We start from the raw sequence: 57,671 nt of genomic DNA, 5'->3' as shown, positions 1-57,671 counted from the left end.
GTGAGTACGTACGCCCGTACGTTCGAGGGGGATCGCATGGCCACCGTTGAACTCCGCTTCAGCGCCCAGCCGGAGCATGTCAGGACGGCCCGCCTGGTGGCGGCCGCCGTGGCGCGCCGGGCGGGCGTCGACGAAGCTGTGTTGGACGAGGTCCGACTCGCGGTCGGTGAGGCATGCAGCCGAGCGGTCGGGCTGCACCGCAACCACGGCATCACCGCTCCGGTGAGAGTCGTGCTGACCGAGGAGGAGAAAACCTTCTCCATCGAGGTCGGCGACGGGGTGCTGCCCGCCGGGGGCGGGGCCGGTGCGCCGGACGCGCCCGAGGGCGCGGGGCCGGGCGATTCCCACGAGGCCGACACCGAGGGCGAGGACCAGATGGGGCTCGCCGTCATCAGCGGCCTCGTCGACGATGTGGAGGTGACCACGGACGACGACGGTGGCGTCATCCGGATGACGTGGCCGACCACACCGGCCGTCGTATTGCCCTGATCGTTCGCGGACGGTTCCGTACCCGAATGGTGGATTCAGTCCCGGGAAAAGACCCTGCTGAGCAGGGTCTTTTCTTTTTTCCGGCCGATCGGCCGGGCGATGCTCCCATTCATTGATTAACGCGCTTATCGCATTACTCATTTCCAAGGTCGTTCCGGAAATCAAGGCCGATTTTTGATGTGGCGTGCTCTGTTTTGATCAGCTTTCCCTCCCTACAATCCGTCCATCTTGTACGCACGTCGAGCGTCAAGGAGGACGAATGGCGGGGCACGTTCACCCATACCTGTCCGAGCACTCCCCTTCTCTCGCGGCCGCGATACTCACCGACGGCAACCGGATCATCGTGATCGTCGTCGCGGTCGTCGCACTGGCGGCGCTGTTCGTGGCTCAGTTGCTGGTACGCCAGGTCCTGGCGGCCGGCCAGGGCACCGATTCCATGAAACGGATCGCGGCCGCTGTACAGGAAGGCGCGAATGCCTATCTGGCCAGGCAGTTGCGCACCCTCGGAATTTTCGCGGTCGTGGTGTTCTTCCTCTTGTCGCTCCTGCCGGCCGACAACTGGTCGCAGCGCGCGGGCCGTTCGCTGTTCTTCCTGGTGGGCGCTCTTTTCTCGGCGGCCACCGGATACATCGGCATGCGGCTCGCCGTACGCAGCAATGTGCGGGTCGCCGCTGCCGCGCGTGAGGCGACGCCCGCGCCGGGCGAACCGGAAAAGGACCTGGCGGTCGTTTCGCGCCGGGCCATGAAGATCGCATTCCGTACGGGGGGTGTGGTCGGGATGTTCACCGTGGGCCTCGGGCTGCTCGGCGCCTCCTGCGTGGTCCTCGTCTACACCGGCGACGCCCCCAAGGTCCTGGAGGGGTTCGGCCTCGGCGCCGCGCTGATCGCCATGTTCATGAGGGTCGGCGGCGGTATCTTCACCAAGGCCGCCGACGTCGGCGCGGACCTGGTCGGCAAGGTGGAACAGGGCATCCCCGAGGACGACCCCCGTAACGCCGCGACCATCGCCGACAACGTGGGGGACAACGTCGGCGACTGCGCCGGGATGGCGGCCGACCTCTTCGAGTCGTACGCCGTGACGCTCGTCGCCGCGCTCATCCTCGGCACGGCGGCGTTCGGGGACTCAGGACTCGCCTTCCCTCTGATGGTGCCGGCCGTCGGCGTGATCACCGCGATGATCGGCATCTTCGCGGTGGCCCCGCGGCGCACCGACCGCAGCGGTATGAGCGCCATCAACCGGGCGTTCTTCATCTCCGCGGTGATCTCCCTCGCCCTGGTGGCGGCCGCGTCCTTCCTCTACCTGCCGTCCTCGTACGCCGACCTGGCCGGAGTCACCGACCCGGCGATCCTGGCCCACGGCGGCGACCCCAGGGTGCTGGCGCTCGTCGCGGTCGCCGTCGGCATCGTGCTCGCGGCTCTGATCCAGCAGCTGACCGGCTACTTCACCGAGACCGGCCGGCGCCCGGTCCGCGACATCGGCAAGTCGGCCCTCACCGGACCGGCCACCGTCGTGCTCACCGGCATCGCGATCGGCCTGGAGTCCGCGGTCTACACCGCGCTGCTGATCGGGCTCGCGGTGTACGGGGCGTTCCTGCTCGGCGGTGCGTCGATCACACTGGCCCTGTTCGCGGTGGCCCTGGCCGGCACCGGGCTGCTGACCACCGTGGGCGTCATCGTCGCCATGGACACCTTCGGCCCGGTCTCGGACAACGCCCAGGGCATCGCCGAGATGTCCGGCGACGTGACGGGGGCCGGCGCCCAGGTGCTCACCGACCTCGATGCCGTCGGCAACACCACCAAGGCCATCACCAAGGGCATCGCGATCGCCACGGCGGTGCTGGCGGCGTCGGCACTCTTCGGGGCGTACCGGGACGCCATCGCCACGGCCGTCGCGGACGTCGGCGCCGGAGCCGGGGAGCTGACGCTCAGCCTGAACATCTCCCAGCCCAACAACCTGGTGGGCCTGATCCTCGGCACCGCGGTCGTCTTCCTCTTCTCCGGACTGGCGATCAACGCGGTGTCGCGGTCGGCGGGTTCGGTGGTCTACGAGGTGCGCAGGCAGTTCCGGGAGCGCCCGGGGATCATGGACTACAGCGAGCAGCCCGAATACGGGCGTGTGGTCGACATCTGTACCAAGGACGCGCTGCGCGAACTGGCCACCCCGGGGCTGCTCGCCGTCCTGACCCCGATCGCCGTGGCCTTCTCGCTCGGGGTCGGGGCGCTCGGGGCGTTCCTGGCGGGCGCGATCGGCACCGGCGCGCTGATGGCCGTCTTCCTCGCCAACTCCGGAGGTGCCTGGGACAACGCCAAGAAGCTGGTCGAGGACGGCCGGCACGGCGGCAAGGGCAGCGACGCCCATGCGGCGACGGTGATCGGGGACACCGTCGGTGACCCGTTCAAGGACACGGCCGGCCCCGCCATCAACCCGTTGCTGAAGGTGATGAACCTGGTGGCGCTGCTCATCGCCCCGGCGGTCGTCAGGTTCAGCTACGGCAGCGACGCCAGCGCGGGCGTGCGCACGCTCGTGGCGGTGCTCGCCCTCGTCGTGATCGTCGGCGCGGTGTACGTCTCGAAGCGCCGCTCGGTGGCCGTGGGCGACGAGGACGGCGGAGGCGGAGCCGGGGACGGGAGCGAGAAGTCGCCCGATCCGGCGGTGGCGTCGTAGCCCGTGGCCTCATGGCCCCGCGGCGCGGCGCGGCGCGGCGCGGCGGGGCGGGGCGGACGGCGTGGACCCCGCGTCGTCCGCCCGTCTCTCCGCCGGGCCTGGCCGCCGAGTTCGCACGCGGTCCGACGGGCTTCCGCAGGGACCAGGTTGGCGAGTTCCCGCCGGTCCGGGTGGCGAGTTCCCGCCGAGCCCGGTGGGCGAGCGTGAGGCGTCTCTCCCTTGGTGCAAATGGCTTCAATAGGGGTTATACGGCGCGAAGGGCGCGAGGTCGTCGCTCACTTGGCGTGTATGTTCCGGGGCCGAGAGCCTTGGAAGGGACCAAACCGGTGAACAAGAAGCTTGTGGCCGCACTGTCCGGCGGTGCGGTAGTGCTGATGGCACTGTCCGGATGCGGCGGCGATGACAGCGAGACCAAGACGAACGACTGGGCCAAGAAGGTCTGCGACCAGGTCCAGCCCCAGCTGACGAAGATCGCGGACGCCAACACCTCCATCCAGCAGGCGACCTCGGACAGCAGCAAACCCGCCGATGTGCAGAAGACCGACTCAGCGGCCTTCCAGTCCATCTCCGACGCCTACAAGTCGCTGGGTACGGCCGTGCACGGCGCCGGCGCACCGCCCGTCGTGGACGGCGAGCAGACCCAGCAGGAGGCCGTCAAGGAGCTGAACGCGACCTCGGCGTCGTACGCGGGCCTCAAGCAGAAGGTCGACGCGCTCGACACCAAGGACCAGGCGAGCTTCGCGGACGGCCTCAAGGGCGTCGCGGACGAACTGGACAAGCTCAGCAAGAACGGCGACCAGGCCCTCCAGAAGCTCCAGTCCGGCGATGTCGGCAAGGCGATGGCGAAGCAGCCCGGCTGCCAGAAGCCGACCCCGTCGGGCGGCGGTGCCGCGGCGCCGGCGGGCGAGTCGGCCTCGTAGCGCCCGGTACGAAAGCCGGTCGGCGCACGGCGGGCCGGGCCGCGGAGCCGTTGTCAGTGGGAGCCGACACAATGGGCGGGTGAGTACGACCAGCCTTCCCGTGCCCGACCGCTCGCCCCGACTCCGCGCGGCCCTGCTCGCCGCCGAATTCACCGCCGACGGCCTGCTCGACCTGCTCGGCGCCCCCGCCTACGCCGCGTTGGCCCGCGGTGAGACAGTCCCCGCGTTGCGCGCCACCCGGGGCGGCACGCCGCTCGAGACGCTCGTACGGCTGTTCCTGCTCCAGCGCCCGGTCCCCGAGGACCGGGCGGCGGCTGTGCTCCCGCTGGACGAGGCGCTCGCGGACGGCTGGGTCGTACGGGACGACGGGGCTGGCCTCCGCGCCACGGTGGACGTCCGCCCGTACGGCGGGCCCGAGGGGGAGGACTGGTTCATCGTCTCCGACCTCGGCCGCTCCGTCGGCGGGGCCGGGGGCGCCGGTGGCCATGACGCGGGAGTGGTGCTCGGGGTCGGCGGCGCGTCCACGACCCTGGCCGGGATCACCGTCCGCGCCCCCGTCGGATCGGCGCTCGACCTCGGCACCGGCTCCGGCATCCAGGCGCTGCACGCCACCCGGCACGCCACGCGGGTCACCGCCACGGACCTGAACCCGCGGGCGCTCGGCTTCACCCGGCTCACCCTGGCCCTCTCCGGCGCGCCCGCCGCCGAGCTGCGGGAGGGGTCGCTGTTCGAGCCGGTCGAGGGCGAGAGTTACGACCTGATCGTCTCCAATCCGCCGTTCGTCATCTCACCCGGCGCCCGGCTCACCTACCGGGACGGCGGGATGGGCGGGGACGATCTGTGCCGCACGCTCGTTCAGCAAGCGGGAGACCGGCTGAACGAGGGCGGGTTCGCCCAGTTCCTCGCCAACTGGCAGCACGTGGAGGGGGAGAAGTGGCAGGAGCGCGTCCGCTCCTGGGTGCCGCGCGGCTGTGACGCCTGGATCGTGCAGCGCGAGGTCCAGGACGTGGCGCAGTACGCGGAGCTGTGGCTGCGCGACAGCGGCGACCACCGGGACGGTCAGGGGGCGTACGAGGCGCGGTACGCGGCATGGCTGGACGAATTCGAGGCCCGGCGGACCAGGGCGGTCGGATTCGGGTGGATCACGCTCAGGAAAACGGGTGCGGAGCCGCCGTCGATCGTCGTGGAGGAGTGGCCGCACGCGGTCGAACAGCCGCTCGGCGAGACCGTGCGCGCACATTTCGACCGGCAGGACTTTCTGCGCGCGCACGACGACGCGGCGCTCCTCAGCGGTCACTTCGTGCTGGCACCGGAGGTCGTCCAGGAGCAGGTCGGGCTGCCGGGCGCGGAGGACCCCGAGCACGTGCTGCTGCGGCAGAACCGGGGAATGCGGCGGGCCACGAAGGTCGACACGGTCGGTGCCGGGTTCGCAGGGGTGTGCGACGGCGAGCTCAGCGCGGGGCGGATCCTGGACGCGATCGCACAGCTGATGGGGGAGGACCCGGTGGTGCTCCGGGACCGCACGCCGCAGGCGATCAGGACGCTGGTGGAGGAGGGCTTCCTGGAACCGGCACGGCGGTGACGACGGCGTCGGCAGAGCCCCGCCAACGGTAGGCGGTGGTTCACCCGGAGTTCGTGTCGCTGACGCTCCGGGGTGCCAGCCTCGGCCTTCTCACGTCCGGGCGGCGCCCCACGGCGAGCGCCGGCACAGGGAAGCGGGGTACGGCATGGAGAGCGGGCCGGCGGTCTTCGCGGGAGCGGTGTTCGTCCTGTTCGGGGCCGCGCTGCTGATATGGACCGCGGCCCGGGCCCGGCACGGCGCGCCGGTGGCCCTGGGCGTGCGCCCCGTCCCGGCCATCACCCTCGCGACACTCTCGGGCGTGGTCTTTCTCGTTCTCGGCGTGTGGTGCTTCGGTCGTATCTGATCCACTCGGCCGGGACTTCGATCCGGGCCGCGGAGCCGGAGCGGAATCCTCCGACCATGATCGTCCCGGTCCCGCGTTCCGTCCCGCCGTACGCGCCGGACCTGCATCGGATCCCCCGTGGCGGGCCGCGGGACGGCACCCTCCGCGGCCCGTGGCGGAAGCCGCGCCGACGCCCCGGAGCGGGCCCGTGGCCGGGGTCCGGGCGGCAGGAATGCCCGGAGTCGGGTTACCGTTCGAGTGGCCGTTGCGGTCTTTCGCCGTTTGACACGGGGGCGGGTTGTACCGTCACACTCCGCAGCGAAGCAGCGTCACCGCCGGGCCGTACCGGGCCCGACCGTGCCGCACTGATGTACTGAACGTACTGCCGAACGGGCCCATAGAGCGTCGACCGGAGAGAAGAGCGAAGTTGTCCCCGACCAGCGAGACCGCACATGGCGGCCGCCGACTCGTCATCGTGGAGTCGCCCGCCAAGGCGAAGACGATCAAGGGCTACCTCGGCCCTGGCTTTGTCGTCGAGGCGAGTGTCGGGCACATCCGCGACCTCCCGAACGGGGCCGCCGAGGTGCCGGAGAAGTACACCGGCGAGGTGCGCCGCCTCGGCGTGGACGTCGAGCACGACTTCCAGCCCGTCTACGTCGTCAACGCGGACAAGAAGGCCCAGGTCAGAAAGCTCAAGGAACTGCTGGCCGAATCCGACGAGCTCTACCTCGCCACCGATGAGGACCGCGAGGGCGAGGCCATCGCGTGGCACCTCCAGGAAGTCCTCAAGCCCAAGGTGCCCGTCCACCGGATGGTCTTCCACGAGATCACCAAGGACGCGATCCGGGCCGCCGTCGCCAACCCTCGCGAGCTGAACACGCGGATGGTCGAGGCCCAGGAGACCCGCCGCATCCTCGACCGCCTCTACGGCTACGAGGTGTCGCCGGTCCTGTGGAAGAAGGTCATGCGCGGCCTCTCGGCGGGCCGGGTCCAGTCCGTCGCGACCCGGCTCGTGGTCGAGCGGGAGCGCGAGCGCATCGCGTTCAGCTCGGCCGAGTACTGGGACCTGACGGGCACGTTCGCCACCGGCCGCGCCGGTGACTCCTCGGACCCGTCCTCGCTGGTGGCCCGGCTGAACTCGGTCGACGGGCGACGAGTAGCCCAGGGCCGCGACTTCGGCCCCGACGGCCGGCTCAAGACCGACCAGGTGCTGCACCTCGACGAGGTGAACGCGCGGGCGCTCGCCGCCGCGCTGGCCGATTCCTCGTTCTCGGTGCGCTCGGTCGAGTCCAAGCCGTACCGCCGCGCCCCGTACGCCCCGTTCCGTACGACCACGCTCCAGCAGGAGGCCTCGCGCAAGCTGGGCTTCGGGGCGAAGGCCACCATGCAGGTCGCGCAGAAGCTGTACGAGAACGGCTTCATCACCTACATGCGTACGGACTCCACCGTCCTCTCCGACACCGCCGTCGCGGCGGCCAGGGCGCAGGTCACACAGCTCTACGGGGCGGCGTACCTGCCGGACAAGCCGCGTACGTACGCCGGGAAGGTCAAGAACGCGCAGGAGGCGCACGAGGCGATCCGGCCCTCGGGCGACCGGTTCCGCACGCCGGCGGAGACCGGGCTGACCGGCGACCAGTTCAGGCTCTACGAGCTGATCTGGAAGCGGACCGTGGCCTCCCAGATGAAGGACGCGGTCGGCAACAGCGTCACGGTGAAGATCGGCGGCCGGTCCGCCGACGGCCGGGACGTCGAGTTCTCCGCGTCCGGCAAGACGATCACCTTCCACGGCTTCATGAAGGCCTACGTGGAGGGCGCCGACGACCCGAACGCGGAGCTGGACGACCGCGAGCGCCGGCTGCCGCAGGTCGCCGAGGGCGACGGGCTGACCGCCGAGGAGATCTCGGTCGACGGCCACGCCACCAAGCCGCCGGCCCGTTACACCGAGGCGTCGCTGGTCAAGGAGCTGGAAGAGCGGGAGATCGGCCGCCCGTCCACCTATGCCTCGATCATCGGCACCATCCTCGACCGGGGCTACGTCTTCAAGAAGGGCACGGCACTCGTCCCGTCCTTCCTCTCCTTCGCCGTCGTCAACCTGCTGGAGCGGCACTTCGGCCGACTGGTCGACTACGACTTCACGGCCAAGATGGAGGACGACCTCGACCGCATCGCACAGGGCGAGGCCCAGGCGGTGCCGTGGCTGAAGCGGTTCTACTTCGGAGAGGCCGGCGACTCGGCGGGCGCGGGTGCCGCCTCGGACGCGGGGAACGGCGACGGAGATCACCTCGGCGGGCTGAAGGAGCTGGTCACGGACCTCGGCGCGATCGACGCGCGGGAGATCTCCTCGTTCCCCGTGGGCGACGGGATCATGCTGCGCGTCGGGCGGTACGGGCCGTACGTCGAGCGCGGCGAGAAGGACGCGGAAGGCCACCAGCGCGCGGACGTGCCGGAGGACCTGGCGCCCGACGAGCTGACGGTGGCGTACGCGGAGGAGCTGCTGGCCAAGCCGAGCGGCGACTTCGAGCTGGGGACGGATCCTGAGAGCGGCCACCCGATCGTGGCGAAGGACGGCCGTTACGGGCCGTACGTGACGGAGATCCTTCCGGACGGCACGCCGAAGACCGGCAAGAACGCGGTGAAGCCGCGCACGGCGTCGCTGTTCAAGTCGATGTCCCTGGACACGGTCACGCTGGAGGACGCGCTCAGGCTGATGTCGCTGCCCCGGGTCGTCGGCACCGACCCCGAGGGTGTCGAGATCACGGCACAGAACGGCCGCTACGGCCCGTACCTGAAGAAGGGCACGGACTCGCGGTCCCTGGAGCGCGAGGAGCAGCTGTTCAGCATCACGCTGGAGGAGGCCCTGGCGATCTACGCACAGCCGAAGCAGCGGGGGCGGGCCGCGGCCAAGCCGCCGCTGAAGGAGCTGGGCACGGACCCGGTGAGCGAGCGTCCGGTCGTGGTGAAGGACGGACGTTTCGGGCCGTATGTGACGGACGGCGAGACGAACGCGACGCTGCGGACCGGCGACAGCGTCGAGGAGATCACGCCGGAGCGGGGCTACGAGCTGCTCGCCGAGAAGCGCGCCAAGGGGCCGGTGAAGAAGACCGCGAAGAAGGCGGCGAAGAAGGCTCCCGCGAAGAAGACGGCGGCGAAGAAGGCGACGGCGGCGAAGAAGACCGCCGCGAAGAAGACGACGGCCAAGACCGCGACGGCCAAGACCGCGACGAAGAAGGCGGCCGCGACGAGCGCGGCCACGAAGAGCGCCGCCGCGAAGAGGGTCCCCTCGGACGGGTAACGGGCGGTCGTACGGCCAAGCCCCTTGACCGTACGACCGTATGTTCGGACGTGGTCGTCGAGGAGACCGTGGGGCCCGATAGGCTGGGCGGATGACGCGAGCCGAGCAGCCAACGGTCGTGAGCCCCACCTCCGACTCCGACGCACTTGCCGCAGACTCACGAGAGCGCGCCGTACGGGCCCTGTTGCGCCTTCCTCCGCTCCGGCGGTTGTGGGGCGCCCAATTCGCCGGTGGTGTCGGCGACGTACTGGCGATTCTCGTGCTTCTGCTGCTGTCGTTGCAGGCGGCGATCGCCGAGGGCTCATTCGGTGCTGGATACCGGGGGGTGGCGTTCGCCGTCGCCGCGGTGTTCGGGGTGAGGATCCTCGCCACGCTGCTGTTCGGGGCGATCCTGCTCGGTCCGGTGTCGGCGTTGGTCGCTCCCGGCAGCGGGAAGGGCGGCGGCGCGGGAGCCCGCGCACGTACGGCGGGGGCGGAGACCGGTGCCGGCAGTGCCGCCGGGGCCGACCAGGCCACCGCCGAGGGAGCCACCACCGATGAGAAGTCCGGTGAGGGGACCGGCAAGAAGCCGGGCAGGGCAGCGGGGGCGTCGGCCCTCCGGACCGGCGGCGCCGACCGGGACGGCGGCCCGCTGGACCGGCGCTGGACGATGATCGTCGCGGACGTGCTCCGGCTCGTCCTGCTGGTGATCGCACCGCTGTGGATCGAGTGGACCCCGGGCCGCGCCCTGCCCATCCTGCTCTCCACTGTCTTCGTCGTCGGGGTGGCCGAGCGCTTCTGGGCGGTCGCCCGGGAGAGCGCGGCGCCCGCGCTGCTGCCCGTTCCGCCGCTGGAGGGCGCGGTGGTGCGCCCGCTGCCCGACCACCTCGACGCGCTGCGCCGGCTCACACTGCGTACGACTTTCCTGGCCGTGCCGGCCGCCGCCCTGGCCCTGCTCGTGGCCACGCTGATCGGCAATCTTCTTGGCGCGGGCATCGCGTGGTTCACGGAGCACCAGGCGGCGCTCGGGTCGTACGTCGCCGCGGGACTGTTCGCCGCGTCGGTGTCCACGCTGTTCTTCCTCGAACTGCCCGACGGCAGGACGCCCCGCCCGAGGTCTCCGCTCGAAGGGCTGCGCCGCCCGACGGGCGGCGGAAGCGGTGACGCGTCCGACGCGTCCCAGCAGGACGGTGCGCGTACGGGTGACAAGACGCGTACGGGTGACAAGGGGCGTACGGGCGCGGTGCCGCTGCTCGTCCTCGCCTGTGGTGCGGTGGCGGGCGCGGTCGCGGCCGCCGTGGGCGTCTTCGTGCTCCAGGCCAAGGACCTCGGCGGTGGCCCTGTCGCCTTCGCGCTGCTGGTCCTCGCCATGACCGGAGGCACGGGGCTCGGCATCCGGAGTGCGGCCAAGGTGCTGCCGGCGCTGTCCCGCAGGCGTCTCCTCGCGCTGGCGATCATGCTGACCGGTGTCGCGCTGCTGGTCATGGGGCTGGTGCCGGACCTGGCGACGGTGCTGTTCCTCGCACTGTTCGCGGGCTTCGCCGCCGGTGTCGTGGCGAATACCGGACACACGCTTCTCGACCAGGAGGTCGAGGAGTACCGTCGACAGCGTGTAACTGAACATTTGCATGCTGTTGTCAGGGTCTTCGTCGCGCTCGGCGTGGTCATCGCCCCCCTCGTCGCCGCGGCCATCGGCCCGCACCGCCTCGTCGGCGGCTCGTTCGTCTTCGCGCATGACGGCGCGGCGTTCACGCTGATGCTGGTCGGCGCGCTGCTGCTGCCCGTCGCGGCGGTCGTGCTGGCGAAAACGGACGACCGCTCCGGCGTGCCGTTGCGGCGCGATCTGCGGGACGCGCTGCTCGGCGGGGCCGACCCGGCCCAGGCCCCTGCCGCCACCGGCTTCTTCATCGCGGTCGAGGGCGGCGACGGTGCCGGGAAGACCACCCAGGTCGAAGCCCTCGCGGAGTGGATCCGTGCCAAGGGCCACGAGGTCGTGGTCACGCGCGAGCCGGGTGCCACCCCGGTCGGCAAGCGACTGCGCTCGATCCTGCTGGATGTGTCGAGCGCCGGTCTGTCGAACCGCGCGGAGGCACTGCTGTACGCGGCGGACCGTGCCGAGCATGTCGACTCGGTCGTACGACCCGCCCTGGAGCGCGGCGCGATCGTGATCTCGGACCGCTACATCGACTCGTCCGTGGCGTACCAGGGCGCGGGCCGCGATCTCTCGCCGACCGAGATCGCCCGTATCTCGCGCTGGGCGACGGGTGGTCTCGTGCCGCATCTCACGGTGCTGCTCGACGTCTCCCCGGAGACCGCGCGGGAACGTTTCACGGAGGCCCCGGACCGGCTGGAGTCGGAGCCGGCGGAGTTCCACCAGCGCGTGCGGTCCGGCTTCCTCACGCTCGCGGCGGCGGACCCCACCCGCTACCTCGTCGTGGACGCGGGGCAGGAACCGGCCGCGGTCACCACGGTCGTACGGCACCGGCTCGACCAGATGCTGCCGCTCTCCGAGGCCGAGGTGAAGGCCCAGGAGGAGGCGCGGAAGGCGGCCATCGAGGAGGCCAGGCGCAAGGCGGAGGAAGAGGCGGCGCGCAAGGCCGAGGAGGAGCGGCTGGAGCGCGAGCGCCAGGCGCAGCTCGCCAAGCTCCGCGCCGAGGAGGAGGAGCGCAAGAGCCGCGAGCTGGAGGAGGCGCGGCAGCGCGAGGCCGCGCGGAAGGCCGAGGAGGCCAGGCAGCGGGCGGAGGAGGCGCGTCGGCAGGCCGAGGCGGAGCGCGAGCGGCGCGAGGCCGAGGAGCGGGCGTACGAGGCCGAGCAGGAGCGTCTGCGGAAGCAGGCCCAGGAGGAGGCCCGGCTGCGCGCGGAGGCCGCCGAGCGGCGCCGTGAGAAGCAGCGCAAGGCTGAGGAGGCGCTGCTGCGGGCGGAGGAGGCGCGCAGGCGCGAGGAGGAGTCGGCGGCCGAGACCACGCTGACCACGCCGATCGTCAGGCTGCCGGAGGCGGACGCCGGATCCCGGAGTGGTTCGGCCGAGGGCTCCGCCACGCGTTCCTCCCGCGGCTCCGTGGCGCCGGACGACGTGACGCAGGAGGTTCCGGCCGTCCGCCCCGAGGAGGAGACGACGGCCCTTCCGCAGGCCCGGCCGCGGCCCTCTGACGGCTCGGGCGAGTACGAGGACGGAGCCCGTGGGGGCGCGCGGGGCGCGGAGGAGGCGCGGGCTGCCGACGAGACCGCCGTGCTGCCGTCCGTACGGGGCGACGAGCCGGCGGCCGACCGGGTGCCGCGGGACTTCTTCCGCAAGGACGACGGACCGGCGCGCCGGGACTTCTTCCGCAAGGACGAGGGCCCGGAGCGGTCCGTGGAGCGGGAGAGCGAGCGGACCAGGGAACTGCCGCAGTTCGCGCCGGAGTCCGCTCCGGAGCCCGAGGCGGCGGACGAGCACGACCGTGCTTCCGAGCGCCCCCGCCGCCGTTCGGACTGGGCGGAGGAGACCCCGTTGGACGACCTGCCGACCTTGGCGGACGAACTGCTGGGACCGCGCGACGACGACGCCGCCGGGTCCGGCGGCGACGGCCGTGACCGCCGTGGTCAGGACGAGGAGAGCGACGGAGGGCGCCGCCGCCGTCGGTGACGCCGGACGAGTCGCCGCGAGACGCGAGATCCGACGGACGGCGTCGTGGGAGCCGGGCAGCCCGGCGGAGCGGCGAGGATCGGGCGGAGCGGGGATTGTCGGACCCCGGCCTCACAATGGAGTGCGAGACGACAAGGACCCGGGCGGCGTGCGCGCCCGGGTCCCGTACACGGCACGGAGGCGGTGACGGGGCATGACCGTATGGGAGGACCTGGTCGGGCAGGACCGGGTGCGGACGGCGCTCGCGGCGGCCGCCCGGGACGCCGACGCGCTCGTGACGGCCGATGCCTCCGGCACGGCTCCGCCCGAGGCCTCGAAGATGACGCACGCCTGGCTGTTCACCGGGCCTCCGGGGGCGGGCCGGGCCACCGCGGCCCGCGCGTTCGCCGCCGCGCTCCAGTGCACGGGGCCCGACCGGGCGCTCGGCGGGGAGCCGGGGTGCGGATTCTGCGACGGCTGTCATACGAGCCTGATCGGTACGCACGCCGACGTCGAGGTCATCCGCACCGACCTGCTCTCCATCGGTGTCAAGGAGACCCGCGAGCTGGTGCGGCGGGCCCAGCTCTCCCCGGCCGTCGGGCGGTGGCAGGTCATCGTGATGGAGGACGCCGACCGGCTCACCGAGGGCGCGGGCAACGTCCTGCTGAAGGCGGTGGAGGAGCCCGCGCCCCGTACGGTCTGGCTGCTCTGCGCGCCTTCCCTGGAGGACGTGCTGCCGACGATCCGCTCCCGTTGCCGCCACCTCGTGCTGTCCACGCCGTCGGTGGCGGCGGTGGCGGACTTCCTGATCCGGCGTGACGGGATCGAGCCGGAGGCCGCGCGGGCCGCGGCCCGGGCCACGCAGGGACACATCGACCGTGCCCGTCGGCTCGCCACCGACGAGCGGGCCCGCGCCCGCCGGGCGACCGTGCTCAAGATGCCGCTGCGGGTGGAGGAGATCGGTGGTTGCCTCAAGGCGGCCCAGGAACTGATCGACGCCGCGGCGGAGGACGCCAAGCAGGCGTCCGAGACCGTGGACGCGAAGGAGACGGAGGACATGAAGGCGGCGCTCGGGGCCGCGGCCGGCGGCCGGATGCCCCGGGGGACGGCGGGAGCGATGAAGGAGCTGGCCGACCGCCAGAAGCGGCGTTCCACCCGTACCCAGCGGGACAGCCTCGACCTGGCCCTCAGCGATCTCACCGGCTTCTACCGCGACGTCCTGGCCCTCCAGCTCGGCTCGCGGGTCGCGCTCGCCAACGAGGACGTACGGGACGCGCTGGACCGGGTGGCCCGCGCCTCGACGCCGGAGCGGAGCCTGCGCCGGATAGAGGCGATCGGCGCCTGCCGCCAGGCGCTCGACCGCAACGTGGCGCCGCTGCTGGCGGTCGAGTCCATGGCGGTGTCGCTGCGATAGGGCTGACCGGAGCGTGGCCCGACCACCGACGGCGCGGCGCGTGACCGGACCCGGACGCGGACCCCGAGGCGGACCGGACGCGCGTCGGACGCGGAGGGCCGCGTCGAACACGTAGGGCGCGACGGGTTCGGAAGAGGGACCTTACGAGTGCGGAGCGGGACCAGCGAGGCCCGAGGCAGGCCCGGCGGGACCCGAGGCAGGCCCTGCGGACTCGCGACGTGATCATAGGGGAAGTCACTCGTCCGTGAGCTGTCGGCGTTGGGTGACGGCTCGGCGGTTAGGCTCCGGGAATGGACACCAGGCGCCTGTCACGTTTCTCCGTCGCCACCTTCGTTGCGGTCGGTCTGCTGATCTCCGGCTGCAGTCCGGACAGTTCCTCGCCAGAGGCGTCCCCCTCGGACTCGGCCACGGGATCCGGCGCGGGCCCGGCGTCCGTGGACCAGGCGGCACTGCGGAAGTTCTACGAGCAGAAGCTCCGCTGGCGCGAGTGCGGGACCGCCGGTTTCCAGTGCGCCACGATGAAGGCCCCGCTCGACTACGCCAAGCCGGACGGGGCCGAGATCGACCTGGCCGTCGCCCGCAAGAAGGCCACCGGTCCCGGCAAGCGCCTCGGTTCCCTGCTGGTCAACCCGGGCGGCCCGGGCGGCTCAGCCATCGCCTACCTCCAGTCGTACGCGGGTATCGGCTACCCGGCGCCGGTGCGCGCCCAGTACGACATGGCCGCCATCGACCCGCGCGGCGTCGCCGGCAGCGAACCCGTCACATGCCTCAGCGGCAAGGAGATGGACGCCTACACCCAGGTCGACCAGACGCCGGACGACCAGGCGGAGACAAAGGAACTGGCCGCGGCCTTCAAGACCTTCGCGGAGGGCTGCCAGAAGCGTTCGGGCACCGTCCTCCCGCATGTCTCCACGGTCGAGGCGGCCCGTGACATGGACATCTTCCGGGCCGCGCTGGGGGACGAGAAGCTGTCGTACGTCGGGGCCTCGTACGGGACCTTCCTCGGCGCGACCTACGCGGAAATGTTCCCCCGGCGCACCGGCCGGCTCGTCCTCGACGGCGCGATGGACCCGTCCCTGCCGGCCGTCGAGCTCAACCGTGACCAGACAGCCGGTTTCGAGACCGCGTTCCAGTCCTTCGCCCGGGACTGTGTGAAGCAGGCGGACTGCCCCCTCGGCACGACGTCCGCGGCCGACGCCTCGAACCGCATGAAGGCGTTCTTCAAGACCCTGGACGCCAAGCCCGTGCCGGCCGGGGACGGGCGCCGCCTGGGCGAGTCCCTCGCCACGACCGGCGTGATCGCCGCGATGTACGACGAGTCGGCCTGGCCGCAGCTCCGCGAGGCCGTCGCCGGCGCCATGCGGGGCGACGGCGCCGCCCTGCTCGCCCTGGCCGACTCGTACTACGAGCGCGACAGCGAGGGCTCGTACGCCAATCTGATGTACGCCAACTCCGCCGTGAACTGTCTGGACCTCCCGCCCGCCTTCGACTCCCCGGAGGCGGTGACCAAGGCGCTCCCCTCCTTCGAGAAGGCGTCCCCGGTCTTCGGCACGGGCCTGGCCTGGGCCTCCCTGAACTGCGCCTACTGGCCCGCCAAGGCCACCGGCTCCCCCCACCGCATCGAGGCCGAGGGCGCCGCCCCGATCGTCGTCGTCGGCACCACCCGCGACCCGGCGACCCCGTACAAGTGGGCACGGTCCCTCGCCTCCCAGCTCTCCTCCGGCACCCTCCTCACCTACGACGGCGACGGCCACACCGCCTACGGCCGGGGCAGTGACTGCATCGACACGGCGATCAACACCTACCTCCTGGAGGGCACCCCGCCCGCCGACGGCAAGAAGTGCTCCTGACCTGCGACAACCGCTCCGGACCGGGCGTGTACGGAGCACCCCCGGAAACTGTGTAGACTTGGGCGCGCCGCAGATCGCACGATGGTGCGGCAGGCAAGCCGCCTTAGCTCAGTTGGCCAGAGCAACGCACTCGTAATGCGTAGGTCTCGGGTTCGAATCCCGAAGGCGGCTCCACCCTCTGACCAGGGAAAACAGTTCGAACAGAAGGCCCCCGCGAAGATCGCGGGGGCCTTCTGCGTGAGCGGATGGGAACAACCTGGGAACATGCCGTCAGGCAGCGTCCTGGGTGGGGCGGATGTCCGACGTGACGCGGATCGAGGAGTGTCCGAGCCGCCGCGGGACGGCGGTCATGGCTGCGTCCGCGCGCAGGGCGAGCGTGCTCATCAACGGTCACCTCGTGCCGGTCCCGGGCTCGGCCGGTCGGAGGAGCGGCTGTCGGCCCGGACAGGTGACCGGAGGAATTCACGAATCGCGGGAGCGATGGCGCAGGCGAGGTCTTCGGGCGTCTGAAGGTCGTTGCCGATCTGGACCATGGCCAACTGGCCGTTGGGGAGGGTGCCGGCGGCCTCTTCGGCAAGAGCGGTGGGGTGACGTGGGTCGGTGCCGGGGAAGACGAGGGTCGGCACGGTGATCCCGGCGAGTTCGCTGATGCTTCGGAATGAGCGGTCGTGGCCGATGGCGGCTGCGGCCACGATGCTGGCGGGATCCGAACGGGGGATGGCGTCGCGCACCATGGCCCCGACAACGGGCGGGAAATCGGCGAGTATGGGCTCCCAACCGGCCTCGATGCCGTCGGCCGCAACGCGGGCGGCGAACGCATCAAGGAAGCGGATCTCGGCGTCCTTCGATTCGTCGTCCTCGATGTCCTCCACCCCGATCAACACGGCGGCTCTCACCCGGTCCGGGTGTGCGGCTGCAGTCCTGAGCGCGATCGTGGAGCCAAGGCCCGCTCCGGCGAGTACGGCATCGGGGAGACCAATGTGGTCCAGGAGGCAGATCACATCCTTGGTGTACTGGGTCCAGGTGTGGCGGGCCGGGTCCCTGCAGACCGAACGGCCGTAGCCTCGCAGGTCGGGCAGTATGACCATGTGGCGGTCCGCGAGCCGTTCGGCCAGGGGAAGCATGCTCGTGTGGTCGGGGCCGCCGGCGTGCATGAGGACAAGGGCTTGGCCTTCTCCTATGACGGTGGCGTGCAGGGCACAGTCGTCGGCCGTCCGGTAGCTGATCTCTGCCATGAACCGAACCTAGAGCGGCTACAACGGCGTCCGGAACACAAAATCCGCCGATCGATGTCGTGATCCTGCCACCTTGGGCATCACCGCACCTCCCATCGCCACGACCACTGAACTCGGCGGACCTGCATGGAGGCCGTCGCAGAGGCGCCCTGGTCACCGCTGTCCTCACCGTGCCCGCCGCCCTGGTGCCCGGCCCCGCGGTGGCCGTCGCGGACACCGCGCACGGTGCGGAAGGCTACCCGTGCTGAGAGGCCCCTCAAGTACGTGTCCGAACGAGCCGGCGGCGCAGTCCTGTCGCTCCTGAGGGGGACCCGGCGACGCCGCAGAAGGCGCTTGGCCTACCGTGACCCCTGGATGAATACCCCCTCGGGGTATACAGTTGCTCGCGTGGGGGCCGGGAACGGTCTCCCGTACGGGATGGAAGTCGGGGAGGACGGTCATGGATCACGGCGCGCACCACCACACCGAAACCCACGGGCATGCCGCGCATGCCGGCCCCGGGGGCCACGGCGCGTACAAGGGCCACGCCCACCACCAGGGGGCCTCTTGGCCGATGGCCGCGAAGGCGACCTTGCACTGCCTGACCGGGTGCGCCATCGGCGAGATCCTCGGCATGGTCATCGGCACGGCGCTGGCGTGGGGCAACGGCCGGACGATGGCGGCCGCGATCGTGCTGGCGTTCGTTTTCGGCTACTCGTTCACGCTCTTCGCGGTCCGCCGGGCGGGCCTGGACTTCACCGCCGCGCTCAAGGTGGCGCTGGCCGCCGACACGGTGTCGATCGCCGTGATGGAGCTGGTCGACAACGGCATCATCGCGCTGGTGCCCGGGGCGATGGACGCCCACCTGAGTGAGGGGCTGTTCTGGTCGTCACTGCTGGGTGGCTTCGTGGTGGCGTTCCTGATCACCGCGCCGGTGAACAAGTGGATGATCGGCCGCGGCAAGGGCCATGCCGTCGTCCACGCCTACCACTGAACTCCTCGGTCACGCACGAGCTCTGCCCGGCTGTGCGCCGAGGCGTGCCGTTCGTGCGAGCAGGCTTGCGGCGAGCTCCTGCTGAGCCTTGGCTGACGCGCAAGGGCGCGGCGCTCGCTACTCGTCGTGGAGTTCCGCGCGGACGCGGCGCGAGGGCTGGAAGGCGTACAGGTCGAGGATGTCGGGCGGGTCGGTGACGCCAGGTCCACCGCCCTTGACCCACGTGGTGATGTCGGCGGTGGCGTCGGGGTCGTTGACCAGGCCGAGCCAGACGGGCCGCCCGCCGTTTCCACGGCCCTCGGCGGAGGGCTGGACGACGATGACGTTGGCGCGCTCGCACGCGTCGAGGCAATCGACGACTCGTACGGTGGCCGTGGCGTCGAGGGCTTGGCGCAGTTCGCGGAGCTGGGCGGTGTGATCGAGACCGGGGACTTTGGGAGTGCCGCAGCAGCAGCCGCGGCAGACGGTGACGGTGGGCCGTGCCGCCCCCGGCCCGGGGGCGGCACGGCGGTTGCGTATGTTCACGCGGTGTCCTTGGCGAATCGGGGCCGGGCGGCCTCGCGCGGCAGGCGCGGACCGTTGAGGCCGACAATGACGGTGGAGCCCTCGTGCCCGGCGACGCCGAGGGGCAGCGGGAGCGTGCCGATCAGGTCACGGCCTCGCAGCCTACTGCCGGGCGCTGTGGCCCGCGTGGCGGGGACCCGGGTCGGACCCCCGCGTGCGGCGGGGACCTGGCGGCGCCCTCGGACATGAACGGGTACCGCACACCTCATGTCCCGTCTCCACGGGGTCTCGCCCCGCCGGCCTCGCCCGGTGGGGCGACCGGCCTGCTCAGCGGTCGGCGCTGCCGGGCGGTACGACCCATGCGGAAGGGGTGTCCTGCCGGGGAGGCGATCATGTCCCGCATCAGGCGGCCCGGCCTCCGTCACGGCCGCCGTCGTGGCGCACCGGTTGCCTTCGTACGTCGTCAGCCCGTCCAGCGGCCCGTCAGGAAGGCCAGGGCGAACACCGTGCTCACTGGGGCGACCAGGCAGAGGTAGGCGGTTTTGACGCGGGGGCTGCGCAGGCTCCAGGCGGCCAGGGTGATCCACAGGGGCCACCACAGGAGGCCGGCGCGGGGGATGGACGTGTACCAGTACGAGGTGCCCAGGGCGCACAGGCTGAGTCCTATGTAGACGGCCTCGGGCCAGCGGCGTTTCCACGCCAGCAGCGCGAACAGTGCCAGACCGATGAGCATCGCGGCGAGTTCGGCCTGGAACATGAAGGCGTACCCGGTGCTCTGGGCCTGGTCGAAGGCGTTGCGCCAGGTGTTGGACCAGGCCTCCCAGGGGGTGTGGAAGGTGCGGTACCAGCCGCGCTCCTCGGCGTGCTTCCAGGCCATCCAGTCGCCGGTGTGGGACTGCAGGTACCAGCTGTAGAGGAACGCGGGGGCCGCGGGCAGGGCCAGCCAGGGCAGTTGGCGCCAGTTCCGGGTGGTGCGGAGGGTGAGGAGGAAGTGCGTGGCGAGGGCCGCGGCGAGGAACAGGCCACTGACGCGTACGGCGGTGGCCAGGGCCGCCAGCGTCATGGCCAGCGGCCAGTGGGCGCGTTGCGCGGCGAGCCAGGCGGGCAGGGCCAGCGCCAGGAAGAGCGCCTCGGTGTAGCCGACGGCGAGGAAGACGGCGCAGGGGGAGAGCAGGAAGAACAGGACCGTGCGCTGTCCCGCCCCGGCGTCGGGCAGGTGGTGCCGGGCGATACGGGCCAGGGCCAGTACGGCGACGGCGCCGGCGACGAAGGAGATCAGCAGGCCGGCGAGCGTCCAGTTCGGCACGATGACGTGGACCGCGCGCAGCGTGAGGGGGAAGCCCGGGAAGAAGGCCTCCCGGTTGTCCCACTCCCGGAGCCAGGGCCCTGCCTGGTCGGGGAAGTAGCCGTCGCGCGCGATGCCCAGGAAGTGCACCCAGTCCCAGTGCTCGAACGGCGTGAGGACCGGGCCGGAGTCCCGGGTTTTCGAGTTGGAGGGAAACAGCCAGCGGGCGCAGTAGGCCGTCACCCATATGGATATTCGGGTCAGCAGATACAGCCAGAGGACGTCCCGGTCGGCCGGGCTCGGGCGCCAGGCCAGCCGGCCGCGCAGCCCCTTGCGCACAGGAGGCGCCTGTCCGGCCGGGTTCGGGGGGCGGCGAAGGGCCCGGGCCCGGTTCTCGGTGCCTTTGGCTGCGGGGGTGCGCTCACGCAGATCGGGGGGCGTGGCGGGCATGTCGGACTCCTTGCGGACGGGCGGGTGTCGGCCGGGCGGGCCGGCCGATGGCGGTCCGCGGTTTTCGGGGAGAGCGAGTGCGAGGGAACGAGGGGAGAGCAGTTCGGTCAGGGGCTGGGGCTGGGGCTGGGGCTGTGGCTGGGCCTGATCAGGGCGGTGACGCGGTGGACGTACGGTCGGCGTCCGGCGCGTCGGTGTTAGGCGGCCCGGTGTCCGGCGGGTCCGCGGCCCCCCTGCTCGGTGATCCGCTGGGCGATCCGCTCGGTGAGCCCGTGCTCGACGGCGGAGGTGCGGGCGGGGGCGGGACCGTGCTGTCCGGGGTGGGATAGCTGCTGGAGGCGCTGGGCCCGGGCGACGGGCCGGTCTCCGGCGGTCCGCTCGGGACGGGGCCGTCGGCCGGGCCCGCGGACACCGGGTCGCCGGGCAGGAACGCGGTGGCGGTCGCCGCCCCGCCGCCGAACGCCAGGCATACCGCCACCACCGCGCCCACGCGGCGCCTGCGCTCCCGGCGCCCGCGCTCGGTGATGACGGGCGGCGGCGCGGTCACGGCCCTGCTCCGCCCGGTGTCGGCCGCCTGCCGGAACAGGGACCGCAGCGGGTCCTCGGGTTCAGACACCGGGCGCCTCCTCCATGCTCGGGTCGTCCAGGCGGTGGGCGAGCGCCTTGCGCCCCCGGCTCAGGTGCGTCTTGACGGTGCTCGCCGACAAGCCTGTCTCGCCCGCTATCTGGTCAACGGTCAAATCGCACAAGTAGTGCAGAGTCAGGGTGCGGCGCTGCTGGGCGGGCAGCTCGCGCAATGCCTCGACCAGCACGACCTGCTCCGGTTCGGGTCCGGCGACGTGCGGCGGCGCACCGCTGAGCTTCCACGCGTCGGCGCTCCGTCGCCGCAGCCGCCACCGGCTCACCGCCAGGCGCCAGGCGACCGTGCGGATCCACGCCTCCGGCCGGCCCTCCCGGTCGATCTGCCGTCGCCGGCTCCAGCCCTTGACGAACGCCTCCTGTACGACGTCCTGTGCCTCGTACAGGTCACCGAGCATCACGTACAGCTGCCCCGTGAGCCGCGCGACCGTCTGGGCGTAGAACTCCTCGAACTCCTCGACGGTCAACAGCCACTCCCGGATCTCTCGGTACACCCGACATACGCCCCGCAAGGAGTATTCGGTCGACACGGAGGACCGGGGAAGCGGCGTGAGGGTTGTCACAGAACCGAATCGCCCCGGTGCTCGTCCGGCCCGGGCCGGAGCTTGCCATACCGGCAAAGATGTTTGTCGTCCGGGGGCGGGTGGGCGCACATTGCGGTCATGAGGAGGTGGCGCACATGAGTGAGCCCACAATGCGGAACGCCGACGGCCTGCCGGACGGCGGTGGCCGGGGTTACGACGTGGTGGTGATCGGTGGAGGTGCCGCCGGACTGGGCGGGGCGCTCGCCCTGGGCCGGGCCCGGCGGTCGGTGCTCGTCATCGACGGCGGCGAGCCGCGCAACGCCCCCGCGGACGGGGTCCACAACTATCTCGGCCGGGAGAACACCCCTCCCGGTGAACTCCTGACGGCCGGACGCGAGGAGGCGCGGGCCTACGGCGTACAGATCAGGCACGGCCAGGTGGTCACCGTCGAACGGGACGCGGCGGGCAAAGGGGACTCGGCGGCCGGGCGGGACTCGGCGGTCGAAGGGGGCGCGGCGGGGTTCACCGTCCGGCTCGCGGACGGCGACGCGGTCCGCGCCAGACGGCTGCTGGTGGCCACGGGCCTGGTGGACGAGCTGCCCAAGGTGCCCGGTCTGGCCGAACTGTGGGGAACGGATGTCCTCCACTGCCCCTACTGCCACGGCTGGGAAGTGCGCGACCAGGCGATCGGCGTGCTGGCGACCGGGCCCCTGGCGGTGCACCAGGCTCTGCTGTGGCGGCAGTGGAGCGAGAACGTCACTCTCTTCCTCCACACGACTCCCGAGCCGGGCGACGACGATTACGAGCGGCTGGCCGCCCGTGGCATCGCGGTGGTGGACGGAGAGGTCGCCGCGCTGGAGCGGGAGGACGGCGGCGGCAGGCTGACGGGCGTACGGCTGGCGTCCGGCACCGTGCTCGACTGCCGGGCCCTGGTCGTCGCGCCGCGGTTCACCGCCCGCGCCGGCCTCCTGGCCGGCCTCGGCCTGGAACCGGTCGTGCAGGAGGTGGGCGGAGCCGTGATCGGGAGTTACGTCGCGGCCGACGCCACCGGACGGACCGCCGTACCGGGGGTGTGGGTGGCCGGCAACCTCGCGAACGTGGTGGAGCAGGTGATCGGTTCCGCCGCCGCGGGGGCCCGCGTGGCGGGAGCCGTCAACGCCGACCTGGTCGAGGAGGACACCCGCCTCGCCGTCGCCGCCCGGCGGGCCGGCGACGTTCTCTCCGCGTAGGGCGCCCTCTTCTCGCGGACGCCCGTGAGCTGTCCGGCGGTGGTCCGTGCGTCGCTGTCGGCCTCCGCTACCGACGCCGCTGTCCGGGGGCGGTCGGCCCGGTGATCCGAGGGGGCGGTCCGGCCCGACCGCTTCCCCCGATTCGCGTAGCGCGGAGGCTGTACCGGTCCGCAACACGGCGGTAATATGGGAGCGCTCCCATGCCGGATCCCCCACAACCGGAAATGGAGATCCCCCATGTATTGTCATGATCGGAACAAGCGTGCGCGCGGCGGGGCACGGCCCCGTCGGCTGTCGCACTTCGTCAGTCTGTTATCCGTCGCGCTGTTCTGCCTGGTCGCCTCGGTGACCTCGGCCGGCACCGCCTCCGCGCACGGGTCCGTCATCGACCCGGCCTCGCGCAACTACGGCTGCTGGCAGCGCTGGGGCAGCGACTTCCAGAACCCCGCGATGGCGCAGCTCGACCCCATGTGCTGGCAGGCGTGGCAGGCCGACCCGAACGCCATGTGGAACTGGAACGGTCTCTACCGCAACGGCTCCGCCGGCAACTTCCCCGCGGCCGTCCCGGACGGTCAGCTCTGCAGCGGCGGTCGCACCGAGGGCGGGCGCTACAACTCGCTGGACACCGTCGGCGCGTGGAAGACCACGGACATCCGCGGCAACTTCACGGTGAAGCTCTACGACCAGGCCAGCCACGGCGCGGACTACTTCCTGGTCTACGTCAGCCGGCAGGGCGTCGACCCCAGCAAGCAGGCGCTGAAGTGGAGTGACATGCAGCTGGTCAAGCGCACCGACAGGTACGCCCCCAGCCAGAACTACAACATCGACGTCTCCACGTCGGGGTACAGCGGACGCCACGTGGTCTACACGATCTGGCAGGCGTCGCACATGGACCAGACGTACTTCCTGTGCAGTGACGTGAACTTCGTCTGAGTCCGAGTCCGAGTTCGAGTCTGAGCCCGAGTCGTGAAGCCGGGCAGAGTCACCCGCCGAGTCACCCGCCGGGGCGCCTGACGGGGACTCACCTCCCGGCCGCGCGTCGCGCACGCGGTCACCTCCCGCGTACGCGACGCGCCTGATCCCCCGACCCGACGACCACCGGTCCCCCCGGGCGCGGCCCGCCCGCGGGGACCGGATTCATTCCCGCCGGGCGCGCTGCCCGGCGGGACGCGGAGTGCGCGGCACCCTCTTTCGCGGTGGGGTGTCACCGCCCCTCGCGGTGGGGCGTCACCGTTCCCCGGGCGCGGCTCCGAGCCGGAGCATGACCTTGCTGCTGCCGCTCGCCGGGTCGGCGGCGGTCGCCAGCGCCCGCGCCGCCTCCTCCAGGCCGAAGCGGTGGCTGATGACCGGCGAGACGTCCAGGCCGTCCCGCATCGCCAGCAGCGCGTCGTCGATCTCCTCGACGAAACGGTACGAGCCGATCCAGGTGATCTCCCGCGTGACGAGGTCCCCGAGCGCCGCGGCGACCGCCGCGCCCGGCAGGTTGCCGACCTGGACCACGGTGCCGCCCGGGGCCGTCGCCCGCAGGACCGGTCCCAGTGCGGCCGGGGCCCCCGACGCCTCGAAGACCAGCTCGACGTCGCGCGGGAGAGCCGTGCCGTCGCTGACGTCGACGGTCTCGTCCGCGCCCATCGCCCGGGCGACCGCGAGCGAGGCCGCCGAGACGTCGGCCGCGATCACCGTGGCGGCACCGCGGTGTTTGGCCGCCGCCACGACGAGCGACCCGATCGGGCCCGCGCCGTTGACGAGTACGGTCCTTCCCCGCAGGTCGCCCGCCCGGCCGTCGGTGACCCGGCCGTCGGGGGCCCCGCCCGCGAGGCCCCCGGCCGCGCCCGCCCGGCGCACGGCGTGCATCGCCACGGCGAGCGGCTCGGCCAGCGCGCCCTGCTCGGTGCTCACGCCCTCGGGCAGCGGCCTGACCTGCGCCGCGCGGACCACCCGGTATTCGCTGAAGCCGCCGTCCGTGTGCGGGTCGAAGGCGGCCGAGCCGAAGTAACGGACCCGGGGGTAGAGGTTCGTACGACCCGCGAGCCGGTCGGGCAGACGCCCGTCGCCGACCAGTTCCGCCGGGTGCACCGTGACGGGTCGACCTGCTGCCAGGCCGCTGACGCCGGGGCCCGTACCGGCTATCCGGCCGGCGACCTCGTGCCCGAGCACCAGCGGGTGCCGGAGCGTCGCGGTCCCGGACCCGCCGTGCTTGAAGTACGCGACGTCGGAGCCGCAGATCCCGCCCCACTCCAGCGCCAGCAGCACCTCTCCGGGTCCCGGCACCGGGTCCGGGCGCTCGTCGATCCGCAGATCGCCGGGGCCGTGTACGACGACCGCCCTCATGCCGCGTCCTCCAGACGGACCAGGTCGCGCCCGCGGGTCTCGGGGGAGAGCAGCGCGGACACCAGGGTGATGAGCGAGTAGACGACGAGCATCGCGGCGATCGGCCACCAGCTGCCGGTGACGGCGGTCAGCGTCGCCGCGATGACGGGGCCGATGGCCGTGGCGAGGATGCCGCCGATCTCCTTGGCCAGCGCGAGCTGGGTGAACCGGGTACGGGATCCGAACAGCTCGGCCATCGTGACGCTCTCCAGCGAGAACAGGCCGAGGACGCCCACGTTGAGGCCGAGGACCATGCCGAACATCAGGCCGATCGTGCTGCCCGAGGTGATGAGCAGCATCATCGGGAAGGCCAGGACCATGGTCAGCAGCGTGAGCGCGATGTACATGGGGCGGCGGCCGAAGCGGTCACCGAGCATGCCGACCAGCGGGACGACGGCGAAGCCCAGCAGCGAGCCGTACACGATGGCGTCCGTCGGGACCGACTTGTCGACGCCGAGCGTGGTGCCGATGTAGCCGACGAGGAAGGTCTGGATCAGGCCCGAGTTGCCGGCCTGACCGAAGCGCAGTCCGAGGGAGAGGAAGAACGCCTTGCCCTTGCGCTGGCGTACGCCGGCCTCCAGGACGCTGACGCTCTTGGTGTCCTGCGGGGCGGCGGCCGGGGGTGTGGCCTTGCCTGACCTGCCTGACGTGCCGGACGCCGGGCGCGGGGCCTCGCCGGCGGGCCGTCCCGTCGGCTCGCCCGCGGACTCGACCACCGACTCGATCTCGTCCCGGGACATCGCGACACCGTCCACGACGTCCGGGCGCTCCTCGAAGACCGGGCTCTCCTTCAGGTTCCGCCGCAGCCAGACCGCGAAGATCATGAGCGCGAAGCTCAGCAGGAACGGCAGCCGCCAGCCCCAGGACAGCAGCTGCTCCTCGCTCAGGACCGCGAGCAGGATCGCCCACAGTCCCGACGCCGCCAGAGTGCCAGAGTTGGTGCCCAGGGAGACCAGCGAGGAGATCAGCCCGCGCCGCTTGGCAGGGGCGTACTCGGCGAGCATCACGGTCGCGCCGGCGATCTCGGCGCCGGCGCCGAAGCCCTGCACCAGCCGGAGGGCGACCAGCAGGATCGGGGCGAGGATGCCGATCGTCGCGTACGTCGGCAGCGCGCCGATCAGCGTGGTGGAGGCGCCCATCAGCAGGATGGTGATGAACAGGACCTTCTTGCGGCCGATACGGTCGCCCATCCGGCCGAAGTAGAGGGCGCCGGCGAGCCGGGCGACGTATCCGACGCCGTAGGTGGCCATGGCGGCGATCAGGCCGATGGCCGGGCTGACGTCGGGGAAGAAAAGCTTGTTGAAGACGATGGCGGCCGCCAGCGAGTAGAGCTGGAAGTCCATGAACTCCATCGCCGTGCCGAGCCACCCGGAGACGGCGGCCTTGGTGAGGTCGCGCGTCGTCCGTGTCGCGACGCCCGTGGGCTCCGCTCGCGTGGTGTCCGTCATCGTGAACTCCGTTGTTCGGGACCGTGCTTGGTGCTTGGTGCCTTTTGGCTCTTGAGGTGTTCGGTGGGGGGTGGTGGCGAAGGGGGGATGGGGCGGATGGGAGGGAGCGGGTGAGGAAGAGGGGAGCCGGTGGTGGGGGTCAGCGGTCGGTCAGGTCGATACGGCCCGCACGCAGCCCGGGGAGCCGGGAGGTGACCCCGGACACGAGCGCGTCGTCCTCGGCCAGATCGGCCGCGCCGAGTACGCCCAGCAGCCGGCGGACCGTTTCCCTGCGGCCCTCCTCGTTGTCCGGCACCCCGCGCCAGCAGGCACCGAGCGCCGGGGCCGCCGGATCCGTCGTACCGAACAGCTGTCCGCCGTCGTCCGCCGGGCGCGTGGCGTTCGCCCAGGCGGCGAGCGCGAGTTCCAGCATCGGGGTGCTCGTGGTGGCGGCCGGGCCGGCCGGTGCCGTACCGGCGGTGGAGGCGCGCAGGGTGCGGAGCGCGTCGAGCCACCGTTCCGGGATCTTCAGCGAACCGTCCGAGCCGATCTGCCGGAGCAGGTGCCGTATCCCAGGATTGCGGAACCGCTCGACCAGGTCCTCGGCGTACGCCACCGGGTCCGGCCCACCGGCGGGCAGCGTCGCCGCGACCTCGGCGCACAGCCCCCGGACCAGCCGCTCGCCCCAGTCGGTCGCCAGCGCGTCGGCGACGGTCGCGCACCCCGCTGCCGCGCCCAGGTAGGCCAGAGCCGAGTGGGAGCCGTTGAGCAGCCGCAACTTGGTCAGCTGGTACGGCACGACATCCGGCACGAACAGCGCGCCGTCCAGCTCCCACGGCGGCCGGGGAGCGGCGAAGGAGTCCTCCAGGACCCACTGCCGGTACGGTTCGCCCACGACCGGAACGCCGTCGTCCACGCCGAGCCCGGCCCGGACCGCCGCGCGGTCCGCGTCGGTCGTCGCCGGGACGATACGGTCCACGATCGTCGAGGGGAAGGCGACCGAGACCGCCATCCAGTCCAGGAGGGCCCGCCGGTCGGGCCACGAGGACGCGTCGACGAAGTCGCGCACGACCGCTTCCAGCGCGGCGCCGTTGGCGGCCATGTTGTCGCAGGAGACCAGGGTGATCGGCGCACCGCAGGAGCGCATCCGGACGGCGAGGCCGGCGGCGACGCGCCCGACGACCGTCCGGAGACCGGCCGCGCCGCCCGGAGCCGCCCCCGCCGAGAGGCCCGCCGCGGGATCCGCGAAGGCACCCGCCGAGAGACCCGCACTGAGACGACCCGCCTCGGGACGCCCCGCCCCGAGACGTCCCGCCCCGAGCCCCACGGCGAGATCCGCCGCGACCTCCGGTGCCGCCGTGTCGAGCCGGCCCGTGTCGGGGCGGCGGTGGTAGCCCTTCTCCGTGATCGTCAGGGTCACGACGCCGACCTCGGGGTCGGCGAACAGCCGGTCGATCCGCCCGGTGTCCGTCCGCATCCCCAGCGCCTCCACGACCGCTCCGGCCACGCGGGTGGCCGTGGGCGAGGGGCGGGGCCCGGTCAGCGAGGTCACCGAGTAGAGGCAGTCCTGGGCGCGCAGCGCCTCCACCACGTGGGCCGAGCGCGGCGCGACGGCGGCGATGCCCCACGGCCGGCCCGAGCGGGCCGCCGCGTTCTCCGTGTAGACCGCCTGGTGCGCCCGGTGGAACGCGCCGAGGCCGAAGTGCACGACGCGCGCCCGCAGCTCCCGGGGGTCGACGGCCGGGCGCAGCTCCGGCGCGATCCGGCCGAGCGTGGCGAGGCCGAGCGTGGCGCCGCCAGGTATGGCGCCGCCAGGTATGGCGCCGCCGGGCGCGGCGGGGCGGGGCGCGGCGGGGCTGAGTGCGGCAGGGCCGGGCGTGGCGCGGGCGGGCGGCGTGGCCTCCTCGACCTCCCCGTTGTCCGAGGCGGCCGTGCCGGGCAGGTCGTCCGTGGGGCGCACGGGGCGTGCGGGGTGCATGGGGTCCATGGTGCTCACGGAGGTCACCAGTCGTGCACGGAGCCGTCGAGGCGCCGTGCGACGGGCAGGTACCGGGGCTCGTACGGGAAGCGCTCGGCGGCCTTCTCGTCGTACTCGACCCCGAGGCCGGGCTCCTCGGAGGGGTTCAGCATCCCGTCCGCGAACGTCACGCCGCTGTGGAAGACCTCGGCGGTCTCGTCCGGGTGCCCCATGTACTCCTGGACGCCGAAGTTCGGGACGGTCAGGTCGATGTGCACGGCGGCGGCCATGCTGACCGGCGAGAGGTCGGTCGCCCCGTGCGAACCGGTCCTGACCTGGTAGAGCGCGGCCAGGTCGAAGATCCGGCGCAGATGCGTGATGCCGCCCGCGTGCACGACGGTGGTGCGTACGTAGTCGATCAGCTGCTCGGTGATCAGGTGCTGGACGTCCCAGATCGAGTTCAGCACCTCACCCACCGCGATCGGGGTCGTCGTGTGCTGCCGGATCAGCCGGAACGCCTCCTGGTTCTCGGCCGGCGTCGGGTCCTCCATCCAGAACAGCCGGGAGTCCTCGACCGACTTGCCGAAGCGGGCCGCCTCCAGCGGCGTGAGCCGGTGGTGGACGTCGTGCAGGAGGTGGAAGCCGAAGCCGAAGCGCTCGCGCACGGCTTCGAGGTAGGTCGGGGCGAAGCGCAGGTACGCCTCGGTGTCCCAGGGCTGCTCGTCGGGCAGTGAGGTCGCGGCGGGCTCGTAGACCTTGCCCTTGCGCACCCCGTACGTACCGCCGACGTCCGGGACGGCGGCCTGCGCGCGCACGGCCTTGTAGCCGAGGTCGAGATAGCGCTCGACGTCGTCCAGCAGGGAGGGCACGTCCGTGCCGCTGGCGTGCGAGTAGACCATGACGCCGTCGCGCGACCGGCCGCCCAGCAGCTGGTAGACGGGCAGGCCGGCCACCTTGCCCTTGATGTCCCACAGCGCGGTGTCGACGGCGGATATCGCCGTCATCGTGACGGGGCCGCGGCGCCAGTAGGCGCCCCGGTAGAGGTACTGCCACATGTCCTCGATGCGCGCCGGGTCCTTGCCGATCAGCAGGGGGACGAGGTGGTCGCGCAGATAGCTCGCGACGGCGAGTTCGCGGCCGTTGAGCGTGGCGTCGCCGAGGCCGGTGACGCCGTCCGACGTGGTGATGCGCAGGGTGACGAACGTCCGTCCTGGGGACGAGACGAACACCTCGGCGCGCTCGATCGTGCTCACAGATCCCTCTCCTCGCGTCCTCGTCCGGCCTGCCCGTCCGGTTCCGCCCCGTCCGGTCTGCTTCGCCAGGTCTGGCGGTACTGGTCGGGCAGCCCTGGTATACAAGCACCGGTCGACCACATGCGCAATACTGCTGTTACGTGGAACACGCACGGGTGCCGCGTGATCGTGCGGGGTGGTCGGGGCGTACGGCTCGTGCGGTGCGGGGCGCGGCGTCGCGGGCGCGGCTGCGGCCCGGGCGCGGTGCGGGGTGCGCGGCGCACAGGCGCCAAGTGTGGGGCATACCCACCGATACGATGAGTGCATGGCTCGATCGAACCGGCAATCGAACCGGGGGCGGACCAGCCGCCGCGCCGTCTACGAGACGCTGCGCCGCAAGGTCCTCACCCTGGAGCTGCCTCCGGGCGCGGCCCTGTCCGAGAACGAACTCGCCGCCGCCCTCGGGGTCAGCCGCACCCCTGTCCGGGAGAGCCTGATCCTGCTGTCCCAGGAGGGGCTGGTGCAGATCTTCCCCCAGGTCGGATCGTTCGTCTCGCGGGTCGACCCGGCCAAGGTGGCCGACGCGCAGTTCCTCCGGGAGGCCGTGGAACTGGCCGCCCTCGGCGACCTCCCGGCAGAGCTCGACCCCGAGCTGGTCGACGCGCTGCGGCACAACCTCGCCGAGCAGCGGCGGCCGGGTCTCGCACTGGAGGAGTTCTTCGAGCTCGACGAGGCGTTCCACCAGACGCTGCTGCGGCTGAGCGGGCACGGCAGCGCCTGGGCGACGGTCGTCTCGGCCAAGGGCCACCTCGACCGCGCGCGGCGGCTGGGCCTCTACGACACCGCGTCACCCGCGGGGTTCGCCGACCAGCACGTCGAGATCTTCGACGCGGTGCTCGTGGGAGACCTCGCGCTGGCCCACGCGGCCATGCGCACGCATCTGCGGGCGGTGTTCGACGACGTGGAACGCATCCGGGCGCGCTCGCCCGAGCTGTTCGCGACGGACTCGGGGACGGTTCCGGTGCGGCGCAACGTGGTCGTCTGGGAGTAGCCCTCTCCGGGGCCATGGGTCATACGGGCCGGTCCCGGCGGCGGGGGACGGAAACCGCCGCACCCCCGTAGCCGTACGGGCCCGAGCGCGCGGCGCGGTCACTTCGCGTCCGAGTCACACCGCGCCCGACTCACTCCGCGTCCGGTTCACGCCGCGCCCGACTCCTCCGCGTCAGCGCCACGCCGCGTCCCGGTCACTTCGCGTCCGAGTAGCGCTCCACCGTGGCCGTGGTGAACGGGAAGCGCACCGGCGTCCGGCCGAACGTCAGCCGGCCGGCCAGCTCGCCCGCCGCGTCGATCGCCCGCGTCACCTCCTCGGCCTCCTCCAGCGGGCAGTGCACGATCACCTCGTCGTGCTGGAAGAAGACCAGCTCCGCCCGCATGCCCGCGGTCGACCGGCGCAGCGCCGCCAGCATGAGCAGGGCCCAGTCGGCGGCACTGCCCTGCACGACGAAGTTGCGGGTGAAGCGCCCCCGGGCGCGGGCGGCCGACGCGGCGGCTCCCGCACCTCCCGCGCCTTCCCCGCCTCCCGCGTCGCCCGCGTCGCCCGTGTCTCCGGCGTCTCGTGCGTCTCCCATGCCGTACGCGCCCGGCGGGGCCTCCTGCGGAAGCCCGGCCTCGTCCGTGTAGTCAGTGGCCCCGGCGGTCCCGGCGGTCCCGGTGTTTTCCGGGCCGACCGCCCGCGGACTCGTCCGGCCGAGCCAGGTCCGTACGATCCTGCCCTCCTCGCCCGCACGGGCCGCCTCGTCCACGTACGCCACCGCCCGGGGGAACCTGCGGCGCAGCGCCGCCAGGTTCTTCAGGCCGTCGCCGGACGTCTGGCCGTAGACCGCGCCCAGGAGCGCGAGTTTTGCGTGGTCGCGGTCGCCGGAGAACGCCCGGTCGGACAGTGCCGTATACAGGTCGCCGCCCTGCCCGGCCACCTCCATCAGGCCCGGGTCGCGGGAGATCGCTGCGAGCACGCGCGGCTCCAGCTGGTCGGCGTCGGCCACCACCAGCCGCCAGCCCGGATCGGCGACGACGGCCCGCCGGATCACCCGGGGGATCTGGAGGGCCCCGCCGCCATTGGTCGTCCAGCGGCCCGAGACCGTGCCGCCCGGCAGGTACTCCGGCCGGAACCGGCCCTCCCGCACCCAGTCCTGGAGCCAGCTCCAGCCGTGTGCCGTCCAGATCCGGTACAGCTTCTTGTACTGGATCAGCGGCTCGACGGCCGGATGGTCGATCCCCGCCAGCTCCCAGCGCCTGGTGGACCGCACCTTGACGCCCGCCCGCGCGAACGCCTTCACCACGTCCGCCGGCAGGTCCGGCCGCACCCGGTGGCCGAACGCCTCCGACACCTCGTCCGCCAGCTCGGCCAGCCGGCGCGGCTCGCCCCCGCCCGCGTACCGCTCGCCGAGCAGCTCGCCCAGCACCTCCCGGTGCACGTCCGCGCGCCAGGGCAGGCCCGCGCGGTGCATCTCGGCGGCCACCAGCATGCCCGCCGACTCCGACGCGGTGAGCAGCCGCATCCGTTCGGGGTGCTCGGCCGCGGCGTGTCTGCGCACCTGCTCCGCGTACACCTCCAGCAGGCCCTCGAAGGGGACCTCCGCCCCCGCGCGCGGCTCGAACAGCGCCGACTGCGCCCCGGGCGCCGCCGATCTCGGCGGCGGATCGGGCGGTACGGGACCGCCGCGCAGCCGGGCCCAGGCCGCCGCTGCGGAGCGGGGCTCGCCGGACCGTCTCTCGTGGCCGAGCAGCAGGGGCTCCGCCGCCTCGATGTCGTAGCACCGCTCGACCCGTATCCCCGCCGCGAGCAGCCGGGGGTACACCTCGGCGGTGGAGCGCCAGACCCACCGGACGGCCTCCGGGAGCCGCGCCTCGACCGCCGCGACGAGATCGGGCTCGCGGAGCACGGGACCCGCCGCCCGGCCCGCCGCGTCGAGCGGGGCGAGGAGCGCGCCACCGCCCTCCGTGGGGGCGAGGGCCCAGCGCCGCCCGACGGGCCCCGGCCCCTCCGGCGGATCGTCCGATGCGGTCATGGGGCCGAGTCTCCCAGGCGGGTCCGACAGTGGCCCGAACGTGGCACCGAACGTGGCCCCGAACATGGGCCTGACCATGGGCTTCACCAGGTCCTTGGCGGCGACCCCGGCCGGATTCCGGTGTGGATCCGGGTCGCCGGGCGCGAGCCGTTCGAAGGGCGGAGGGAAGAAGGTGCCTGCAGGACCGCCTTGGTGTGTAGATGTAGTTGGTGTCGTTGATGCGTCAGGAGCGGCGCCCCGATATTTCCCGTGACCGGAGGTTGGAATGCGAGCGATCGTCTTCGAGGAGTTCGGCGGCCCTGAGGTGCTGCGGTTCACGCAGGACGCCGAGGCCCCGCACGCGGGCGCCGGTGAGGTCCGGGTGGCGGTCCGGGCGGCCGGCGTCAACCCGATCGACTACAAGATCCGCCGCGGCTGGATGGAACAGATGGCTCCCACGCCGCTGCCCTCGGTGCCCGGCACGGAGCTGGCCGGGGTCGTGGACGAGGTGGGCGAGGGCGTGACCGGGTTCGTCCTCGGCGACGAGGTGGTGGGGTGGTCCGCGACCGGCGCGTACGCCGAGTACGCCCTGGCCGGGACGGTCGTGCGCAAGCCCACCGGGCTGTCCTGGGCGGAGGCGGCGGCGATCCCGGTGGCCGGTGAGACCTCGCTGCGGGTGCTGGACGCGCTCGCGCTGGGCGACGGCGAGACGTTGCTGCTGCACGGGGCGGCGGGCGCGGTCGGCTCGGTGGCCGCACAGCTGGCGGTGGCGCGCGGCGCGACGGTGATCGGCACGGCGTCGCCCGCCAATCACGAGTTCGTGGCCTCGCTCGGCGCGACCCCGGTGACGTACGGGGAAGGGCTGGTCGACCGGGTGCGCGAGGCCGCGCCGCGCGGGGTGGACGCGGTGTTCGACGCCTCCGGCATGGGCGTGCTGCCGGACTCGATCGCACTGCGCGGGGGCACGGCGGACCGCGTCGTCACGATCGCGGACGCCCGCGCCGGGGAGTACGGCGTGGCCTTCTCGGCCGGCGGGACGTCACCGGAGCGCAAGCGGGCGGGCCTGGAGGAGAACGTACGGCTGGCGGCGGGCGGCGCGCTGCGGCTGCGGGTCGCGCGGACGTTCGCGCTGTCAGAGGCGGCACGGGCGCAGGAGCTGAGCGAGAGCGGACACGCGGGCGGAAAGCTGGTGCTGACGCCGTGACGCCGTGACGCCGTGACGTCATGGCGCCATGTCATGGGGACCAGCCGTTTCAGGCGCGCGTCCGGCGGTTGTCCTCGGGGCGCTGGTGGCCATCGGGACGCCGCCGTCCAGCAGACGCCGGCACGCTACGTCTTCGTCCTGGACCACGGAGAGGAGATCCGAGCGGCCCGGCTCGGAGGAGCCGGGCCGCTCGCCACACGCTGACTCAGTCCTCCAGCCGCCGTACCACCCGGGCCGGATTCCCCACCGCCAGTACCCCCGCCGGCAGGTCCTTCGTCACGACCGCCCCCGCGCCCACCACCGTGTTGTCGCCGATCGTCACCCCAGGGCAGACGATCACTCCGCCTCCCAGCCACACGTTGTCCCCGATCGTCACCGGTGACGCCTTCTCCCAGCCCGCGCGGCGACGTTCCGTGTCGAGCTCGTGGGTGGGGGTGAGGAGCTGTACGTTCGGGCCGATCTGCACGTCCGCGCCGATGGTGATCGGCGCCGCGTCCAGGAAGACCGCGTTGAAGTTGACGAACGTACGGTCCCCGATGCTGATGTGGTGGCCGTAGTCGCACTGGAACGGCGGGCGGACGCGGACGTCCTCGCCCACCGAGCCGAGCAGTTCCGAGAGGATCCGGCCCCGGTCGGCGGGGGCGGCGCCCCCGTTCGCGTTGTACGCCGCGCACAGGGCGAACCGGCGCTCGGTGTCCGTACCCAGCTCCTCGTCGTCCGCGATGTACCACTCGCCGGCCAGCATGCGCCGCTTGTTCTCCCCCATCGGCCTGATGCCCCCTCGTCCCCTCGTCCGATTTCCCGGTCCCCGGTTCCCGGTCCCATTTCCCAAAAGGGTGTCCGCCACTGTAGACAGCCACTCGGCGTCCACAGCCTGTGGACGACGTTCCGTCGCGCCCGAGGAGAGCCCGTGCCCCGCCCGTTCCACACGTTCACGCGCGGTGCGTTCACGCGCGGCGCCGTGCCCGCCCCGGGCCCGCGCGCCGGGGCCCCCGCGTGACCGCCGCCGGAGCGAACACCGTCGAGCGCGCCCTCGCCGCCGTCCTCTCCGTACCCCCGGGCGGCGGCTCGCGCGACGCCCGCGCGGCCCGCGACGCGATCGACACCGGTGCCTCCCTGCTCGCCGCCGACCCGGGCGCGGACGCCGCGCTGCGCCGGCGCGGTACCGGCTTCGTGCGGCTGGCCTGGGAGCGCGGGTGGCAGCCGGCCGATGTCGTGCGTCTCGTACGCCGCGACCTCGACGGCCCCCACCTGCGGATCGTCGGAGGACTGATCGAGGAGGAGGTACGGCGGTACGAGCGGCTGCCGCCGCGCTGGGCCGCGCAACTGGCCGAGCTGGGGCGGCCGGACGACGCCGGGGCCCGCCCCGCGACGGACGCGCGGTCCGACCGCTCCGACCGGTCCCCTCTGTCCGACCGCCTCGACCGCTTCTCGTACGCCACCGCCGTACTGGAGCTGTACCTGCTGCTCATACGGCTGCCGGCGATCGAGCCCGTGGGGCCCGTGCCCGGCACCGAGCTCCACCTGCCCCCGGCGGAGGACGAGCCGCGCGTGCTCACCCGGATCCGCGCGCTCCTCGCGAAGGCGGAGGCGACCGGCTATCCGCCGGAGGCCGAGGCGCTGACGGCCAAGGCGCAGGAGCTGATGGCGCGGCACAGCATCGACGAGGCGCTGCTCGCGGACCGCACTCGGCGCGGCGATGTGCCCGGCGCCTGCCGGATCGGGGTGGACGCGCCGTACGAGACGGCCAAGGCGGTCCTGCTCGACGCGGTCGCCTCCGCGAACCGCTGCCGCGCGGTGTGGAACGACACGTACGGCTTCTCGACGGTCGTCGGCTTCGAGGCCGATCTGGCGGCCGTGGAACTGCTCCACACCTCGCTGCTGGTGCAGGGGACGACGGCGATGACGCGGGCCGAGGCGGCCCAGCGCGCGGGCGGGCGCAAGCGGACGAAGACCTTCCGGCAGTCGTTCCTGATGGCGTACGCGCACCGCGTCGGTGAACGGCTGGCCATGGCGACCGAGCGGGCGACCGCGGCGGCGACCGAGATCGAGGCGGCGACCGGAACCGGGCGGGCGACCGGCACGACGACCGGCACGACGACCGGCACGACGATCGGGACGATGACCGGAAGGGCGTCCGGAGGGTCAGCCGGAGAGGCGTCGGAGAACGCGCGGGTGAGGACGCCGGTGGAGCCGCCGGGGCAGGACGGCCGGCTGCTGCCGGTTCTGCCGGTGCTGGCCAGGCGCGCGGAGGCGGTGGCGGAGCACGCGGACCGGATGTTCCCGAAGACGGTGGCGACGCGCGTCCGCGGGGCGACGGACGCGGAGGGCTGGACGCACGGCACGACGGCGGCCGACGCGGCCCGCCTGACGGGCCCGCCGGGCCGGTGACCGGCCCGTTTGGCTACCCTCGGTCCATGAGCTGGCTGCGGGCGTTGAAGGAGACCGCCCGTTCGGGGTTCACGATCGAACGGGGGCAGCTGGAGCCGTTGGTGGCTCTGCGCGGGGCCGTCGGGCTCGCCGTGGTCGTGGGGGGCGCTTTCGTGCTCTTCGGGCCGACCGTCGCCGTCAGCGCCGCCTTCGGGGCGTTCCAGGCCGGCATCGCGATCCTCCAGCGCAGCTGGCGGCCCCGGCCGGTCCTCGCGCTTGCCTCCGGCGCGAGCCTGGCCGTCAGCACCTTCCTGGGGTACGTCACCGGCGCCGACTTCGTCCTCTTCGTCGCCCTGCTCGCCGTCTGGACCTTCCTCGCCGGGCTCGCCTGGGCGGCGGGCCCGACCACCGGGATCATCGCGTCCTCCAACGTGGCGATGATGCTGGTGACCGTCACGCTCCCCACCTCCGCCGCCACGGCGGCCGGTCACGCCGCCGTGATCGCCGCCGGCGGCGTCGTCCAGGCCGCGCTGATCGTGCTCTTCCCCGTCCGGCGCTGGGGCCGGCAGCGGGACGCGCTGGCCGACGCCCTCGCCGCCGTGGGCGACTACGCCCGTCGGCTGCGGTACGACCCGGTCGCGCCCTTCGACCCCCAGCCGCTGATGACGGCCAGGAGCGCCGCCGCCGTCACCCCGAGGGAGGCCCGCCGCCGCCCCGCCGAACTGCACGGCACCCGTGGGGTGGTCGAGCGGATCCGGCCGGTGCTCGCCTCCCTCGCGGACCCGGCCGTCGGCGCGGCGCCCGAGGGGCCGGAGCGCGACCGGGTACGCGAACTCCTCGCCGCCGCCGGTTCCGTACTGGACTCCGCCGCGCGCGCCATCCGGCACGGCGAGCCCGTCCGGCTCGAAGCGGCCACTCTAGGACTGGTCGACACCCCCGAGACCGAAACGCCTCTCAGCGGCCCCGCCCGCCGGGCCGCCGCCCGGCTGGGCACCCTGCTGGACGAGATCGTCGAGATCGCGAAGGGCGCGGGGAGCGAGTCCCGGGCGCGCGCCTCCACGAAGCGGTCCGGGGCCTTCATGAAGCGGTCCGGGGCCTCCACGAAGCCGTCGGGAGACGCGGCGGAACGGCCCGGAGACTCGGCCGAAGGGCCCGGAGACGCGGGGGAGCGGCCCGGCGGAGCCTCGGCCGGTCGGCCCGGGGCCCCGGTGCGGACATGGCGTCACGTCCTCGCCCGGGGCCTCCGCTCCCTCGCCCGGAGGACCCGCACCCTCGTACGCGCGACCGGAGCTCTCGTCCGGAGCGTCTCCCCGGCCGCCCGGCGGTCCCGCGCCGACCGGTACGAGAAGGTCTCCGGACACCGCGACCGGCCCGGTCTGCTCCAGCTCGTCCCCGTCGTCCTGCGGACCGTCCGCGACGAACTGCGCGACCGCGACTCGCCGATCCGCCGGCACGCCGTACGCGTCTCGGCCGTCACCTCCGCCGGCTACGTCCTCGCCTCCGCGCTGCCGCTCGGCCACGGCTACTGGGCGCCGATGACCGCCGTCATGACCATGCGCCCCGACTTCGGCCAGACCTACGGGCGCGCCGTGGCCCGGTTCGCCGCCACGCTCGTCGGGGTGGCCGTGGCCACCGGCATCGTGTGGCTCGCCCACCCCGGTGACGTCGTCCTCGCCGCCCTCGCCGTCGTCAGCGCGGGCCTGATGTACCTGGTGCTGCGCACCGGCTACGCGCTCGGCCAGGTCTTCGTCACCGGGTACGTCGTCTTCCTGCTCGGCGTGGCGGGCACGGGCGTGACGCAGACCGTACGGGAGCGGGTCCTCCTCACCCTGCTCGGCGGGCTGCTCGCGATGATCGCCTACGCCCTCTACCCGGCCTGGGAGACGCCCCGGCTGCGCGCCCGGCTCGCCGACTGGCTGCTCACCAACGGCCGTTACGCCACCGCGGTGGTGGCCCACTACGCCGAGCCCGCGGGCCGGGCCAGCCCCGAGGTGCGCGAGGCGCTGCTGGGCACGCGGGAGGCCCGGGCGGCCTGGCACGCGGCGGAGGCGAAGGCCACGCACGAGCCGGTACGGCACCGGGGCCTGTCCCTCAACGCGGCGGACGACGCGGAGCAGGCACTCGCCCAGTTCGCCCGGGCCGCGATGCTCCTGGAGGCGCACCTGCCGGAGCGCGGCACCACGCCCGTGCCGGCCGCCGCCGAGCTCGCCGAGGCGCTGCGCGAGGCGACGGAAGAGGGCGCGGTGGCCGTACGGGAACGCCGGGTCCCGCGCTGGGACCGGGTCCGTGACGCGGTGGCGCGCTGGGAGGGCGAGGGTGTCCCCGACGAGGTCGTACGCAGCGGGGCCACGCTGCTCCTGACGGCCCTGGAGGAACTGTCGGACGCCCTGGACGAGGGGCTGGACGAAGACGACGGGGACGCCGGGCGCGACGGGAACAGCGGGGAAAAAGGGGACGGCGCGGAATCCACGAAGGCCGGCCGCGCCGAGGAACCCGGACGCCGCGAGGGAGCGACCGAGCGCCTGGAGTGATGCCGGAGCGACGCTGCGGCGTCGGTCGGGTGGGCACGGGCGGGGCCGACGGCCGGACGCACGGGAAGCCCCGTCCGCCCGCCGCCGTCCACCGGCGGCCGACAAGGCAGCCGCCGCATCCCCGCCCTGTCCGCTTGTCAGTCCGTCAGCCGGTCGGCAGGTCCTTCGGCAGGTCCGTGGGCAGCCCGCCCTCGCCGGTCGGCAGTTTCCCGTCCGCCGTCTTCGTCAGCGTGTCCTTCTTGCCGCCCTCCCAGGAGACGACCAGCTTCTTGCCGTCGTTGGACTCGATCGTCCCCATGGTCCGGTCGGTGTTGCCGTCGTCGCAGGTGAGATTGAGCATCGGCTCGCCGCCCATGTCCTCGACCCCGCCCTGGCAGACGTGTTCGGCGGCGACGAGCATGACCTTCGCCTTCTTGACGCCCAGGACGACGGCATGGCCGTCGCTCAGCCCGGCCCACGAGCCTTCGAGGCCGCCGCTGTCCGCGCCCCCGTCCGGCCCGGAATCCGAGCCCGAGCCCGAGCCCGAACCGGAGTCCGCGCCCGCCCCGCTCGGTGACGCGGCACCGCCGCCGTCCTTGTCCGAGCCGTCGTCACCGCCGCCGCAGCCGGTGAGCGAGAGCGCGAGCGCGGCCACCAGACCGGCCGCGGCGACACTGGTTCGTACGAGCTTGCGCACCGTGCACATCCCCCAAGTCGATGATCGGACCGCGCCAAGCTACCAGGACGATTTTCGTACCCCGGGCAGGAATCCGGCGTGCGCCTGCTCCCGCAGCCGCACCCTCGACAGCCCGAACTTCCGCAGGTGCCCACGGGGGCGGCCGTCCACGGAGTCCCTGTTCCGCACGCGTGTGGCGCTCGCGTCGCGCGGCTGACGGCGCAACTCCCGCAGGGCCGCCGCCCGCTGCTCCTCGGAGGTGCCGGGGCGGCGCAGGATCTCCTTCAGTTCGGCACGGCGCGCCGCGTACCGCTCGACGATCCGGACGCGCCGCTCGTTGCGCACGATCTTGCTCTTCTTCGCCATCAGACCTTCACTCCCCGGGCACGGATCCGGGCCACGGCCGCCTCGATCCCGATCACGTCGACGGTCTTGACGGCCCTGGCGCTGAGCGTGAGCCGGACGTACCGGCCCTCGCTCGGCAGCCAGTAGCGCTTGCGCTGGATGTTCGGGTCGAAGCGGCGGGACGTGCGCCGGTGGGAGTGGGAGATCCGGTTGCCGAAGGCGGGCTCGGCGCCGGTCAGCTGGCAGTGGGCGGACAAGGGTGGGCACCTCTCTCGTTGTAAATGAAAACCATTTCCATATACTAGCCCCATGGCACGCGATGAGACACGCCCGGTGATCAAGCTCCGGTCCACGGCCGGGACCGGCTTCACCTACGTCACCCGGAAGAACCGCCGCAACGACCCCGACCGCATGACGCTTCGCAAGTACGACCCGGTCGCCCGCCGGCACGTCGACTTCCGCGAAGAGCGCTGAGCGTCGGACGCCGCACCGGCGGCGCCCGACACCACAGAGAGGACCAGGAGGACCGAGATGAAGCCCGGCATCCATCCCGCGTACCGGCCCGTCGTGTTCCGCGACAAGGCGGCCGACTTCGCGTTTCTCACCCGCTCGACCGCGACCCCGGCCTCGGGGCGGACGGTCGTCTGGACGGACGGGAACACGTATCCCGTCATCGACGTCGAGATCTCCTCGGCGAGTCATCCCTTCTACACGGGCACGGCCCGCGTCCTGGACACCGCCGGCCGCGTGGAGCGCTTCGAACGCCGCTACGGCCGCCGGACCGAGGCCCGGACCGAGCCCCGGACCGAGCCCCGTACGGAGGCCCGTTGATGTCCGGCACGGGCCCCGGAGCCTCGGACGGCCACCCCCACGACGGCCACCCCCACGACGGACGACGCCACGACGGACGGCTTCCCGTCGTGATCGTCGCCGGTCTGCACGGCGACGCCCGTCGGGCGGCCGCGCGCCGGCTGCTCGCCACCGTGCCCGGCAGCGTCGCGCTCCACCACGACCTGTCGGCCGCCGCCGAGCGTGGCACGGTCGTACGGGAGGTCCGCGACGCGACCGGCGTGGTGTCCACCGGCGAGGCCCCGCTCGTCAACGACTGCGCCTGTTGCGCGCTGCGCGAGGATCTGGTGCCGGAGCTGAGCCGGCTCGCCGACGACGGCCTGACGCGGCTCGCGGTCGTCGAGCTGTGGGACTCCGTGGAGCCACGGGCGTACGCGGAACTCGTCGCGGCGCACGGCGAACGGCTGGTCGTCACCCAGGTGCTGACCGCCGTGGACCCCGCGCTGGTGCTGCCGTACCTCGGCAACGGTGACGACCTCGCCGATGTCGGCCTGGCCGCCGCCCCGTCCGACCGGCGGACCGTCGCGGACACCTGGGCCCGGCAGCTGGAGTACGCGCCGGTGCTCGCCGTGACCGGCGATCCGCCGGCCGACGACGAGGACCGGGAGCTGCTGGCCCAACTCCACCCGACCGCACGCCTGATACGCGTCGACGGCTCCGGGGCGGTGGCCGGAGAACCGACCGGGACGCAGACCGGGACGTCGGCCGGGACGCCGGTCTGGGGATCGGCCGGGGCGTCGGCCGGGGAACTGGCCGCCGCCGCGTTCGCCGGGTTCGACGTCGAGGCCGCGGCGGCGCGCCAGCACCCGGCCTGCGCGTTGCTGCCGCAGGAGGCGGACGCGTCCGGCGTCGGCACGTACGTCTGGCACCGCACCCGCCCCTTCCACCCGGAGCGGCTCTACCGGGCGCTGGAGGACCTGACCTGCGCCGCCGCGCGCAGCAGGGGCCGGTTCTGGCTCGCCGACCGTCCCGACACGCTGCTGGCCTGGGACGCGGCGGGCGGCGCGCTCTGTGTGGAGAGCGCGGGCCCGTGGCTCGCGGCGCTGCCGGACGCCGCCTGGGAGGCGGTTTCGCCGGCCCGCCGGGCGGCGGCGGCCCTCGACTGGCACCCGCTGCATGGGGACCGCTGCCAGCGTCTGGTCTTCACCTCGCCCGGGCTGGACCGGGAAGGGATCGCGCGGCTGCTCGACTCCTGCCTGCTCACCGACGCCGAATACGCCGCGGGCCGCGCGGCCTGGAAGCGACTGCCGCCCGCCTTCGACGCCCTGCTGGAGGTCTGATGTCCCCCCGTCCCCCCGCCCCCCGCCGTGACAGGGCCGCGCCCCGCCCCAACCCCCTGGACCGCGACGGGATCACGTACATCGACTACAAGAACGCCGATCTGCTGCGGAAGTTCATCTCTGACCGGGGCAAGATCCGCAGCCGTAGGGTGACACGCGTGAGCGCGCGACAGCAGCGGCAGCTCGCCCGCGCGATCAAGAACGCCCGGGAAATGGGTCTGCTGCCCTACCGCTCGTCGCCCCACTGACGGGCGGGCCCGCCCCTTCCGCCTTCTTTTCCCGCTCCTTTCCCACTGGTGCACATGCGTACGGACAGCCCCGCCGCGGCCTTCGCCGAGGCGGGGTTTCCACTTCCCGCCCCGCCTTTTCTCTTAGTTCTCCGTGAGAAGTTCCGCACGAGTTCCGAGGGAAGGGGATCCTCCGCGGCCCCTCATGCGTCTCACCTTTCGGGGTACGGGGGACGTGGGGTCGGTCCACGCCGGACATGCCATGTCAGCGGGTGTATCTGTAACCACGGGAACACCCCTCGTGCACGTGCATCTGCTCATGCATCAGCACATGAACAGAGCTATGATCCGAGACAGTTCAAACCTGCACTTTGCAACTCGGGGAGCGACCTGTGCACCACGTGTACAACGGCATAACGGCCACAGAGCTTCACGGAGTCGTCTGGCAGAAGAGCAGGCACAGCAACTCCCAGGGCTCTTGTGTGGAGTTCGCCAAACTGCCGGGCGGAGAGGTGGCGGTGCGCAATTCGCGCCACCCCGACGGACCCGCACTCGTCTACACACCCGCCGAGATCGAGGCCATGCTGCTCGGTGTCAAGGACGGCGAGTTCGACCACCTGATCGCGACCGTTTGAACGCCGGTACCTGAACGCCGGTACCTGAACGCCGGTACCTGAACGCCGGTACCCGGCGTCGGCACCTGGGGACTGTCACCTGAGGGCGGTCACCTGAACCGGCGTGCGCCCGGCGCACGCCGGGGGATGCGTCTCTGTCCGGGCGGCCCGGTCGGGCTCCGGGGCGCCCGTACGTCCTTCGGTGCGCCCGAGTGCTTCCGGAACGGGGGCGTCGGCCCTAGGGGTTCGGCGGCCGGACAGCACGTTTCTCGACGTATGTTTTCGGCCAACTTTGCGCACTCCTTGGCCGAATGGGTATGTACCAGGAAGAGGCGAGCGCATGAACCGCGTTCCGTAAAGACCGCGAACCGGTCAACGGCGCCGCCGACGGCCCCCCGGCGGGCGGAGCCGGGGGACACGTGCGACCGCCTCGGGGCCGCGCGGAGTCACGTCGGGGCCGCGTGAGGGCGCGTCAGGGGCGCATGTGAAGTGTGCGCGAAGGGGTACCCCGCCCCGGGTGGCGGAGGCCGTCGGCGGTCAGGTCGGGTCCGGCGTCAACAGGTCCGGTCCGGGGGCAACTGGAACAGCGCCCAGACCACCTTGCCGCGCAGGGCCCCCGTCAGCGGATGCCAGCCCCACGTGTCACTGAACGACTCGACCAGGCACAGCCCCCGGCCGGACTCCGCGGCCCCGTCCTCCTCGGTCCGGCGCACCGACGGCCCCGCGTGGCTGGGGTCCCGTACGGCGCACACCAGGCGGGACGACCAGCGCATCAGGTGCAGTCGTACGGACAGGTCGTACGTCTCGCGGCCGATCCGGCCGGGCCGTTCGAGGTCCGGGCCCTCCTCGTCCGGAAGGGCGTGCCGCAGGGCGTTCGTGACCAGTTCGGAGACGACCAGGGCGACATCGTCGAAGCGGTCGCTCAGGTCCCACTGCTTCAGCGTCGTCCGCGTGAACTGCCGCGCGCCGCGCACCGCTTCGTAGCGGCCCGGCAGCGCGCACGACGCGGAGCCCGCGGCCCCCTTGGGATCGATGGGGGGAAGCCCTTGCCTTAAAGGCTTGAGCATGGTCGATCCATCCATCCCCATGCGAGGCACTCCCGGGAATCGCGGCCGTAGCTGTACTGCGGTGGTCCAGGCGGGTGGTCCGGCGTCACAACACGTCAAACACGAACGAGCACGCAGGTGCGCGAGGCCCATGGTTCCCAATGCGCAGGGCAGATGCAAGGGCAGATGCACGTGCACGCGCCTTGATTGCACCGGCTCATGCCGTTACCAGCTGTTTTCTTCTCGTGACCAATTTCGCTCTCTCCGCAAAGCCTTCTTATTTCCGTAATCGAATGCGTACGGGCTGAAGCGTTTTGATGGCAGAATCCGGCACTTGGAGTGCGGGGGTGCTCCGGGGAGAACCACATGCGATGGGGAGGGTTGGAGACGTGACCGCAGCCGAATCGGGCGGTTCCGTGGTGCGGCGCATCCTGCTTGGCTCACAGCTGAGGCGGCTGCGCGAGACGCGCGGCATCACGCGCGAGGCCGCCGGCTACTCGATCCGCGCATCCGAGTCCAAGATCAGCCGTATGGAGTTGGGACGGGTGAGCTTCAAGGCCAGGGACATCGAGGATCTGCTGACGCTCTACGGAGTCGCCGACGAGGGCGAGCGCGCGGCCCTGCTCGGCCTCGCCCGGGAGGCGAACGTCGCGGGATGGTGGCACAGCTACGGCGATGTGCTGCCCGGCTGGTTCCAGACCTACATCGGTCTCGAAGGAGCCGCCTCGCTGATCCGCATCTACGAGGTCCAGTTCGTGCACGGTCTGCTCCAGACCGAGGCGTACGCGCACGCGGTCGTCACCCGCGGCCAGCCCGACGCGCCGTGCGCCGAGGTCGAACGCCGGGTCGCGCTGCGGCTGGAACGGCAGAAGGTCCTCGTCTCCGAGCGGGCGCCGCGCTTCCACGCGATCCTCGACGAGGCCGCGCTGCGCCGCCCCTACGGCGACCGGGCGGTGATGCAGGGACAGTTGAAACACCTGATCGAGGTCTCGGAGCAGCCGAACATCACACTCCAGGTGATGCCGTTCAGCTTCGGCGGGCACGCGGGCGAGAGCGGCGCCTTCACCATGCTGCGCTTCCCCGAGTCGGACCTCTCCGACGTCGTGTTCCTGGAACAGCTGACCAGCGCGCTCTATCTGGACAAGCAGGAGGAAGTGGCGCAGTACGAACGGGTGATGGAGCGCCTCCAGGAGGACAGCCCGGGGCCGGAGGAGAGCCGTGACGTGCTCCGCGGCCTGCTCCAACTCATCTGAACAGCCCATGAAATCGGGCGGCTCGGAGGGCCCCGAAGCGCAAAAGGGATCAGTACGATGACGTCGTATCAGGAGTTTGCACCTGTCGTAAGGGATCGCATGTCCTACTTCACCGACCTGGCCCACCAGTACATCGACGGCGAGTGGCGGACCGGCAGCGGCTCGTGGGACATCATCGATTTCAACCCGTACAACGGGGAGAAGCTGGCCGCCATCACCGTGGCCACGGCCCTGGAGGTCGATGAGGCCTACCGCGCCGCCGAACGCGCGCAGCCCGCCTGGGCCGAGACCAGTCCGTACCTCCGCAGGCAGGTCCTGGAACGGGTGCTGGCACTGGTCGGGGAGCGCCGGGAGGAGATCGTCGAGGCGATCATCGACGAGCTGGGCGGTACGCGCCTGAAGGCGGAGCACGAGGTCCGCACCTCCGAGGAGTATCTCCGCGAGGCGATCCACCTTGCGCTGCGCCCCGAGGGCCGGATCCTGTCGACGTCCGCGGACGGCCGCGAGAACCGCGTCTACCGGCTGCCGGTCGGAGTCGTCGGGGTGATCAGCCCGTTCAACTTCCCGCTCCTGGTGGCGTTGCGGTCGGTGGCGCCCGCGCTGGCGCTGGGCAACGCCGTGGTGATCAAGCCCAACCAGAACGCGCCGGTCGTCGGCGGCGGGCTGGTGGCCAGGCTCTTCGAGGACGCCGGGCTGCCGGCCGGACTGCTCAACGTCGTCGTGACGGACATCGCGGAGATCGGCGACGCGCTGCTCGAACACCCGGTGCCCAAGGTGATCTCGTTCGCCGGCTCCGACCGGGTCGGCCGGCACGTGGGCGCGATCGCGGGGGCCAACTTCAAACGGACCGTGCTGGAGCTGAGCGGGAACAGCGCCTTCGTCGTCCTGGACGACCTGGACGACGCGGGCCTCGACCAGGCGGTGGATGCGGCCGTCGCCAGCCGCTTCTTCTTCCAGGGGCAGGTTTGTACGGCGGCCAACCGCATCCTGGTGGACCGGCGCGTCGAGCGGGAGTTCACCGAGCGGTTCATGGCGCGGGTGCGGGCGCTGAAGGCCGGTGACCCGCGCGATCCGGAGACCCGGATCGGCCCGGTGATCAGCACCTTCCAGGCGGAGGCCCTGACGGCGCTGGTGGACCAGGCGATCGAGGACGGCGCGACCGCGCTGGTACGGGGCCGTACCCGCGGCAATGTCGTGGAGCCGACGGTGCTGACGGATCTGGCGGAGGACTCCCCGCTGCTGCGGCAGGAGATCTTCGGGCCCGTGGCGCTGCTGGTGCCGTTCGACGGCGAGGAGGAGGCGGTACGGATCGCCAACAGCGGTCCGTACGGCCTGAGCGGGGCCGTGCACACCGCGGACCTGGCCCGGGGCGTGGCGTTCGCCCGGCGGATCGTCACCGGCATGATGCACGTCAACGACGTGACCGTGCAGGACGAGCCGCTGGCGCCGTTCGGCGGGGAGAAGAGCTCCGGGGTCGGGCGGCTGGGCGGGGACGCGGCGGTGGAGGCGTTCACGACCCAGCAGTGGGTGTCGGTACGGGCCGGCCGGTCGCGGTTCCCGCTGTGAGACGTGGGGCGTGAGACGTGAGACGGCGGGGCCCCGGGCGGGGTGCCTGCCAGGGCTCCGGTGTTCCGGCCCGGGACCCCGGGCCGGGAGCCGACGGCGAAGCCATAGCCTGGCCCCATGTCAGCGATCCGTTTGCTCGTGCTCGCGGCGGTGCGCCAGCACGGCCGGGCCCATGGCTACCAGGTCCGCAACGACCTGGAGTACTGGGGCGCCCACGAGTGGTCCAACGCCAAGCCCGGCTCGATCTACCACGCGCTGAAGCAACTGGCGAAACAGGGCGCCCTGCTGGCGCACGAGACCGCCCCCAGCACGGCGGGCGGGCCGCCGCGCACCGAGTACGAGCTGACGGACGCGGGCCGCGAGGAGTACTTCCGGCTGCTGCGCACGGCGCTGACCTCGTACGACCAGCAGATGGACGTCCTGTCGGCGGGGCTCGGCTGCATGGTGGACCTGCCGCGCGCCGAGGTGGTGGGGCTGCTCAGGGAGCGCGTGCGCGCGATCGCGGCCTGGCGGAACGAGGTGACCGAGAACTACGTCCCCGAGGACGGGCCCGAGCAGCTCGGTCACATCGGCGAGATCATGAACTACTGGGTCCACTCGGCCGACGCGGGGGCCACGTGGACGGAGGGCCTGATCGCACGCATCGAGGGCGGCGCGTACGCCTTCGCGGGCGAGGGCGAGCCGTTCGTCGGGGTGCTCGCCGAGGGGCAGGAGAACCCGTACGCGACCGGGATCCCCGATGAGGGAGACCGTCACTAATCAAGTTTGACCAACCGATCTCCGCGCGTTATCTTCGATCCATTAGTCAAGCTTGACTAATGGACTGGTGAACTGAAGGAGTGCCTGTGCCGATCACCGCTTCCGCCGTGTCCCTGAACGTCGACGACGTCTCCGCCTCCAGCGCCTTCCTCACCTGCCACTTCGGATTCCGCGAGGAGGCGGCCGCCGACGGGTTCGCGTCCCTGGCCCGCGAGGACGCCGGGATGAACGTCATCTACCTGCGGCGCGGTCTGGCCTCGCTCCCCGACGACCAGCGCGACGACCATGCCGGCGGGGTGATCCTCGCCTTCGTCGTCGACGACCTCGAAGCCGAACTGGCCCGCCTGACCGCCGAGGGAGTCGCCGTCACGATGCCGTTGCGCGAGGAGCCCTGGGGCGAACGCGCCTTCCAGGTCAGGGACCCCAACGGGGTCATCGTCCAGCTCGTCGACTGGAACGGATCCGCCGGCCGGTGAGCGCGTGAGCCGGTGAGCGCGTGAGCCGGTGAGGGAACACGCGGGTCAGTGATGGAAAGCGGTGGCGGCCCGCCTGTCGCGGCTCGCCGGACGTTCCTGGCGGCGCAGTTCGGTCAGGGCCTGCTCCAGGTCGGCCACCAGCAGTTCCGCCAGGTCGGCCGAGAACCCGTTGCGGCAGACCACGCGCAGGACGGACAGGTCCTCGCGGTTCGCGGGGAAGGTGTACGCGGGCACCAGCCAGCCGTGTTCGCGCAGCCGCCGCGAGACGTCGAAGACGTTGAAGTTGGTGACGTCCGGCGCGGTGGTGAAGGCGAACACGGGCAGCTCGTCCCCCCGGGTCAGCAGCCGGAACCCGGCCATCTCACCGATGCGGCCGGACAGCTTCGTGGCGATGTCCCGCGCGGTCCGCTGCACGGCGCGGAAACCCTCCCGGCCGAGCCGCAGGAAGGTGTAGTACTGCGCGACCACCTGCGCGCCCGGCCGGGAGAAGTTCAGCGCGAAGGTGGGCATGTCGCCGCCCAGGTAGTTGACGCGGAAGACCAGCTCCTCGGGCAGCTCGGCGGACGAGCGCCACAGGGCCCAGCCGACGCCGGGGTAGACGAGTCCGTACTTGTGCCCGGAGGTGTTGATGGACGACACCCGCGGCAGCCGGAAGTCCCAGACGACGTCCTCGTCCAGGAAGGGCGCGACCATGGCGCCCGAGGCCCCGTCGACGTGGACGGGCACGTCAAGCCCCGTACGCTCCTCCAGCGCGTCCAGTGCCGCGCAGAGGCCGGCGACGGGCTCGTAGGAGCCGTCGAAGGTGGAGCCGAGAACGGCCACGGCCCCGATGGTGTTCTCGTCGCACAGCTCGGCGGCGGCCTCCGGGGCGAGATGGAACCGGTCGCCCTCCATGGGCACGCACCGCGCCTCGACCTCCCAGAAGTCGCAGAACTTCTCCCAGCAGACCTGGACGTTGATCCCCATGACGAGATTCGGCCGGGCGGTGGCGGGGTACCGCGCCGCGTTGCGCCGGGCCCACCGGCGCTTGAGCGCCATCCCGGCGAGCATGCACGCCTCGCTGGAACCGGTGGTCGAACAGCCGATGGCGGCGGCGGGGTCGGGCGCGTTCCACAGATCGGCGAGCATCGCCACGCAGCGCCGCTCCAGTTCGGCGGTGCGCGGGTACTCGTCCTTGTCGATCATGTTCTTCTCCCGGCACTCCGTCATCAGGACGCCGGCCTCGGGCTCCATCCACGTGGTGACGAAGGTGGCGAGGTTCAGTCGCGCGTTGCCGTCCAGCATCAGTTCGTCATGCACGAGTTGATACGCGGTGGCGGGCGGCATCGGCCCGTCGGGCAGCCGGTGCATGGGCGGCGCGAGGGTCATCTCGCTGACGGGGTCGGCCTCCCCGTAGAACGGGTTGAGCGACAGCCGCCGCAGCTCGGCCCGCTCGTCGGGCGCGATGTCGACGGATCGGTCCGCGCCCCGGTGCAGTGGCATGAGCGGTCTCCTCACGCTGGAACGGTGCTGCCGAACCCCCTGGCGCGAGAATACGGACGCGGGGCGGGCCCCGCCCGGCGGACGGGGCCGGATGGCCCGCGGACGCGATCCCGCCGCCCGCCGTTTCCGTGTCGCGCGGTCACCGCGCCGGCGTGCCGTCCTCGTGGAGGCGCATCTGGGGGCGGCCCGTGACCAGGAGCCAGGCGGGGAGCGCGGCCACGCAGAGGAGGGGGAGGATGGTCGTGTCGGCCGCCAGGACCGCCGCCGTGAAGAGGCTGAGCCAGCCGTGGCGGGTGATCGCGAGGAGGACGCCCAGGACCGCGCACACCACCCCCAGGCTCGGTTGCACGGCCGGGACCAGGGCGTGGGCGCACAGGCCGAGGGCGGCGCCCGCGAAGACGGCGGGGAAGATCCGGCCGCCCCGGAAGCCGCAGGCCGCCGCCGTCGTCAGGGCGGCCAGCTTCACCACTGTCATCAGGGCGAACGAGCCGGCCGACCAGCCCTCCGGGTCCGCCGCGAGCGTCTTCACCTCGGCCAGCCCCTTGAACAGCGTCAACTGCCCGCCGAGCGTCCCGAGCAGGCCGAGCACCAGCCCGCCCGCCGTCAGCGCCGGGACGGGGTGGCGGAGAAGGGGGAGGGAGCGGAAGAGCGCGTGGACGTGAGGGAACGCGTACACCACCGCCATCCCCAGCGCCGCCGCGACCGGCGCGATCACCAGGGCCGCCGCCAGGTCACCCCAGCCGGTGCCCGGGTAGGGCGGCAGACCGAGGTCGAACGTCGGGTGGCTGACCAGGACCGTGGTCAGGCCGCCCGCCCCCGCCGCGATCAGCGGGCCGAACAGCTTGTCCCACAGGGAGCCGCGCGGGCCCGGCCCCGAACCCGCGCCCTGCCTCTGCCCCGGTCCCTGTCCCGGTCCCTGTCCCGGTCCCTGTCCCTGTCCCGGTCCCTGTCCCGGTCCCGGTCTCGGTCCCTGTCCCTGTCCCTGTCCCGCCGCCAGTGACTCCGAAAGGATCAGCGCCGCCGCCACCGGCGTACCGAACAGCGCCCCGATCGTCCCCGCCGCCGCGAGCGCCGGCCACAGAGCCACCGGGGCCCTGGGCGCCGCCCTGCGGCCGAGCCAGTACACGAGCGCGATGTTCACCGCCGTGATCGGATTCTCCGGGCCGAGACTCACCCCGCCGGCCAGCGCCAGCCCCGTGACCAGCAGCAGCCCCGGTACGACGCGGGCCGGCAGCGGCGCGTCGATCAAGCCCGTGGTGGCCGGGTCGGGTCCCGCGTGCCCCGGCACCAGGCGTACGACGATCCCCACCGCGAGCCCGGTGGCCGTGAGCGTCACGATCATCCAGAGCGCCGAGTAGCGGCCGATCCCGAGGGCGTCCGGCAGGCTCTGCCAGAGCACGTGTTCCAACCGGTCCGCGACCGCGCTCACGCCCAGCAGCACCAGCGCCGAGGCCACGCCCACCGCCAGGGAGGGCACGACCAGCGGCAGCAGCGTACGGGCGGAGGGCGCGGGGGAGGAAGCGGAAGAGGGAACGGCGGGACCGGACGGGGGAACGGGCGGGGGAGCGGCGGGCGGACCGTCATGAGCCACGCGCTCACCGTAGCCGCGCACCCGTCCGGCGCCCGGTCGTGCCTCGCCGGGTGTCACTTCGTTCCGGTATGCCCATGACTGCCACCCGGCCGTGTCGTCAAGCGGCCGGGTGGAACTGAGCACCGCGCGCGGGCGTTGATAGCTTGTGCGCGGCCGACCACGCCGAAACACGACGCTCGACCGATTCTCATGACTCAGGAGTCCGGTAACCGTGACCACACTTGCGCTCGGCCCCAGCTGGCTGGACCCGGACTATCTGATCCAGACGTTCGGACTGATCGGCGTTCTCGTCATCGTCTTCGCCGAGTCCGGCCTTCTCATCGGCTTCTTCCTGCCGGGTGACTCGCTGCTGTTCACCACCGGCCTGCTGGTGACGACCGGCCTGATCGACCACCCGCTGTGGCTCGTGTGCACGCTCGTCGTCGCCGCCGCGATCATCGGTGACCAGGTCGGCTACCTCTTCGGCCGCAAGGTGGGCCCCGCGCTGTTCAGGCGCCCCGACTCCAAGCTCTTCAAGCAGGAGAACGTGGAGAAGGCGCACGAGTTCTTCGAGAAGCACGGCCCCAAGTCGCTGGTCCTCGCGCGCTTCGTGCCCATCATCCGGACGTTCACGCCGATCATCGCCGGCGTCAGCCGGATGAACTACCGCTCCTTCATCATCTTCAACGTCCTCGGCGGCGTCCTCTGGGGCGCGGGCGTCACCCTGCTGGGTGCCTCGCTGGGCAAGATCGCGTTCGTCCGTGAGCACATCGACCTGATCCTCGTCGGCATCGTGCTCCTGTCCATCCTGCCGATCGTCATCGAGTTCCTGCGGGCCCGTTCGCAGTCCAAGAAGGCGGCGGCGGCCGGGGAGGACACGGCGGCGCCGATGGCCGGACCCGCCGCCGGGACGGCCGTCGGAGGACCGGAGGACCCGGGCGGTGCCCAGGGGCGCGGTCGCCACGCCAAGCGCTGAGCGGGACCGTACGACCCGCGTCGGCCCCCCGGGCCGGCCGTCCGAAGGGGAGCCCTGTGCCGGGCTCCCCTCGCCGCTTCCGCTTCCTTGACCCGGAGGCCGGCGCCCGAGGCCGACGTTCCCGAGGTCAGCGCTCCGGAGGGCGGCCCGGGCCGAGCCGACGGTCGAGCGAGGCTCCGGCCTCCGGGCAGTTCGCGCGCAGCACGGCCAGGAAGGCGGTCAGCACGGGCGAGCCGTCGTCCTCGGCGAACGACAGGACGAGGTCGGGCAGCCCGGTCCGCGGCGTCACCTGGCAGAACCAGGCCCCCTTGCGCGGGACCGACGTCATGCGGGAGGGCCCCAGCCCGACGCCCGCACCGGACACGGCCAGCCCGATGATCGTGTGGACGTCCCGGGCGATCGTGGCGCCGTGCAGGGCCGCCGAGTCCTCGCCGAACAGGGCGCGCAGGCCGGCGATCGTGGTCGGTTCGTCCTCGCCCGGCGCCACGATCAGCTGCTGCCGCCGGAGCTGCTCCACGCTGACCGAGGGGAGACCCGCGTACGGGTGCGCCGTGCCGACGACGGCGACCAGATCGTCGCGCCCGATCGTGACGGACACGAGTTTCTCCGCCCCGGGCCCGCGGGGCCGCCCCAGCCCGACGGCCACGTCCAGCTCACCGGCGATCAGGGCGGCGGTGCTCCGGCTGGTCCCCATCTCGTGCAGCTCCAGCCGTACCTCGGGACGGTCCCGGCCGAACCGGCTGAGCACGGCGGGCAGCGGACCGAGCAGGGCCGAGGCGATGAAACCCAGCCGCAGCCTGCCGGTCTCGCCGCGCGCGGCGCGCCCCGCGTCGGTCACGGCCGCCGCCATCTCCGTCAGCGCCCGGCGCGCCCGGTCCAGGAACGCCTCGCCCGCGGCCGTCGGGAAGACGCCCCGCCGGGTCCGGTCGAACAGCCGGGCCCCGACCTCCCCCTCGAGATCGGCGATCTGCTTGGACAGCGGGGGCTGCGCGATCCCGAGCGCGGCGGCCGCCCGGCCGAAGTGCTGGTGCTCGGCGAGGGCGAGCGCGTAGCGCAGATGCCGCGCCTCCATGACCGACCTCCGACTGCTGGTCCTTCGTCCGGAAGTCTTTCATCCGGACGCGGCGCGAGGAGCCGCGCGTCCAGACGCCGCGCGTCCAGACGCCGCGCGTCTAGAAGCCGCGCGTCCGCTTGGCCGCGCGGCGGCTGGTCGCCCGTACGTCCCCCGGGACCGTGAGGACCATCCGGGCGATCTCCCCGCCGAGGTTCACCCCGACGGCGATCGCCAGCGCCAGCGTCACCGCTTTGGAGAGGGACGCGAGCCCCCGGTCCAGGTCGTTCTGGGCGAAGCCCAGCAGACCGAAGTACGTGGCCGAACCGGGCAGCAGCGGGCCGATCGCCGCCGTGATGTACGGCAGCGCCGAGGCGAACTGGTAGCGCGAGAGCAGCTGTCCGAACAGGCCCACCAGCCCCGCCGCCACCGCCGTCGCGAGCACCGGCGAGATGTCGCCCGTCAGGTGCATCGCCGCGTAGACGATCCAGGCGACCCCGCCGTTCAGCGACACCATCAGCACGGTGGAACGTTCCTGCTGGAGCAGGATCGCGAACGCGAAGCTCATCCCCACCGACGCGGCGATCTGCACCAGCGGCTGCTTCCCTATGCCCAGCGCCGCGTCCGGGTTCAGCTGGGCGTGCAGCTGCACACCCAGGTACAGCACGATCAGCACACCCGTGACGATCGCGATGAAGAAGTACATGACCTCCAACAGGCGTGCGGCCGCGGTGATGTAGTAACCCGTCAGCCCGTCCTGCACCCCCGCCACCAGCGCCCGCCCCGGGAGCAGCGCGAACAGCCCACCGGTGATCACGGCGGAGGCCGGACCCGCCCAGGACACCACGGGACCGAGCAGCGTCAGCGCCACCCCCATCGCCGCCGGCGGCATCGCGGCCGCCATGAACTGGTAGAACTCCGGCAGCCCGCGCCCCGAACACAGCCAGGCCAGCCGGTCGCCGAGCATCGCGCCGGCCGCCGCCGCGAGGAACACCAGCACACCGCCGCCGACCAGCACGGACGCGCAGCCCGCCAGCAGCCCGCTCGCCACGGTCAGCGCCCAGCCGGGGTACGGGTGGCGGTTGCGCCGGATCTCCGCCAGCCGTCGGTACGCCTCCTCCAGCGTGACGTCCGTGTCCTCCGTGGTGATGTCGTCGATGAGCGTGTACACGGCCGACAGCCGGGTGTAGTCGGTGCCACGTCTGCGTACGGTCCGGTTGGCCGTCACCGGGTCGTCCACCAGCGAGGGCTGGTGCGAGATCGACAGCAGCGTGAAGGTGACGGTCGGCTCGCAGCGGTCCAGTCCGTACGCGCGGCTCACCGCGAACATCGCGGCCTCGACGTCCTCGGCGCCCTCGCCGCCCGCCAGCAGCAGCTCCCCGATACGCAGGGTGAGGTCCAGCACGCGCGGCACGGCGGGCCCCTGGTCGTCGTGGCGCTGCACCGTCTCCGGTACGGGGCGGTCGGCGGCGGGCATGCGCAGCAGGGTGCGCATCCGGTCCTGCCAGGGGCCGTGCTTGTTCAGCCTGACCATGGGGACGCCGTGCGCGGGCGTGACACCCGGCGCGCCGCCCCGGCCGCCGTACGCGCCGTAGCCGGAACCCGGTGCCCCCTGTACGCCCTCCGGGACGTCGAAGGCGGAGCCCTCGGGCTCGGGCGACGGCTCCGTGCTCAGCCCCTCCGGGATCGCGAACTCCGAGGTCGGCTGGTCGTCCTCGGGAAGCGGTGGCTGCTCCACCCCGAGCGGCGGGGTGAAGGCACTGTGCGCCTCGTCCGCCTGATGAGGCTTTCGGTCCTCGGGACCGTCCGGCTCGGCCACCACGTTCTGAATCCTCACTCCCTGCCGTCACCCGCCTGCTCTGGCTTCCCCGCTGTCTCCCCCTGCCCCGTCGTTCCCATGCGTAGTGCCGCGTCCCGGCGCGCGTCGCGCCGCTCCCGCCTCCTGCCGTGTGCCGTCCGTGGTCCGCCGTCCGCCCGGAGCCACCGCTCCGCGTCTGCCCAGTATGGGCACGTCCATGAGCGCCACACACGCGGACGGGAGCCGGCCCGGGACCGTACGCCCCGCACACGGACGGGCGGCACACCCCGTGCGAGGTGCGCCGCCCGTCGTCCGTCCGGCCGGGGCCCGGTGCCGAAGCACGCGCGGGCCCGCCGGTCACACGGAAAGGACCGCCGTCAGTGGGCTCCGCCCTTGGCCTCCAGGCGCTTGTACGACGCCTCGATCTCGGCCTCGGCCTCGGCGCGGCCCACCCAGTCGGCGCCCTCGACGGACTTGCCGGGCTCCAGGTCCTTGTAGACCTCGAAGAAGTGCTGGATCTCCAGGCGGTCGAACTCCGAGACGTGGTGGATGTCCCGCAGGTGCTCCACCCGGGGGTCGGACGCCGGCACGCACAGCAGCTTGTCGTCGCCGCCGGCCTCGTCCGTCATCCGGAACATGCCGATGGCGCGGCACTTGATGAGGCAGCCGGGGAAGGTCGGCTCGTCCAGGATGACCAGCGCGTCCAGCGGGTCTCCGTCCTCACCGAGGGTGTTCTCGACGAACCCGTAGTCGGCCGGGTAGCTCGTCGAGGTGAAGAGCCGGCGGTCGAGGCGGATGCGGCCTGTCTCGTGGTCCACCTCGTACTTGTTCCGCGAACCCTTGGGGATCTCGATGGTGACGTCGAACTCCACGGGTGTCTCCTCCTGGATCAAACACGTCATGACACTGACGAATGACACTAACGTCGGACGATGCTGCGTCTTCACGGAGGAGACCCCCCGGCCGGGGGCCGGGATGCCGTGCTCGTGGCAGAACGCAGTGGTTAAGTGTCCCCCACGCAGCTGTGTGATCGCGAAAGGGGCTGGTCAGCCATGCTTGAGCCGAAGGTGTGGCAGGTCACGGCGGGGTCCGTGGCACTCGGCCTGGTGTGCGCCGCGGTGGCCGTGGCCGCAGCGGGGCCCTGGGACGCGGGCCAGCGCAGGGCGGAACGCGAGCGGGCGGCGGCCGGGGCCCGCGCGGGTGGTGCGCATCACGGCCCGGCCGGCCGGAGCGCCCCCGCGCCCGCGCCCAGCGCCGCCGGAGTGCTCAGCGCGCTCACGACCGCCTCCACCGCTCCCGATGACGTCCCGGCGGGCCTCTCCGGCGACCTCGGCAGGCGGCTCGGCCCCCTGATGGACGACAAGGGGCTCGGCGCCACCCGTACGGCCTCCGTGGTCGACGTCGCCACCGGCACCCGGCTGTACGGCAAGGGGCAGGACAAGGCGATGGTCCCGGCCTCCACGGTCAAGATCGCCACGATGACCGCCGCGCTGTCCGCGCTCGGCCCCGACCACCGCATCGCCACCACCGTCACGGCCACCCCCGACCGGCGGCGGCTCACCCTGGTCGGCGGCGGCGACGCCACCCTGGACGCGGCGGGGCTGCGCGCCCTCGCCGACGACACCGCCCGCGCGCTGCGCGAGCGGGGGGACCGGGCGGTCACCCTCGCCTACGACACGTCCCTCTACTCCGGCCCGCGCAGGCACCCCATCGGCCCGAACGACAACATCGCGCCCGTCGTGCCGCTGATGGTCGGACAGGGCCGGGCCGACCCCTCCTCCCAGGGGCCGGCGCCGCGCGGCGAGGACCCCGCGGGCGACGCCGCCGACGCCTTCACCGGGCTGCTGCGCGACCGGGGCGTACGGGTCACCGCCGACCCGGCCGAGGGCCGGTCGCCCGCCGGCGCCGAGCCGCTGGCCAGGACGTACTCGCGGCCGCTCGCCGCCCTGGTGGAGCGCGCGCTGACCGAGAGCGACAACGACATCGCGGAGTCCCTGGCCCGCCAGACCGCGATCGCCACGGGCCGCCCCGCGAGCTTCGCGGGCGCGGGCCGGGCCGTCGGGGCGGAGCTGAAGAAGCTGAAGATGCCCCTGGCCGGCGCCCGCTTCGCCGACGGCAGCGGCCTGAACCGCGCGGACCGGGCCAGCGCGGCCCTGCTCACCGCCCTGCTGACGCGCGCCGCCGACCCGGCCCACCCGGAGCTGCGGCCCGTCCTGACCGGTCTGCCCGTCGCCGGGTTCAACGGCACGCTGCGCGGCCGGTACGCGCACGCCGCGCCGGCCGCCGGGCTGGTACGCGCCAAGACCGGCACGCTCACCGGGGTGAACACCCTCGCGGGCACCGTCGTGGACCGCCGCGGCCGGCTGCTGGCCTTCGCCTTCATGGCGGGCTCCACCCGCTCCCCCGGCGCGGCCCAGGACGCCCTGGACCGGCTGTCGGCGGCCCTGGTGCGGTGAGGGCGTCCCAGTGACGTCCGGGGTACCCACGTCTGCCGAGGGCCACATGGCCGGGTTCCCGTGACGTCCCGCTCAGGCACGTCCGCCGGCGAGTGAGCCGAAGGGGGCGCGGCCGCTGTCGAAAGGGAGAGCGCGCGGAGGTTTGTGAGGTACGAGCAAACCGAGCACGGTCGA

General features: G+C 72.6%; 47 protein-coding genes, 1 tRNA gene and 1 pseudogene. 29 read left to right on the top strand and 20 right to left on the bottom strand.

From position 1 onward, the window contains the following. Window positions 1-36 precede the first annotated feature (36 nt). The 10 genes from IG02_RS0122615 (at window position 37) to IG02_RS0122570 (ending at window position 16,291) form a co-directional block, all read left to right on the top strand. Window positions 37-489, top strand: coding sequence for an ATP-binding protein (locus IG02_RS0122615; RefSeq protein WP_030751103.1), 453 nt, complete (start codon window positions 37-39; stop codon window positions 487-489). A 259-nt stretch (window positions 490-748) separates the two neighbouring features. Next, window positions 749-3,154 (top strand): sodium-translocating pyrophosphatase, encoded by a 2,406-nt coding sequence (locus IG02_RS0122610; RefSeq protein ID WP_030751100.1) that lies wholly within the window; start codon window positions 749-751, stop codon window positions 3,152-3,154. Window positions 3,155-3,480: 326 nt separating this feature from the next. After that, window positions 3,481-4,074, top strand: a complete 594-nt coding sequence (locus tag IG02_RS0122605) for a hypothetical protein (RefSeq protein WP_030751097.1) — start codon at window positions 3,481-3,483, stop codon at window positions 4,072-4,074. A gap of 79 nt (window positions 4,075-4,153) precedes the next feature. Further along, entirely contained in the window at window positions 4,154-5,656 is a 1,503-nt protein-coding gene (locus tag IG02_RS0122600) for a DUF7059 domain-containing protein (protein WP_030751094.1), read from the top strand. 145 nt (window positions 5,657-5,801) lie between these two features. Further along, on the top strand, window positions 5,802-5,999 hold the full coding sequence (locus tag IG02_RS0122595; protein ID WP_030751091.1) for a hypothetical protein: 198 nt from the start codon (window positions 5,802-5,804) through the stop codon (window positions 5,997-5,999). A 406-nt stretch (window positions 6,000-6,405) separates the two neighbouring features. Beyond that, window positions 6,406-9,270, top strand: a complete 2,865-nt coding sequence (gene topA / locus IG02_RS0122590) for a type I DNA topoisomerase (protein ID WP_030751088.1) — start codon at window positions 6,406-6,408, stop codon at window positions 9,268-9,270. A 91-nt stretch (window positions 9,271-9,361) separates the two neighbouring features. Continuing rightward, window positions 9,362-12,874: a dTMP kinase gene (gene tmk / locus IG02_RS37945; protein ID WP_051765540.1), complete on the top strand. Its 3,513-nt coding sequence runs from the start codon at window positions 9,362-9,364 to the stop codon at window positions 12,872-12,874. A gap of 193 nt (window positions 12,875-13,067) precedes the next feature. Beyond that, a complete protein-coding gene (locus tag IG02_RS0122580) occupies window positions 13,068-14,267 on the top strand; it encodes a DNA polymerase III subunit delta' (protein WP_030751082.1) in 1,200 nt (399 codons plus the stop codon). 290 nt (window positions 14,268-14,557) lie between these two features. Beyond that, window positions 14,558-16,117, top strand: coding sequence for an alpha/beta hydrolase (locus tag IG02_RS0122575; RefSeq protein WP_030751080.1), 1,560 nt, complete (start codon window positions 14,558-14,560; stop codon window positions 16,115-16,117). A 97-nt stretch (window positions 16,118-16,214) separates the two neighbouring features. Next, window positions 16,215-16,291, top strand: a tRNA-Thr gene (locus tag IG02_RS0122570). Between the two features lie 209 nt (window positions 16,292-16,500). Here IG02_RS0122570 and IG02_RS0122560 read toward each other — a convergent pair. After that, a complete protein-coding gene (locus IG02_RS0122560; RefSeq protein ID WP_030751077.1) occupies window positions 16,501-17,352 on the bottom strand; it encodes an alpha/beta fold hydrolase in 852 nt (283 codons plus the stop codon). Between the two features lie 439 nt (window positions 17,353-17,791). Between IG02_RS0122560 and IG02_RS0122555 the strand changes: the two genes are divergently transcribed. Both IG02_RS0122555 and IG02_RS43965 read left to right on the top strand, forming a co-directional pair. Further along, window positions 17,792-18,325, top strand: a complete 534-nt coding sequence (locus IG02_RS0122555; RefSeq protein ID WP_030751074.1) for a DUF4396 domain-containing protein — start codon at window positions 17,792-17,794, stop codon at window positions 18,323-18,325. Between the two features lie 27 nt (window positions 18,326-18,352). Further along, window positions 18,353-18,421 (top strand): annotated as a pseudogene (locus IG02_RS43965) (four-helix bundle copper-binding protein); the annotation flags it as partial. A 21-nt stretch (window positions 18,422-18,442) separates the two neighbouring features. Here IG02_RS43965 and IG02_RS0122550 read toward each other — a convergent pair. The 4 genes from IG02_RS0122550 to IG02_RS0122535 all read right to left on the bottom strand — a co-directional run bounded on the left by IG02_RS0122550 (window position 18,443) and on the right by IG02_RS0122535 (window position 21,670). Then, the gene (locus IG02_RS0122550; protein WP_030751071.1) at window positions 18,443-18,850 is read right to left on the bottom strand and encodes a hypothetical protein; all 408 of its coding nucleotides are present in this window, start codon (window positions 18,848-18,850) and stop codon (window positions 18,443-18,445) included. A 442-nt stretch (window positions 18,851-19,292) separates the two neighbouring features. Further along, window positions 19,293-20,564: a mannosyltransferase family protein gene (locus IG02_RS0122545; protein ID WP_030751069.1), complete on the bottom strand. Its 1,272-nt coding sequence runs from the start codon at window positions 20,562-20,564 to the stop codon at window positions 19,293-19,295. Window positions 20,565-20,712: 148 nt separating this feature from the next. Continuing rightward, window positions 20,713-21,180: a hypothetical protein gene (locus tag IG02_RS0122540; RefSeq protein ID WP_051765536.1), complete on the bottom strand. Its 468-nt coding sequence runs from the start codon at window positions 21,178-21,180 to the stop codon at window positions 20,713-20,715. After that, entirely contained in the window at window positions 21,173-21,670 is a 498-nt protein-coding gene (locus IG02_RS0122535; protein WP_030751062.1) for a SigE family RNA polymerase sigma factor, read from the bottom strand. Before IG02_RS0122535 ends, IG02_RS0122540 begins: the two co-directional genes overlap by 8 nt. A 212-nt stretch (window positions 21,671-21,882) precedes the next feature. Here IG02_RS0122535 and IG02_RS0122530 point away from each other — a divergent pair, with 212 nt between their 5' ends. After that, a complete protein-coding gene (locus IG02_RS0122530) occupies window positions 21,883-22,956 on the top strand; it encodes an NAD(P)/FAD-dependent oxidoreductase (RefSeq protein ID WP_234314862.1) in 1,074 nt (357 codons plus the stop codon). Between the two features lie 237 nt (window positions 22,957-23,193). Next, window positions 23,194-23,889: a lytic polysaccharide monooxygenase auxiliary activity family 9 protein gene (locus IG02_RS36795; RefSeq protein WP_030751056.1), complete on the top strand. Its 696-nt coding sequence runs from the start codon at window positions 23,194-23,196 to the stop codon at window positions 23,887-23,889. A gap of 294 nt (window positions 23,890-24,183) precedes the next feature. Here IG02_RS36795 and IG02_RS0122520 read toward each other — a convergent pair whose 3' ends face one another. The 4 genes from IG02_RS0122520 to manD form a co-directional block, all read right to left on the bottom strand. Further along, the gene (locus tag IG02_RS0122520; protein ID WP_030751053.1) at window positions 24,184-25,287 is read right to left on the bottom strand and encodes an L-idonate 5-dehydrogenase; all 1,104 of its coding nucleotides are present in this window, start codon (window positions 25,285-25,287) and stop codon (window positions 24,184-24,186) included. Beyond that, window positions 25,284-26,774 (bottom strand): MFS transporter, encoded by a 1,491-nt coding sequence (locus IG02_RS43510; RefSeq protein ID WP_030751051.1) that lies wholly within the window; start codon window positions 26,772-26,774, stop codon window positions 25,284-25,286. Before IG02_RS43510 ends, IG02_RS0122520 begins: the two co-directional genes overlap by 4 nt. 139 nt (window positions 26,775-26,913) lie before the next feature. After that, window positions 26,914-28,731 carry a mannitol dehydrogenase family protein gene (locus IG02_RS0122510; RefSeq protein ID WP_078854757.1) on the bottom strand — a complete coding sequence of 606 codons (1,818 nt, stop codon included), beginning with the start codon at window positions 28,729-28,731 and terminating at the stop codon, window positions 26,914-26,916. 23 nt (window positions 28,732-28,754) lie between these two features. Further along, window positions 28,755-29,963 carry a D-mannonate dehydratase ManD gene (manD, locus tag IG02_RS0122505; protein WP_030751047.1) on the bottom strand — a complete coding sequence of 403 codons (1,209 nt, stop codon included), beginning with the start codon at window positions 29,961-29,963 and terminating at the stop codon, window positions 28,755-28,757. Window positions 29,964-30,267: 304 nt separating this feature from the next. Here manD and IG02_RS0122500 point away from each other — a divergent pair, with 304 nt between their 5' ends. After that, window positions 30,268-30,993: a GntR family transcriptional regulator gene (locus tag IG02_RS0122500; RefSeq protein ID WP_030751045.1), complete on the top strand. Its 726-nt coding sequence runs from the start codon at window positions 30,268-30,270 to the stop codon at window positions 30,991-30,993. A 193-nt stretch (window positions 30,994-31,186) separates the two neighbouring features. On the opposite strand, the gene IG02_RS0122495 is transcribed toward IG02_RS0122500, so the two are convergent. Further along, window positions 31,187-33,010 (bottom strand): bifunctional 3'-5' exonuclease/DNA polymerase, encoded by a 1,824-nt coding sequence (locus IG02_RS0122495; RefSeq protein ID WP_051765620.1) that lies wholly within the window; start codon window positions 33,008-33,010, stop codon window positions 31,187-31,189. A 265-nt stretch (window positions 33,011-33,275) separates the two neighbouring features. On the opposite strand from IG02_RS0122495, the gene IG02_RS0122490 reads away from it, so the two are divergent. Beyond that, window positions 33,276-34,193 (top strand): NADP-dependent oxidoreductase, encoded by a 918-nt coding sequence (locus IG02_RS0122490; protein ID WP_030751040.1) that lies wholly within the window; start codon window positions 33,276-33,278, stop codon window positions 34,191-34,193. A 205-nt stretch (window positions 34,194-34,398) separates the two neighbouring features. Here IG02_RS0122490 and IG02_RS0122485 read toward each other — a convergent pair whose 3' ends face one another. Then, entirely contained in the window at window positions 34,399-34,959 is a 561-nt protein-coding gene (locus tag IG02_RS0122485) for a sugar O-acetyltransferase (protein ID WP_030751036.1), read from the bottom strand. 230 nt (window positions 34,960-35,189) lie between these two features. Between IG02_RS0122485 and IG02_RS0122480 the strand changes: the two genes are divergently transcribed. Together IG02_RS0122480 and IG02_RS39670 are read left to right on the top strand one after the other, a co-directional pair. Continuing rightward, window positions 35,190-36,584 carry a DUF2786 domain-containing protein gene (locus IG02_RS0122480; RefSeq protein WP_078854716.1) on the top strand — a complete coding sequence of 465 codons (1,395 nt, stop codon included), beginning with the start codon at window positions 35,190-35,192 and terminating at the stop codon, window positions 36,582-36,584. A 26-nt stretch (window positions 36,585-36,610) separates the two neighbouring features. After that, window positions 36,611-39,094 carry an FUSC family protein gene (locus IG02_RS39670; RefSeq protein ID WP_078854715.1) on the top strand — a complete coding sequence of 828 codons (2,484 nt, stop codon included), beginning with the start codon at window positions 36,611-36,613 and terminating at the stop codon, window positions 39,092-39,094. Between the two features lie 145 nt (window positions 39,095-39,239). Here IG02_RS39670 and IG02_RS0122470 read toward each other — a convergent pair whose 3' ends face one another. Genes IG02_RS0122470 through rpmB form a run of 3 tightly spaced genes read right to left on the bottom strand, consistent with a single transcriptional unit; the run spans window position 39,240 to window position 40,351 of the window. After that, entirely contained in the window at window positions 39,240-39,779 is a 540-nt protein-coding gene (locus tag IG02_RS0122470; protein WP_030751027.1) for a hypothetical protein, read from the bottom strand. Between the two features lie 30 nt (window positions 39,780-39,809). Continuing rightward, entirely contained in the window at window positions 39,810-40,115 is a 306-nt protein-coding gene (gene rpsN / locus IG02_RS0122465; RefSeq protein ID WP_030751024.1) for a 30S ribosomal protein S14, read from the bottom strand. Next, a complete protein-coding gene (gene rpmB / locus IG02_RS0122460; RefSeq protein ID WP_030751021.1) occupies window positions 40,115-40,351 on the bottom strand; it encodes a 50S ribosomal protein L28 in 237 nt (78 codons plus the stop codon). The genes rpsN and rpmB overlap by 1 nt, the downstream gene beginning before the upstream one ends. 52 nt (window positions 40,352-40,403) lie before the next feature. Here rpmB and rpmG point away from each other — a divergent pair, with 52 nt between their 5' ends. From rpmG to IG02_RS0122435, 5 genes are all read left to right on the top strand, one after another. After that, window positions 40,404-40,568 carry a 50S ribosomal protein L33 gene (gene rpmG, locus IG02_RS0122455; RefSeq protein ID WP_030751018.1) on the top strand — a complete coding sequence of 55 codons (165 nt, stop codon included), beginning with the start codon at window positions 40,404-40,406 and terminating at the stop codon, window positions 40,566-40,568. A 57-nt stretch (window positions 40,569-40,625) separates the two neighbouring features. Beyond that, complete coding sequence (locus tag IG02_RS0122450; protein ID WP_030751014.1) at window positions 40,626-40,925, top strand: type B 50S ribosomal protein L31; 300 nt, start codon at window positions 40,626-40,628, stop codon at window positions 40,923-40,925. Then, window positions 40,925-42,223, top strand: a complete 1,299-nt coding sequence (locus IG02_RS0122445; RefSeq protein ID WP_078854714.1) for a CobW family GTP-binding protein — start codon at window positions 40,925-40,927, stop codon at window positions 42,221-42,223. Before IG02_RS0122450 ends, IG02_RS0122445 begins: the two co-directional genes overlap by 1 nt. Continuing rightward, entirely contained in the window at window positions 42,223-42,471 is a 249-nt protein-coding gene (gene rpsR / locus IG02_RS0122440; RefSeq protein WP_030751008.1) for a 30S ribosomal protein S18, read from the top strand. Before IG02_RS0122445 ends, rpsR begins: the two co-directional genes overlap by 1 nt. A 371-nt stretch (window positions 42,472-42,842) precedes the next feature. After that, on the top strand, window positions 42,843-43,085 hold the full coding sequence (locus IG02_RS0122435; RefSeq protein ID WP_030751005.1) for a DUF397 domain-containing protein: 243 nt from the start codon (window positions 42,843-42,845) through the stop codon (window positions 43,083-43,085). Between the two features lie 533 nt (window positions 43,086-43,618). On the opposite strand, the gene IG02_RS0122430 is transcribed toward IG02_RS0122435, so the two are convergent. Continuing rightward, window positions 43,619-44,152, bottom strand: coding sequence for an ATP-binding protein (locus tag IG02_RS0122430; RefSeq protein WP_037803946.1), 534 nt, complete (start codon window positions 44,150-44,152; stop codon window positions 43,619-43,621). A 329-nt stretch (window positions 44,153-44,481) separates the two neighbouring features. On the opposite strand from IG02_RS0122430, the gene IG02_RS0122425 reads away from it, so the two are divergent. The 4 genes from IG02_RS0122425 to IG02_RS0122410 all read left to right on the top strand — a co-directional run bounded on the left by IG02_RS0122425 (window position 44,482) and on the right by IG02_RS0122410 (window position 48,164). Continuing rightward, entirely contained in the window at window positions 44,482-45,363 is an 882-nt protein-coding gene (locus IG02_RS0122425) for a helix-turn-helix domain-containing protein (protein WP_051765531.1), read from the top strand. Between the two features lie 99 nt (window positions 45,364-45,462). Then, complete coding sequence (locus IG02_RS0122420; RefSeq protein WP_030750998.1) at window positions 45,463-46,929, top strand: aldehyde dehydrogenase family protein; 1,467 nt, start codon at window positions 45,463-45,465, stop codon at window positions 46,927-46,929. Between the two features lie 117 nt (window positions 46,930-47,046). Continuing rightward, window positions 47,047-47,688: a PadR family transcriptional regulator gene (locus tag IG02_RS0122415; protein ID WP_030750995.1), complete on the top strand. Its 642-nt coding sequence runs from the start codon at window positions 47,047-47,049 to the stop codon at window positions 47,686-47,688. Window positions 47,689-47,774: 86 nt separating this feature from the next. Further along, window positions 47,775-48,164, top strand: a complete 390-nt coding sequence (locus IG02_RS0122410; protein ID WP_030750993.1) for a VOC family protein — start codon at window positions 47,775-47,777, stop codon at window positions 48,162-48,164. A 45-nt stretch (window positions 48,165-48,209) separates the two neighbouring features. Here IG02_RS0122410 and IG02_RS0122405 read toward each other — a convergent pair whose 3' ends face one another. Then, entirely contained in the window at window positions 48,210-49,646 is a 1,437-nt protein-coding gene (locus tag IG02_RS0122405; protein WP_030750990.1) for a glutamate decarboxylase, read from the bottom strand. Window positions 49,647-49,785: 139 nt separating this feature from the next. Beyond that, a complete protein-coding gene (locus IG02_RS39665) occupies window positions 49,786-51,237 on the bottom strand; it encodes a chloride channel protein (protein WP_030750987.1) in 1,452 nt (483 codons plus the stop codon). Window positions 51,238-51,448: 211 nt separating this feature from the next. Here IG02_RS39665 and IG02_RS0122395 point away from each other — a divergent pair, with 211 nt between their 5' ends. Further along, a complete protein-coding gene (locus tag IG02_RS0122395) occupies window positions 51,449-52,192 on the top strand; it encodes a DedA family protein (RefSeq protein WP_030750984.1) in 744 nt (247 codons plus the stop codon). Window positions 52,193-52,319: 127 nt separating this feature from the next. Here the strand turns inward: IG02_RS0122395 and IG02_RS0122390 are convergent, their stop codons facing one another. From IG02_RS0122390 to IG02_RS0122380, 3 genes are all read right to left on the bottom strand, one after another. Beyond that, on the bottom strand, window positions 52,320-53,264 hold the full coding sequence (locus IG02_RS0122390; protein WP_030750981.1) for a LysR substrate-binding domain-containing protein: 945 nt from the start codon (window positions 53,262-53,264) through the stop codon (window positions 52,320-52,322). A gap of 100 nt (window positions 53,265-53,364) precedes the next feature. Next, entirely contained in the window at window positions 53,365-55,065 is a 1,701-nt protein-coding gene (locus IG02_RS0122385; RefSeq protein ID WP_030750978.1) for a threonine/serine ThrE exporter family protein, read from the bottom strand. A 353-nt stretch (window positions 55,066-55,418) separates the two neighbouring features. Beyond that, window positions 55,419-55,913, bottom strand: a complete 495-nt coding sequence (locus IG02_RS0122380; RefSeq protein ID WP_030750974.1) for an inorganic diphosphatase — start codon at window positions 55,911-55,913, stop codon at window positions 55,419-55,421. 180 nt (window positions 55,914-56,093) lie between these two features. On the opposite strand from IG02_RS0122380, the gene dacB reads away from it, so the two are divergent. Then, a complete protein-coding gene (dacB, locus tag IG02_RS0122375; protein ID WP_030750971.1) occupies window positions 56,094-57,497 on the top strand; it encodes a D-alanyl-D-alanine carboxypeptidase/D-alanyl-D-alanine-endopeptidase in 1,404 nt (467 codons plus the stop codon). Window positions 57,498-57,671 lie beyond the last annotated feature (174 nt).

The organism is Streptomyces sp. NRRL F-5135 (assembly GCF_000719775.1).
Taxonomy (GTDB): domain Bacteria; phylum Actinomycetota; class Actinomycetes; order Streptomycetales; family Streptomycetaceae; genus Streptomyces; species Streptomyces hebeiensis.
This window is presented reverse-complemented; position numbering and strand designations above follow the sequence as displayed.

Coding starts and splice junctions, on each gene's coding strand:
- IG02_RS0122615 (WP_030751103.1), top strand. CDS start 37: ATGGCCACCGTTGAACTCCGCTTCAGCGCCCAGCCGGAGCATGTCAGG.
- IG02_RS0122610 (WP_030751100.1), top strand. CDS start 749: ATGGCGGGGCACGTTCACCCATACCTGTCCGAGCACTCCCCTTCTCTC.
- IG02_RS0122595 (WP_030751091.1), top strand. CDS start 5,802: ATGGAGAGCGGGCCGGCGGTCTTCGCGGGAGCGGTGTTCGTCCTGTTC.
- tmk (WP_051765540.1), top strand. CDS start 9,362: ATGACGCGAGCCGAGCAGCCAACGGTCGTGAGCCCCACCTCCGACTCC.
- IG02_RS0122580 (WP_030751082.1), top strand. CDS start 13,068: ATGACCGTATGGGAGGACCTGGTCGGGCAGGACCGGGTGCGGACGGCG.
- IG02_RS0122575 (WP_030751080.1), top strand. CDS start 14,558: ATGGACACCAGGCGCCTGTCACGTTTCTCCGTCGCCACCTTCGTTGCG.
- IG02_RS0122560 (WP_030751077.1), bottom strand. CDS start 17,352: ATGGCAGAGATCAGCTACCGGACGGCCGACGACTGTGCCCTGCACGCC.
- IG02_RS0122555 (WP_030751074.1), top strand. CDS start 17,792: ATGGATCACGGCGCGCACCACCACACCGAAACCCACGGGCATGCCGCG.
- IG02_RS0122545 (WP_030751069.1), bottom strand. CDS start 20,564: ATGCCCGCCACGCCCCCCGATCTGCGTGAGCGCACCCCCGCAGCCAAA.
- IG02_RS0122530 (WP_234314862.1), top strand. CDS start 21,883: ATGAGTGAGCCCACAATGCGGAACGCCGACGGCCTGCCGGACGGCGGT.
- IG02_RS36795 (WP_030751056.1), top strand. CDS start 23,194: ATGTATTGTCATGATCGGAACAAGCGTGCGCGCGGCGGGGCACGGCCC.
- IG02_RS0122520 (WP_030751053.1), bottom strand. CDS start 25,287: ATGAGGGCGGTCGTCGTACACGGCCCCGGCGATCTGCGGATCGACGAG.
- IG02_RS43510 (WP_030751051.1), bottom strand. CDS start 26,774: ATGACGGACACCACGCGAGCGGAGCCCACGGGCGTCGCGACACGGACG.
- IG02_RS0122510 (WP_078854757.1), bottom strand. CDS start 28,731: ATGCACCCCGCACGCCCCGTGCGCCCCACGGACGACCTGCCCGGCACG.
- IG02_RS0122500 (WP_030751045.1), top strand. CDS start 30,268: ATGGCTCGATCGAACCGGCAATCGAACCGGGGGCGGACCAGCCGCCGC.
- IG02_RS0122495 (WP_051765620.1), bottom strand. CDS start 33,010: ATGACCGCATCGGACGATCCGCCGGAGGGGCCGGGGCCCGTCGGGCGG.
- IG02_RS0122490 (WP_030751040.1), top strand. CDS start 33,276: ATGCGAGCGATCGTCTTCGAGGAGTTCGGCGGCCCTGAGGTGCTGCGG.
- IG02_RS0122485 (WP_030751036.1), bottom strand. CDS start 34,959: ATGGGGGAGAACAAGCGGCGCATGCTGGCCGGCGAGTGGTACATCGCG.
- IG02_RS39670 (WP_078854715.1), top strand. CDS start 36,611: ATGAGCTGGCTGCGGGCGTTGAAGGAGACCGCCCGTTCGGGGTTCACG.
- IG02_RS0122470 (WP_030751027.1), bottom strand. CDS start 39,779: ATGTGCACGGTGCGCAAGCTCGTACGAACCAGTGTCGCCGCGGCCGGT.
- rpsN (WP_030751024.1), bottom strand. CDS start 40,115: ATGGCGAAGAAGAGCAAGATCGTGCGCAACGAGCGGCGCGTCCGGATC.
- rpmG (WP_030751018.1), top strand. CDS start 40,404: ATGGCACGCGATGAGACACGCCCGGTGATCAAGCTCCGGTCCACGGCC.
- IG02_RS0122450 (WP_030751014.1), top strand. CDS start 40,626: ATGAAGCCCGGCATCCATCCCGCGTACCGGCCCGTCGTGTTCCGCGAC.
- IG02_RS0122445 (WP_078854714.1), top strand. CDS start 40,925: ATGTCCGGCACGGGCCCCGGAGCCTCGGACGGCCACCCCCACGACGGC.
- rpsR (WP_030751008.1), top strand. CDS start 42,223: ATGTCCCCCCGTCCCCCCGCCCCCCGCCGTGACAGGGCCGCGCCCCGC.
- IG02_RS0122430 (WP_037803946.1), bottom strand. CDS start 44,152: ATGGGGATGGATGGATCGACCATGCTCAAGCCTTTAAGGCAAGGGCTT.
- IG02_RS0122425 (WP_051765531.1), top strand. CDS start 44,482: ATGGGGAGGGTTGGAGACGTGACCGCAGCCGAATCGGGCGGTTCCGTG.
- IG02_RS0122420 (WP_030750998.1), top strand. CDS start 45,463: ATGTCCTACTTCACCGACCTGGCCCACCAGTACATCGACGGCGAGTGG.
- IG02_RS0122415 (WP_030750995.1), top strand. CDS start 47,047: ATGTCAGCGATCCGTTTGCTCGTGCTCGCGGCGGTGCGCCAGCACGGC.
- IG02_RS0122405 (WP_030750990.1), bottom strand. CDS start 49,646: ATGCCACTGCACCGGGGCGCGGACCGATCCGTCGACATCGCGCCCGAC.
- IG02_RS0122390 (WP_030750981.1), bottom strand. CDS start 53,264: ATGGAGGCGCGGCATCTGCGCTACGCGCTCGCCCTCGCCGAGCACCAG.
- dacB (WP_030750971.1), top strand. CDS start 56,094: ATGCTTGAGCCGAAGGTGTGGCAGGTCACGGCGGGGTCCGTGGCACTC.